The organism is Xanthomonas sp. LMC-A-07, from assembly GCF_030208825.1.
Lineage (GTDB): Bacteria > Pseudomonadota > Gammaproteobacteria > Xanthomonadales > Xanthomonadaceae > Xanthomonas > Xanthomonas campestris.
The window spans coordinates 630,572-687,559 of record NZ_JARVTF010000008.1 but is presented as its reverse complement, the minus strand read 5'-3'; the positions used below and the strand labels follow the sequence as shown (position 1 = coordinate 687,559).

Here is a 56,988-nt window from a genome sequence, read left to right as displayed (position 1 = left end):
TAGCGCAGGCTGCGCCGGGCTTCCAGCATGAGCCGGCGTTGCAGCAACTGCAGCGCCGAGGCATTGGCCAGGCGCTGGCACACTGCGTTGAGGTGCCCGGGGGTGAGCCCCACCTGCGCGGCATAACGGGCAATGGACCAATGCGCGCGGTAGTGCACATCGATCAAGGCCTGGAAGCTGCGCAGATGCCGCAGGCCTGGGTCGGCATGCGCAGCAGTGCTTGCGTGGTCGTGGGCCTTTTCCAGCGCCGTGCGGGCGCACCAGACCAGCAGTTGCGCGGCCGCTGCCTGCATCGCCACCTCGCGGCCGATGCGTTGCCGCGCGTGGTCGTCGGCAATGCTGGCAAAGACAAGATCGAGCAATGGGCGGCTACGCCCGGCCGCAAGTAGCTGGGGAGATGCCAACGCCTGACGCAACGCAGGCGCGCCCTGCACGGTGGCGTGCACCAGCGGCATGCACAACGTGGCGATATGCCCGCGCACCCGCGGATCGAAATTGAAGCCATGCACGCACATCGGTGGCAACCAGATCACCGTGGCACCGCCGATGCGCTGCGTGCGGCCGTCCAGATGCACGGTGGCCGGGCCACGTTGCACATAGAGCAACTGCGCCAGCTCGTCGTGCCGGTGTGGCGCAATCCGCCAATCATGCAGCCGGCTGCGCGCACCGATCGATTCCCAGTGCAGCAGATCCGGCACTGCCACGCCGTGTTCGCCATACAGGCCGAACGCCGGAACCGCTGCAGCTGCAGATACATCACGCACGCGAGTGGGCATCGTCGAAAAGTCCAAGCACTGCCGGCAATCATCCCTTCAATCGGGCGGCATGGCTACCGACACTGCAACGCATCGTCGCTGCAGGAACTCCGTATGCGCACCCAGGTCGCCATCATCGGCGCCGGCCCTGCCGGTCTGCTACTGGGCCAGCTGTTGGCGAACGTCGGCATCGATGCGGTGTTGATCGAGCGCCAGACGCCTGAACACGTGCTCTCACGCATTCGCGCCGGCGTGCTGGAGCAGGGCAGCGTGGCGCTGTTGCAGCACGCCGGCGTCGACGCACGCCTGCAGCGCGAGGGGCTGCGCCACAGCGGGTTCGAACTGGTCGTGGACGGCCGCCGCGAACGTATCGACCTGCAGCGCGCAGGTGGGCGCAGCGTGACTGTCTATGGGCAGACCGAGGTCACCTTCGACCTGATGCAGGCACGCGAGCGCGTTGGGCTGCGCAGCTACTATCAAGCGCAGGACGTGGCGCTGTGCGACATCAGCAGCGCGCAGCCGGCGGTGGAATTCACCCAGCACGGGCAGCGTCATCGCGTGAGCTGCGATTACATCGTTGGCTGCGACGGCTTCCATGGCATCAGCCGCGCGGCGATTCCGCCCGAGCGGCTGCAACTCTTCGAGCGGGTGTATCCGTTCGGGTGGCTGGGGGTGCTGGCCGACGTGCCGCCGGTGCATGAGGAGCTGATCTACGCACGCCACGCGCACGGCTTTGCGCTGTGCTCGATGCGCTCGCCCACCCGCAGCCGTTACTACCTGCAAGTGCCCACCGGCACGCAGCTTGCGCAGTGGGACGATCACGCGTTCTGGTCAGAGTTGCGCGCGCGTCTGCCAGCATCGCTGGGCGAGCAGCTGGTGACCGGCGCATCGATCGAAAAGAGCATCGCGCCACTGCGCAGTTTCGTTGCCGAGCCCATGCAATACGGCCGGCTGTTCCTGGCCGGCGATGCGGCGCATATCGTGCCGCCGACCGGCGCCAAGGGCTTGAACCTGGCGCTGGCCGATGTGGGCCTGCTGGCTCAGCTGTTCGCGCGCTGGCATCAGCGCGGCGATGCGGCGGTGTTGCAGCAGTATTCGATGCTGGCATTGCAGCGGGTGTGGAAAGCCGAGCGCTTCTCGTGGTGGATGACCAGTTTGCTGCACACCTTCGAGGGCGAAGATGCATTTACTGCACGCATTCGTGATGCCGAGCTGGCGTATCTGCTGCAAAGCGATGCTGGCCGCACCACCGTGGCGGAAAATTATGCCGGCTTGCCGCTGGTCACCTTGCCTGATTGAGCCCCGCACACCAACGCGATGGCCGATCAAAGGGAAGCAAAAAGTGCCCTGGTACACGTCAAAGCGTCTAGCGGGCGAACGAGCGCGGCCGGTAGGGTGGCGGTGACGCGTGCGGAGCGCAACGTTGGCAAGGACGCGTCATTCCCCCAATCGTCGGCACTGACCGCCTTGATGGCATGCGAGCGGCAGGCTGGCCTCCCTACCCAGGAGTACCCCATGAAACAACTGTTCTCCCGCGCGCTGTTGCTGGTCATGCTGTTGGCGCCGATGGCGGCCTTCGCGCAGACCGCCGTCACCGCCAATCCCAACCACCAGAAACTGCTGATCGGCTCCAATTGGTCCGAATCTGCCAACAAGCGCCTGGTCTACGATTTCTGGCGCATCGTGTTCGAAGCCGGCCAGGTGCAGTACGCACCGATGTACATGGACAAGAACTACATCCAGCACAACCCGAACGTGGCCAACGGCCGCGATGCGTTCATTGCCTTCCTCACCGCGTTCGTGCCGCCCACCCCGGTGCAGCCGCGCGTGCAGTTGCCGCTGGTGGCGATCACCGCCGATGGCGATCTGGTCACGCTGGTATCGGTGCGGACCTTGCCGGACCCGCGTGATCCGTCCAAGACCTACACCACCACCTGGTTCGACATGTTCCGCATCGAAAAAGGCCTGATCAAGGAACATTGGGACCCGGACACCATCGCCGGCCGTGCCAATACCGGCGGTCAGTAATCGGTAATGCATTGCCGGCCTGCAGGTGCGGGCCGGCGATGTAGGGTGATCAGCTGATGCGGAAGCCCATGGTGGCTTCCACTGCCTGCTGCCAGCCGGCATACAGCTGTTCGCGCCGCTCTTCGGGCATGTTCGGCTCGAAGCGGCGATCCACCGCCCATTGTTTGGCGATTTCTTCGCGGCTGCTCCAGAATCCGGTGGCCAGGCCCGCGAGGTAGGCCGCGCCCAGCGCGGTGGTTTCGGCCACCTCCGGACGCAGCACCGGCACGTTGAGAATGTCGCTCTGGAACTGCGCCATGAAGTCGTTGGCGATCGCGCCACCGTCGGCGCGCAGCTCCTTCAGTTCGATCCCCGAATCGCTCTGCATCGCGGTGAGCACATCGCGGGTCTGGTAGGCCATCGATTCCACCGCCGCGCGCACGAAGTGTTCCTTACTGGTGCCGCGGGTCAGTCCGAACACCGCACCGCGGATATCGCTGCGCCAGTACGGTGCGCCCAGGCCCACGAAGGCCGGGACGAAATACACGCCGTCGTTGTCACCGGCACGCTCCGCGTAGGCTTGCGAATCGCTGGCCTTGCCGAACATACGCAGCCCATCGCGCAGCCACTGCACCACCGAACCGGCCACGAAGATGGCACCTTCCAATGCGTATTCCACCTTGCCGTCGATGCCCCAGGCGATGGTGGTCAGCAATCCGGCCTTGGAGGCCACGGCCTTGTCGCCGGTATTCATCAGCATGAAACAGCCGGTGCCATAGGTGTTCTTCGCCATGCCCGGTTCAAAGCACGCTTGTCCGAACAGCGCGGCCTGCTGGTCGCCGGCAATGCCGGCGATGGGTACCTGTTCACCGTAGAAGTACTGGGTCTGGGTCATGCCATAGACCTCGCTGGAGGAGCGCACCTCCGGCAGCATCTGCGCGGGCACGTCCAGCATCTCCAGCAGCTCGGCATCCCACTCCAGGGTGTGGATGTTGTACATCATGGTGCGCGAGGCATTGGTGTAGTCGGTCACGTGCACCTTGCCGCCGGTGAGGTTCCAGATCAGCCAGCTATCGATGGTGCCGAAGGCAAGCTCGCCCTTGCGTGCGCGCTCACGTGCGCCGTCCACGTGGTCGAGAATCCACTTGACCTTGGTGCCGGAAAAATACGCATCGATCAGCAGCCCGGTCTTGTCGCGCACCATCTGCTCGTGGCCGGCCTCTTTGAGCTGGGTGCAGATGTCCTTGGTCTGCCGCGATTGCCAGACGATGGCGTTGTAGATCGGCTGGCCGGTGGCCTTGTCCCACACCACCGCGGTCTCGCGCTGGTTGGTGATGCCGATGCCTGAGATCTCGCGCGCGTCGATCTGCGCGTTGTTGAGCAGTTCGGTAATGGTGGTGTAGACGCTGGTCATGATCTCGCGCGGGTTGTGTTCCACCCAGCCCGGCTGCGGAAAGATCTGGCCGAATTCGCGCTGCGCCACGCCGGCCACCTTGCCCTGGCGATCAAACAACATCGCGCGCGAGCTGGTGGTGCCCTGGTCGATCGCAAGGACGTATTTCTTTTCCATCGTGCATTCCTCGAAACAAAGGCCGGCGCACCGCGCGCACGGCGTGACTGTCAGTGCAGCGGTGCGATCACGGCGGATCGAGTGGCGGGGTGGCGGCTTTTTGCAGGTGCAACACCCGCGCCGGCAGGAACGGCAGGATCAGCCACTGGTAGGCGAGGGCGCCCAGCGGGCCACCGATCAACGGCCCGACGATCGGGATCCACCAGTAGTTGTCCTTGGCCGGCAGTGCGGCTTCGCCCCAGCCAGCGAAATACGCGAACAGACGCGGGCCGAAGTCACGCGCGGGGTTCATTGCCCAGGCTTCCAGATACCCCATCGAAGCGCCCAGCGTGGCCACCAGCAAGCCGATCATCAACGCGCCCGAGTTGGCGGTTGGCGCGGCCTCGTTGAAGCGCTCGGTGATGGCGAAGATGCCGAAGATCAGAAACGCGGTGATGATGATCTGGTCCACCAACGCATGCATCGGCGTGACCGCCAGGCCCGGCGCGGTGAAGAACACCCCCGCAGCGCCGCCGGCTTCGCGGGTGAGCTGCTGCACCTGGTTGTAGTGGTCGATCACCGGCCCGTAGAGCTGGTAGACAATCGCCGCGCCAAGAAACGCGCCAACCACTTGCGCGCCCCAGTACGGCAGCACCTTTTTCCAGGAAAAATCACGGAACAACGCCAGCGCCAGCGTGACGGCAGGGTTGGCATGTGTGCCGGACACCGAACCGGTGACATAAATCGCCAGCGTCACCGCCAGACCCCAGGCGATGCACACGCCCCAATAGGCGTTCTGGTACGGGCTGGGATCGTAAAGGATGTACATCGCCGCGACCGAATCGCCCAGCGCGATGATGATGAACATCGCCACCGCTTCGGAGATCAACTCACCAACAAGTTGACGGCTCATGGGCGGCCTTGCGCGCTGCGCGGTGCATGGCCATGGCGGTGTTGCGACGCGTCTGGCGACGCGCAAGTGTGTCTGGTTGTGCTCATCTCAATTGCCCTCCACGAAATACCCATGATGATGCGCGGCGCGCGCGCCAGGATACGTTGCCAACGACCCTTCCTCGTTGGCAACGTCAGTCACGCTGTCAGGCCGGGACCGCGTGCGTCTGCGCGTTGGCGTGCGCAGTTGGCCGCGTCTGCAGATACGCCTCCAGGCGCGCGCGGGCCTCGGCATCTACACGTAGGCCCAGTTTGCTGCGGCGCCACAGGATGTCGTCGGCGGTCTGCGCCCATTCGCGAGCGCACAGGTAATCCACCTCGGCCTGGTACAGGTCCGCACCAAAATGCTGGCCGAGTGCAGCCATGTCCTGCGCATCGCCAAGCAACTGCTCGGCACAGGTGCCGTAGTTGCGCACCAGCCGCTGTGCGGTGGCCGCCGGCAGCCAGGGACGCGCAGTGCGCACACGCTCCAGCAGGCTGGCGATGTCGCGTTGTTCGCCGCCGGGCAGGGCCTCGCCACGCGCGGTCCACGCCGGCTTGCGCGCGCCCAGGGCCTGGGTCAGCCGGTCGACGGCTTCTTCGGCGAGCTTGCGGTAGGTGGTGAGCTTGCCGCCGAACACGTTGAGCAATGGTGCGCCGTCGGTGAGCACTTCCAGCTGATAGTCGCGGGTCACTTCGGCGGCGTTGTCTTCGGCGTCATCGAGCAGCGGACGCACGCCGCTGTAGTTCCACACCACATCCTGCGGGGTGATCTGCTGCTGGAAATACAAGTTCACCGCATCGCACAGGTACTGCACCTCGGCCGCGTCGATCTTGGGTGCGGACGGGTCGGCCTCGTAGTCCACATCGGTGGTGCCGATCAAGGTGAAGTCGTGCTCGTAGGGAATGGCAAACACGATGCGCCGGTCGGGTTGCTGGAAGATGTACGCGTGGTCGTGGTCGAACAGCTTGGGCACCACGATGTGGCTGCCCTTGACCAGGCGCAGCGCATGCTGGTGCGGCACGGCGGCCACCTTGTCCAGGAACGACACCGCCCACGGACCGGCCGCATTGGCCAGCGCACGCGCCTGCACGGTGCGGCGGCGGCCGTCACGGCCTTCCAGCTCCGCGTACCAGAACCCGGCATCGCGCCAGGCACCGACGCAACGCGTACGCGTATGGATCTGCGCGCCACGCTTGGCCGCGTCCATCGCGTTGAGCACCACCAACCGCGCGTCCTGCACCCAGGCGTCGGAATACACGAAGCCGGTGCGCAGCGACTCCTGCAATGGCTGGCCCACCGGGTGCGTGCGCAGCGACAGCCGGCGCGAGCGCGGCAGGCTGCGCTTGCTGCCGCCGAGATGGTCGTACAGAAACAGGCCGGCACGAATCATCCATGCCGGACGCAGATGCGGTTGATGCGGCAGCAGGAAACGCAGCGGCCAGATGATGTGCGGCGCCAGTCGCAACAGCACCTCGCGTTCGGCCAGCGCCTTGCCGACCAATGCGAACTCGTACTGTTCCAGATAGCGCAGGCCACCGTGGATGAGCTTGGTGCTGGCGCTGCTGGTGTGCGCGGCCAGGTCGTCCTGCTCGCACAGGCACACCGACAGGCCGCGCCCGGCCGCGTCACGGGCAATGCCGACCCCGTTGATGCCGCCGCCGATTACCAGAAGATCGTATGTCTCGCCCATCGGTGCCTCCGTCCCAGCTCGCCAGCAACAGCGAACCTAAGTTGTCATGTTCGAACATATTCGAACATAGCACCTTGCGGAGGCGTGAAGAGGCGTAGGTGGCTGATCAGCGGCTTCTAGTAAAAATTGGACTATTGAACCGCGTATTTCGATAGATCTTAGCGATGGATGGATGGCGCGTGTGCCGCAGATCGCCGCAATCGCACACAAACGAACATTATCCAGGCTTGGTCGGTAACCCCGGCCCGAGCCCCGCTGCATGCCGAACAGCACCACGTACATCAGCCGCCTGCTAGACCGCCAGCGCAAGCCCTGCGGCTCCGGCCGCCCAGCCCTCACGCGCGGGAGTCAGCCCGCGACGCCGGCCAGATGCACGCGTGTGCCAGCCTCGGCCAGCACCGTGCGCAGCTCCTCCGGCGGCGGCCGGTCGGTGAACCAGTCGTGCACCTGCGCAATCGCCCCCAGCCGCACCATCGCGTTGCGGCCGAACTTGCTGTGGTCGGCGGCCAGCAGCACCTGCCGCGAATGCTCGATGATCGCCTGGGCCACGCGCACTTCCTGGTAATCGAAATCCAGCAGCGTGCCGTCCAGGTCGATCCCGGAAATGCCGATCACCCCGAAGTCCACCTTGAACTGGCGGATCAGCTCCACCGTCGCCTCGCCGGTGACGCCCTGGTCGCGGCCACGCACCACACCGCCGGCCACGATCACCTCGAAGCTGGGATTGGCGCTGAGCATTACCGCCACGTTGAGGTTGTTGGTGATCACGCGCAGGCCGCGGTGCTGCAGCAAAGCACGCGCCACTTCCTCGTTGGTGGTGCCGAGATTGATGAACAGCGAGGCGTCGTCGGGAATGAAGCGCGCCACCTGCGTGGCGATCTGTTGCTTCTCGCGCGCCTGCAGCGCCTTGCGCGCCGCATACGCCAGGTTCTCCACGCTGGAGGGCATGCTGACGCCGCCGTGATACCGGCGCAGCACGCCGGCATCGCAGAGCAAGGTCAGGTCGCGGCGAATGGTCTGCGGCGTGACCTCAAAGCGCGTTGCCAGCCCTTCCACGTCGGCAAAGCCCTGTTGCCGCACCAAGGCCACCAACTGCTCCTGGCGCGGATTGAGTGCCGGCGCCGGCACGGTCCTGTAATGAGTCGACTCCATGCGCAGATCATCGCCCATGCGCGTGAGGATGCAAGCATGAGCATGGCCGCGCCGCGCTGGGCCAGACCGACCACGGCAGTGGCCGCCTGGCCACTGCGATCACTGCGTGTCATACGCACCACCGGCCAGTCGGTGGATGGTGGGTGGTGGCGAACGGCTCGACTATGACTGCCCCGAAAGGCGACGGGGTCTGTCGCTCACACCACCGCGAATGGTGTCGCATGACACACCCCAGGCACGATGCCCGCGCGCTCAGCCGGAGCCCGCGCGGTAGCCGGTATCGATACTGATGCTGCCGCCCACCGCACGCGACACGCACGCGCACAGCTTGCGGTTCTCGCTGCGCTGGGCATCGCTGAAGAACACGTCGCGGTGGTCGATGTCGGCCGCCGTGTCGAGTACGTCCACCGCGCACAACCCGCATTCGCCGCGTCGGCATTCGGCGATCAGCTCCACACCGGCGTCGGCCAGGGCGTCGAGCATCGATACGTTCTCGGCCACCTGCACTTCCATGCCCAGTCCAGGCAGCTTGACCACGAAGGCCTGCGCCGGCACCCGCCCGCTGTTGCCGAAAGTCTCGAAATGCAGGCGCGCACGCGGCCGGCCGGCGGCGTGCCACTGCTGGCGCACTGCTTCGAGCATGCCCAGCGGCCCGCAGACATAGACCTCGGCATTGGGCGACAAGGTGGCCAGTTCCGCAGCCAGATCCGGCGGGCCGGCCTGGTCGTCGCAATGTAGTTGCAGGCGTGCGCCGAGCAGCGCCTCCAGCGTGTCCACATAGGCCATGGTGTCGCGTGCGCGGCCCACGTACAGCATGCGGAACGCCTGATGCCGGCGCGCCAGCCGCTGTGCCATGCCCACGATGGGCGTCACGCCGATACCGCCGGCAATCAGCAGGATTTCCTCGCCTGCTTCATCCAGCGCGAAGTTATTGCTCGGTGGCGAAATTTCTACCACGTCGCCCGGTGCCAAGGTCCACATATGCCGCGAGCCGCCGCGGCTTTCGGGCATCTGCCGCACCGCCACCTGGTAATAGCCATCGGCGCGGGGCTCGCCTACCAGCGAATAGGACCGCACATCCTCGCGCCCCTGCAGCTGCAGGCGGAAATCCAGATGGCTGCCCACCTCGAAACTGCGCGTGTCCGCGCCCGGGTCGAGCACGATCTCGCGCACGCCCTGGCAGGCATCGGCAACACTCACCACGCGGGCGTGGTGCCAATGGGTGTCTTTACGCATGCTGATCTCCTTGCTTCGATCCCGGTATGCGGCCTGCGCCTGGCGCTTGTGCAGCACGTGCGTGGCGTTGATGCGCTGCAGGCACTGGCGACAGCGCACGGGCCACGCGCGCAACGTGCAGCGGTGTTGATGCATCGCGCATGGCCATCACCCCACCATGCGCAAGGACAGGTCGCCGGCGCGCTGTTCGCGCGCGATCAGGCGGTCGATGACGCGCCGCGCCCACATGCCGCCGGCGTCCACGTTGAGGTTGTAGAACGCGTGGTCAGGATGCGCGTCGATCGCGCGTTGCTGGGCTTCCAGCACGGCTTCGTCTTCGCCGAATACGCCGGTGACGCCTTCGCGCGTGAGCGTGGTCAATGACTGGTCATGCAGCGCGTAGTTGCGCATGAACGCCCAGAAGTAATGACAGGTGGTGTCGGTTTCCGGGGTGATGGTGTTGAGCACGAACCCGTTGACGCCCTGGCTGCGGTCGCCCTGCGGCGCGCCGGTGCCGGTGATGGCCACGCCCACATCGATGGCGATGGTGCCTGGTGCTTCGAAATGGATGATCTGCCAGCGGTCCACCTTGCCGTGGTAGTTCAGGTGCCGCGCGATCTGGCCGGCCCAGAACGGCGGTGGGTCGATGTTGTGCATCCAGCGCGACACGGTCACCGTGCGGTCGCCATGTACCACCTCGAACGGCGCTTCGGCCACTTCGTCCTGGCCGATGCTCGAGCCATGCACAAAGGTTTCGTGGGTGAGGTCCATCAGGTTGTCCAGCACCAGCCGGTAATCGCATTTGGCGTGGATGGTGCGGCCGTCGCCGGCCCAGGCCGGATCGTGCGACCAGTGCAGGTCCGGGATCAGCCCCACATCGGCTTGTGCCGGGTCGCCCGGCCACACCCACACGTAGCGGTGCTTTTCGGCGACAGGAAAGCCGCGCACGCAGGCCGAGGGGTTGATGGTTTCCTGCGAGGGCATGTGCACGCAGCGGCCCTGCGCGTTGTAGACCAGCCCGTGGTAGCCGCAGACCACGTCGTCGCCGCGCAGCTTGCCCATCGACAACGGCACCAGCCGGTGCCAGCAGGCGTCTTCTAGCGCCACCACGGCCCCAGCGGTGGTGCGGTAGAGCACCACGTCCAGGTTGCAGAGCTTGCGCGGGGTGAGCGCGTGCTTGACCTCGTGGTCCCAGGCGACGGCGTACCACGCGTTGAGGGGGAACAGCGGCTTGGACTGGGACATGACCGTGACTCCTGGGCTTCTAGGCAACCTGGGTAAGGACTGGCGCAGGCACTGCGCCCAACCCGAAGTTGACGCGCACTGCGGCGCTGGCGTCCGCTTGCGGGCGAAGTTATGTATACACCGGAGACAATGTTGGCGGCACAAGCGGCCGGTATTTATGTGCGATTATCGAATGACAATTTCGATAATCGGATTGACCGGCGCGTAAACCGGGGCCTACCGTGGCGACACCGTGGTGTGCAGGAGTCTGGAATGGCCGACATCGTTTCCCTGTCCGAGGCCGTGGCACAGCTGATCGCCGATGGCGATTGCGTGGCGATGGAAGGCTTTACCCACCTGATCCCGCACGCCGCCGGCCACGAGGTGATCCGCCAACGCAAACGCAACCTGCGGCTGGTGCGGATGACCCCGGACCTGATCTACGACCAGCTGATCGGCGCCGGCTGCGCGTCGGCGTTGCGCTTTTCCTGGGGCGGCAATCCTGGCGTGGGCTCGCTGCACCGGCTGCGCGACGCGGTGGAACATGGCTGGCCCGCGCCGCTGCAACTGCGCGAACACAGCCACGCGGACATGGCCAACGCGTATGTGGCCGGCGCGTCGGGCCTGCCGTTCGCCGTGCTGCGCGGCTATGTGGGCTCAGACCTGCCCAAGGTCAACGACAGCATCCGTTTCCTGCAATGCCCCTACACCGGGCAGACCCTGGCGACCTCGCCGGCAGTGAATCCGGATGTCACCGTGATCCACGCGCAGCAGGCCGACCGCCGCGGCAATGTGTTGCTGTGGGGCATTCTGGGCGTGCAGAAAGAGGCCGCGCTGGCCGCGCGCAAGGTGATCGTGACGGTGGAGGAGATTGTCGACACACTCGATGCGCCGCCCAATGCCTGCATCCTGCCACGCTGGGTGGTGAGTGCGGTCTGCGTGGTGCCCGGGGGTGCTGCGCCGTCGTATGCGCATGGCTACTCCGCGCGCGACAACCGCTTCTATCTGGCCTGGGATGCCATCGCCCGCGATCGCGCGCGGTTCCAGGCGTGGATCCAGGCCCACATCCTGGACACCGACGACTTTGCCGGGTTCCAGCGCGTATATGCCGGCAGCCAGCACTCGGAGGCGGCATGAGCGAGTACAGCACCAACGAAATGATGACCGTGGCGGCGGCACGTCGCCTGCCCGATGGCGCGGTGTGTTTCGTCGGCATCGGCCTGCCCTCCACCGCGGCGAATCTGGCGCGTCTGACGCATGCACCGGAGGTCACGTTGATCTACGAATCCGGCCCGATCGGTGCGCGCCCGCAGGTGTTGCCGCTGTCGATCGGCGACGGCGAACTGGCCGAGACCGCCGACACCGTGGTCTCCACCCCGGAGATCTTTCGCTATTGGCTGCAAGGCGGGCGGGTGGATGTGGGGTTCCTGGGCGCGGCGCAGATCGACCGCCATGCCAACCTCAACACCACCGTGATCGGCCCCTACGCCGCACCGAAGACGCGCCTGCCCGGTGCCGGCGGCGCGCCGGAAATCGCCACCAGCGCCAAGCAGGTCTTCATCATCATGCGGCAGTCCACGCGCAGCTTCGTGCAGACCCTGGACTTCATCACCACCGTCGGTCATCTGGACGGCGGTGATGCGCGCACCCGCGCCGGCCTGCCCGGTGCCGGCCCCACCGTGGTGGTCACCGATCTATGCGTGATGGAACCCGACCCGGTCAGCCGCGAGCTCACCGTGACCGCGCTGCATCCTGGCGTGACCCAGGCGCAGGTCACCGCAGCCACCGGCTGGGCGGTGCGCTTTGCGGCAACGCTGACCGAAACTGCCGCACCCACCGCCACCGAGTTGCACGCCTTGCGCGCGTTGCAGGCACGCACCGCCGCAGCCCACGGAACGCAAGCGGCGGGAGCCGAGGCATGAGCGAGGTCTATCTGGTGGATGGCATTCGCACGCCGATCGGCCGTTACGGCGGCGCACTGTCCAGCGTGCGCGCCGACGACCTGGGCGCGGTGCCGATCGCCGCGTTGCTGGCGCGGCATCCGCAGCTGGACCCGGCGGCCATCGACGATGTCTACCTGGGCTGCGTCAACCAGGCCGGCGAGGACAACCGCAATGTCGCGCGGATGAGTGTGTTGCTGGCTGGCTTGCCCAGTTCGGTGCCGGGCAGCACGGTGAATCGCCTGTGCGGCTCGGGGCTGGAAGCGGTGGGCATTGCGGCACGCGGCATCCGTGCCGGCGAACTGGAGCTGGCAGTGGCTGGCGGCGTGGAGTCGATGTCGCGCGCGCCGTGGGTGATGGGCAAGGCGGAATCGGCGTTCGCCCGGACCCAGCACCTGCACGACACCACCATGGGCTGGCGCTTCATCAATCCGCGCCTGGAAGCGACCTACGGCGTGGAGCTGATGGGCGAGACCGCCGAGAACGTCGCGCAGCGCTACGCCATCAGCCGCGACGACCAGGATGCGTTTGCCCTGCGCAGCCAGCAGCGCACCGCCGCCGCGCAGGCCGCCGGCTTCTTCGACGACGAGATCACCGCAGTGGCGGTGGCCGGGCGCAAGGGCGGCGAGGGCGTGCAGGTCATGCGCGACGAACACCCGCGGGCCGATGCCAGTGCCGAGGCCCTGGCGCGGCTCAAGCCGGTGTTCCGCCAGCCGGGCACGGTCACGGCCGGCAATGCGGCCGGCCTCAATGACGGTGCCGCCAGCCTGTTGCTGGCCTCGGCGCGCGCGCTGCACCTGCACGGGCTCACGCCACGCGCGCGGGTGCTGGGGTTTGCCTCGGCGGGCGTGGAGCCAACCTACATGGGCATCGGCCCGATCCCGGCCACGCAACGCCTGCTGGCGCGGCTGGGGCTGCAGATCGTGCAATTCGATGCGATCGAATTCAACGAAGCCTTCGCCGCGCAGGCGCTGGCCTGCACGCGCGCGTTCGGCTTGGCCGACGATGCCGCGCACGTCAATGCCAACGGCGGCGCGATTGCGCTGGGCCACCCGTTGGGCATGAGTGGCGCACGGCTCGCACTGACGCTGCTACGTCAACTCGACGCCTGCAATGGCCGCCGCGGGCTAGCCAGCATGTGTATTGGCGTTGGTCAGGGCGTAGCGCTGGCGATCGAGCGTGTTTGAGCGCCATGATCTCGCGCCCTGCGCCGTTGCATGCCCACTTCATCGATCACGCTCACACCTGCGTCTGACGGAGATGCCGATGCACGACCTTCCCCCTGATACGCCGCCCGGCGATGCCCTGCTCGGCTATCGGCGCCCCCGCGCCGGCACACAGCCTGCCTATCTGCATGCGCCGTATGCGTCCACCGCGTTGCGTGCGCCCACACGTGCACCGATCGCCATGCCGGTCACGCTGTCGGAAGTCACCGGGCCACGGCCTTCGCAAATCACCCTGGGCGCGCATGCGGCCGACCTCACCGCCGGCTTTGCCGGTGAGCCACTGGGCGAGCGCATTATCGTTTCAGGCCGTGTGCTCGACGAAAACGGCGCGCCGGTCCGCAATAGCGTGGTGGAAGTCTGGCAATGCAATGCGGCCGGGCGCTACCAGCACGAAGGCGACCGCCACGATGCGCCGCTGGACCCCAACTTTCGCGGCACCGGCCAGGTGCTGACCGACGCGCACGGGCGCTATGCCTTCAAGACCATCAAGCCCGGCGCCTATCCCTGGCGCAACCACTACAACGCCTGGCGGCCGGCGCATATCCATTTCTCGCTGCACGGCGATGGCATCGGCCAACGCCTGATCACGCAGATGTATTTCCCCGGTGATCCGTTGCTCGCGCACGACCCGATCTACAACTGCGTGGACGACCCGCTGGCACGCGAACGCATGGTGTCCAGTTTCGATTGGGAGCACGCGGTGAGCGAATACGCGCTGGCTTATCGGTTCGACATCGTGCTGCGCGGCCGCAAGCAAACCGTCTGGGAGTGAGCCAATGAGCCTGCATGCAACGCCGTCGCAAACGGTCGGCCCGTACTACCGGCTGGGGCTGGAGCCCTTGTATCGCGCACAGATCGCACCGGAGCACGCGGCCGGCACGCAGGTGCAGATCAGCGGATGCGTGTTCGATGGGGCCGGCATGCCGGTTAGCGATGCGGTGCTGGAGCTGTGGCAGGCCGATGCCGCCGGCATCTATGCCCATGCGCACGATCCGCGCTGCGCCGCGCACGACCCCAGTTTCGATGGCTGGGGCCGCGTGCCCACCGATGCACAGGGCCGCTACCGGCTCAGCACCATCCTGCCAGGCCCGGTGGCCGGTCCGAACGGGCAGCCGCAGGCGGCGCATCTGGTCGTGCTCGTGTTCATGCGCGGGCTGTTGCGCGGCGTGGCAACGCGGCTGTACTTCGCCGACGACCCACAGCTGAGCGGTGACCCCATCCTCGCGCTGGTGCCGCCCGAACGGCGCGGCACATTGCTGGCGCGCGCGCGCAGCGCTGGCGACTACGTGTGGGACATCCACATGCAGGGCGATGCCGAGACGGTGTTCTTCAGTTACTGATGGGCGCGTGCACTGAAACGCGTGCCTGAAGAGGCAGTTGTTTGCACAGGTCGCCAGGGTGTTGGTGCATGCAAGCAGGGCCTGCACGTCGCGTCATCGGCGTGGCATCGCGCCCGCGCAAGCGAGGTGCCGGTGCACCGCCGCCGCTCACGCGAGCCGCGCGTCCGGCACGCGCATGGTTGGCACCTGTGCGCATCGGTGCCATGCTCCGGCCACGCCAAGAGATGCAATGCATGAGTGCACCGTTTTCCCTGCTGGGCGGCCTGTTTGGCGACCCCGCGTGCGATGAAGTGTTCGACGATGCCGCACGCGTGCAGGCGATGCTGGACTTCGAGTCCGCGCTGGCCCGGGCGCAAGCGCAATGCGGGGTAATTCCGCTGGCGGCTGCGCAGGTCATTGCCGCGCAGTGTCACGCAGCGCAGTACGACCTGGCCGCATTGGCGCAGGCCACCGCACTGGCCGGCAACCCTGCCATTCCGTTGATCAAGGAGCTGACCCGGCAGGTGGCCGCGCACGATGCCGATGCCGCGCGCTGGGTGCATTGGGGCGCCACCAGCCAGGACGTGATCGATACCGGCAGTGTGCTGCAACTGCGCGCGGCCTTCGACCTGCTGCTGCCGCGCCTGGACGCACTGTGCGCCTGCCTGGCGACGCTGGCCGCACGCGAGCGCGCCACCGGGCTGCCGGGCCGCACCCTGTTGCAGCAGGCGGTACCCGTGACCTTCGGGCTCAAGGCCGCCGGCTGGCTGGACGCCTTGCAGCGCGCACGCCGCCGCCTGCACACCGCGCGGACCGAGGCGTTGGTGCTGCAATTCGGCGGCGCCGCCGGCACCCTGGCGGCGCTGGAAACGCGTGGGCTGGAGGTGGCGCAGGCCTTGGCGCAGGCGCTGCAGTTACCGCTGCCGGCGTTGCCCTGGCACACCGCGCGCGACCGCCTGGTGGAGGTGGGTTGCGCATTCGCGTTGCTGGCCGGCAGCCTGGGCAAGATCGGCGGCGATGTGGTGCTGCTGATGCAATCGGAAGTGGGCGAGGCGTTCGAGCCGGCGGCGGCGGGCAAGGGCGGCTCCTCGGCGATGCCGCACAAGCGCAACCCGGTGGCCGGCGTGGTGGCGGTCGCCGCGGCCGCGCGCGTGCCCGGGCTGGTGGCCACCTTGTTCGCCACGATGGCGCAGCCACACGAGCGCGCGGCCGGGCAGTGGCATGCCGAATGGGAAACGCTACCGGAGATCGTGCGCCTGACCGCCGGCAGCCTGGCGCAGATGCAGGCCTGCCTGGTCGGGCTGGAACTGGACCGCACACGCATGCAGGCGCATCTGCACAGCCACGGTGGCGTGCTCTACGCGGAGGCCGCGGTGTTCGCACTGGCGCCGCAGCTGGGCAAGTCGCAGGCGCATACGTTGGTCGAACATGCGGTGGCGCGTGCGCAGTCGGCAGGGCGTCATCTGCGCGAGGAGCTGGCCGATGATCCTCACGTGCAGGCAATGCTCTCGCCGGCACAACTGGAGGCGATCTTCGCGCCCGACAGCTGGCGTGGCATGGCGTCGGTCTGGATCGACCGCGTCCTGGCCGCTTCACCTTCCCCCTGACGGTGGCCCATGGCATTTCTCCAGTTGCCGACACATCGCCTGCATTACCGCCTGGATGGCACCGAAGGGCGCCCCTGGCTAACCTTCTGCAACTCGCTTGGCACCGACCTGCACATGTGGGACGTGCAGCTGGAGGCGCTTGCGCCGCACTACCGCATCCTGCGCTACGACCGCCGTGGTCACGGCTACTCCGAATCGCCGCCCGGCCCGTACAGCGTGGCCGACCTGGGCCAGGATGTGATTGCGCTCTGGGATGCGCTGCAGATTGCGCGCAGTGATTTCTGCGGGCTCTCGATCGGTGGGCTCACCGGGCAATGGCTCGGCCTCAACGTGCCGCAGCGATTGCGGCGGCTGGTGGTCTGCGCCACGGCGCAGAAGATCGGCAGCGCCGATACCTGGGCCACACGGATCGAGCAGGTGCGCCACGACGGCTTGCCGGTGTTGATCGACGCCACGTTGCAGCGCTGGTTCACCCCGCACTTCGCCCTGTCGCATGCGCAGCGTCTGGACATGATCGCCGCCGCGTTCGTGTCCACCTCCCCCGACGGCTACATCGCCTGTTGCCAGGCGGTGGCCGATGCCGATTTCCGTGGCGCACTGGACGCGCTGGAGGTGCCATTGCTGGCCATCGCCGGCGACGACGATCCGGTCTGCCCGCCCACCGACCTGCGCGACATCGCCTATGCGGTGCCCGACGGCCAGTACGCGCAGGTGCCCGGCCGCCACATCTGCAACCTGGAATCGCCGGCAGCGTTCAACGACGTGCTGCTGGGTTTTCTCCAGGCCGAGTGAGCTTTCCCCCAACTACAAGGACACCCGATGCACGAAGACGAACGGTACCAGGCCGGCCTGCGCGAGCGCCGGCGCGTGCTGGGAGATGCGCATGTAGACCGCGCGCTGGCCGCGCGCACCGAGTTCACCGGCGAGTTCCAGGACATGATCACCCGCCACGCCTGGGGCGCCATCTGGACCCGCGACGGCCTGCCCGCCCATACCCGCTCGCTGCTGACCCTGGCAATGATGGTGGCGCTGGGATGTGATGAGGAATTCAAGCTGCACGTGCGCGCCGCGCGCAACAACGGCGTCACTGCCGCGCAGATCAAGGAAGTATTGCTGCAGGCAGCGATCTACTGCGGCGTGCCAGCGGCCAACCACGCTTTCGCACTGGCCCAACCGATTCTGGACGCGCAGGCGGCCGAAGGTGAGCCAAGAGAGCCGGCAACCGACGGTTAGCTGATCGGCACGATCGCGAGCGCGGGTGGCATGGCACACCATGCACGCGTAACGGATGAGACGCGCCGGCGCCCGCAGCGCACATCAACACCAAGACATCCGCACCCGATGCCACTCCTCCGCCAGGAAAGGGGCGGGGCCCGTGCACGGCGCAAGACCGCTGTGATCGAAGGTGTTCAAGCGCACGGACGCGCCTCGCATGCGTCGCACCGGCGGCACGCATCAAACATGCAATCGCACCGTAATCGCCCTGCGTTGGAGAGGGTTTCGTTGAGGGACGCGCCGTGACCAACGATGGAGAACCACCCGCACGCGCGCCGCAAGAAACATCTGCGCAACAGCAGCGCATCCCCGCACTGATGCCGCCACGCATCGCCTGATCGCCAGCGGCCATGACACACCGCCCGCACTGCGGTGATGATGCAGCCTCCCAATACGCCGGCCTGCCGCGTCCTTGCAGCACGCCGCCATCCACGAGGCTCCACATGATGCTACGTCTCGCCTGCCTGGCAGTGCTGCTGCTCCTCACCTGCGGCGCGCAGGCGCAACCACAGCCCGGCCCGGGCACGCAGCGTGCGCAGGTGCAGGCCGACGATGGCCAGCTACTGGTGGTGTGGTCGCGGCTGCCGGCACGGCCGCGTGGCACGCTGCTGCTGCTGCATGGGCGCACCTGGAGTGCATTGCCCAACTTCGATCTGCAAGTGGCCGGCGAGCCTGCCGACACGCGCTCGGTGCTGGCAGCGTTGGCACAGGCGGGCTACGCGGTGTACGCGCTGGATCTACGCGGCTATGGCGGCACCGCGCGCGATGGCAGCGGGTGGAACACGCCGGCACGCGCCGTGGCCGATGTGCGCGCCACGCTGACATGGATCGCCAAGCGCCATCCCGGTCTGCCGCCGCCTGCACTGCTGGGGTATTCCAATGGCGCACGGGTGGCCTTGCTGCTCGCCCAGGCGCAGCCGGAGCTGCTGTCGGCGCTGGTGCTGTATGGCTTTCCGGACGATGTCGATGCCGCGCCCGAAGCCACTGCCGTGCCAGCACAGCCGCCGCGTGAGCGCACCACCGTCGAAGCCGCTGGCTCGGACTTCATCACCGCCAATGCCGCGCCCGCCGCTGTACAGAACGCGTATGTGGCCGCTGCACTCGCGGCCGACCCGGTACGCACCGACTGGCGCGCGATGGAGCAATTCGCCTACCAGCCCGAGCAGGTGACGCGCGTGCCGGTGCTGCTGCTGCGTGGTGTGGATGACCCGCTCGCCACGCAGGCGGAGAACGCGCACCTGTTCGCACGCCTGGGCAGCGCCGACCGCAGCTGGGTCACCTTGCCGCACGCCGACCATGTGGCGCATGTCGAAGACAGCCATGCCGCCTGGGTGGACGCGGTGGTCGCCTTCCTGCGCCGCCCGCGCTGAACCAGCCGGACGCGCTCAGCTGAGCAGGGCGCCCAAGCGCTGCGCTGCCTGCTTGAGCGGCTCCACCCACTGGGTCTGCATGGTCTGCAGGCTCACCCGCCCGGCCTGCGCACCGATATTGAGCGCGGCAATCACTTCGCCACGCAGGTTGCGCACCGGCACCGCGATCGAGCGCAGGCCGATCTCCAGCTCCTGGTCGGTCAGGCAGACGCCTTCGCGGCGCGCCCGTGCCAGCACCTCGAGCAGGGCGGCGGGCTGGGTCACGGTGCGGTCGGTGCGCGGACGCAAGGTGGTGCGTTCCAGATAGGCCTGCAGCGTGTCGGCAGGCAGGGCCGCCAGCAGCACCCGGCCCATCGACGTGCAATAGGCCGGCAGGCGGGTGCCGGGCCGCAGCCCGATCGACATGATGCGCACGGTTTCCGCGCGTGCCACGTACAGCAGGTCATCGCCATCCAGCACCCCCAGCGAGCACGACTCGTGCACCTGATCGCGCAGGCCATCCAGCACCGGCTGCGCCGCGGCGGTCATCGACGAGGACGCGGTGTACGCACCGCCCAGCCCCAGCACCCGCGGCAGCAACACATAGCCGCGGCCCTGCTCGCCCACATAACCCAGGGCCGCCAGGGTGTGCAGCACGCGCCTGACCGCGGCGCGCGAGATGCCGGTCTCCAGGCTGATCTGCGACATCGTCACCTCGCGCGCGTGCTGGGCGAACACGCTCAGCACCACCAGCCCGCGCCCGAGCGAGGTCATGAAATCCGGGTCACCTTTGGCAGCGGCAATCTGCTGCATCAAGGCATGCGGCAGGCCGCGCTCGCTGCTGGCGATGGCCGGCGCGGCGGGACGTTTGCGGCGGGAAGAGGTGGGCTCGGGCATCGCATCGCGCTAGGGGCAGGTGTCTGCATGGTAAGCGCATCGTCCCAATGCATGGCCCCGGTCTCAGCTCGGCCCCTTACCGGGTGAGCGCTTCACCCTGCTTGACGCATAATCGTCACTGGTCTTTTTCCTGCGTTGGTCCTCTTCCTCCATGAAAACCCCCAAGGGCCTGCAACCGCTGATCGACGATGGCGTCATCGACGAAGTGTTGCGACCACTGAAAAGCGGCAAGGAAGCCTCCGTCTACGTGGTTAGCGCGGGCGAAGACATCCTGTGCGCGAAGGTCTACAAGGACATGGCGCAGCGCAGCTTCCAGGCGCGCGTGCAATACCAGGAAGGACGCAAGGTGCGCGGCAGCCGCCAGGCCCGTGCGATGGGCAAGGCCACCAAGTTTGGCCGCAAGGAAGCCGAGACCGCCTGGAAGAACACCGAGGCCGACGCGCTCTACCAACTGGTGGATGCCGGCGTGCACGTGCCCAAGCCGCGTGGCTACTTCCACGGCGTGCTGCTGATGGACCTGGTGACCGATGACGCCGGCCATAGCGCGCCACGGCTGGGCGAAGTAGAGCTGGAGCCGGAACAGGCGCGCCTCTTCCACACCAGCCTGGTCGGCGACGTGGTCAAGATGCTGTGCCTGGGCCTGGTGCATGGCGACCTCTCCGAATACAACGTGCTGGTCTCGCCCGACGGCCCGGTGGTGATCGACTTCCCGCAGGTGGTCAGCGCGGCCGGCAACAACGCCGCACGCGACATGTTGCTGCGCGACGTGCACAACCTGCGCGACTGCCTGGGCCGATTCGCCCCCGAGCTGCTGGACACCTATTACGGCGAAGAAATGTGGGCGTTGTTCGAAAAGGGCGAGCTGCGCCCGGACAGTGCATTGACCGGCCGTTTCACCTTCGACACCAAGCGCGCCGACGTGCGTGCCATCCGCGCCTCGATCGAGGACGCGCGCCAGGAAAACCTGATCCGTCAGCAGGGCCGCGAGGCGGCCGCCGAAGACGATTGATCGCGATGGCTGCAGCAGGTGTGTGGCTGCGGCGTTACCAGCGGCTAACGCTGCTGTCTAAAGTTGCTGCGGTCATCCGCAACAGCGCTTGGCTGCCTGTGGCTAACAGCACGCACACGTTGCGCCAGCATGGACGATGCCGCGGTGATGCGCCCGGCCAATACCCCGCATTGCAGTGACCTGCCTGCATCGACATCAGGCGCATGATCGAAACAATTGATGACGCGTAATGGTTAAAGGCCATAACGATCTGGCAAGCTCGGCCTCTCTCATCGCTGCTGGAGTCCGTCATGGAATTCGATCCCGATGTCGTGCGCCTGTTCGTGCAGCTGCAGCAAGCGGGGCAGCCCCCGATGGAGGCGCTGCCGTTGCAGGAAGCACGCGCCATGATGCGCGGCATGGGAGCGCAGCTGGGATTTCCACGGCTGCCGATGGCGCAGGTAACCGACCTGCAGGCCGACACTGCCGCCGGCACAGTGCCGCTACGTCTGTACCGGCCGCCGGGCCTGTACGACACGCCCGCGCCCACCTGCCTGTTCGTGCACGGCGGTGGCGGTGTGGTGGGCGATCTGGACTCGCATGACGACGTCTGCCGGCAGCTGGCGGCACGCACGCCGTGTCAGGTGCTGGCGGTGGACTATCGCCTCGCGCCCGAACATCCGGCGCCGGCCGGCGTGGAGGATGTCATCGCCACGCTGCACTGGCTGGCCGAGCATGCCGACGCGGTGGGCGCCGATCCGCAGCGTCTTGCGATCTGCGGTGACAGTATCGGAGGTGGCATGGCGGCGGTGGCCGCGATCACTGCACAGCAGCGAGGTATCGCGTTGCGCTGTCAGCTGTTGCTGTACCCGCTGACGGATGCGCGCCCGGATACCGGCGTGCATCCCTCACGCGGCCGCAATGCCGAGATCCCGCCGCTGACCCGCAGCGCGGTGCAGTTCTTCAATCGCCTGTTGCTGCCGGACATGCGCCTGGCCGACCACTGGCACATCTCCGTGCTGCTGGCGCCGGACGTGGCCGGCGTGGCGCCGGCTCTGGTGGTGCTGGCCGACCGCGACATCCTGCACGACGAGGGACTGCAGTACGCCGAGCGCCTGCGCACCGCCGGCGTGGAGGTCACCCAGCGCACCTGTGTCGGCATGATCCATGGCTTCATCACCATGGGTGGTGTGATCCGTGCGGCCGAGGAAACCATCGACCTGGCGGCGCTGATGTTGCGGCAACGGCTGCTGCCAGTGCAGCCGCGCTTTGCTGCGTAGCTAGCACTTGCGTCGGCGCGCCGGCGGCGCATTCAACGCATTACCGAAAGGCCGCTGACCAAGTCGCGCGGCCGGTGCGTGCGCTCAGAAATTGAAGCGGAAGGTGGTCATCAAGACGTGATTTTCGCGGTCGATCGTGCGGTTATTGACGAACTGATTCAAATACCCGACATCGACATTGGAGATCGCATTGAACTTCCAGTTGATGCCCACGAACACCCGGTTCTGATCGATGCCGCTACGTGCGCCCCACTGGGTCTGATCGAGATTGACGAACAACTCGTTGAATGCCACCCACGACAACTGCGGGCTCAGGCTGCTCGGACGCACGGCCCTGATCATCTGCCGCACCCGGTAGCCTTCATCGCTGAAGCCTTCGCGGTGGCGTTGCTCCAGACGCGTGCGGCTGGTGATGGTGATGTTGGCGATCGGATCGAACTGATACTGGAACTGTCCCCACCAGCGATTTTCGCGATTGGACGGCTGCCCGGCCGGGTGACTGATGATGGTGTCGTAGCCCATCCAGACACTGGCTTTCGGATTGAACCGATAGAACACGGCAGGGCGCAGGATCAATTGATCGAACTGCTCGCCTTCCTCGCGCCAGCGCGGGTGCACGTCCATGCTCCAGTAAAGATTCTCGACCGGCAGCTTGCCTTGCGCATACACGCTCAGCCAGTAACGCCCGTCTTCTTCGGTCTGTGCCGCCGCCTGCGAGGTGCTGCCCAGCATCAGCAACAGGGCGGGACAGGCGATTCGGTAGGTTGCCGTCAGCAGCGCACGCAGTCTGTTCATGATCAGGAAGTCGTCAGTGGTGCCGGAGCATATCAACTCGGTCGCGACCGCCATCAAACTTCCAGGCATCCGCCATGCGATACGGCTCAATCGCTTCGCACCGGGCGACATGAACTCGCTGCGTGACATCTGTTGGCAATCAGTACCTACATTTCGGTGCCCCCAATTTCTCCCGAACAATCGGCCGATGCGGCTAGACACGTGAGGGTCCTGCGGGTACCCGGCTGCACGGCAGCCAGGAACATCTGTCACTCACGCCAATGCACACCTCAAGGCCAAGGCAGCGCGTGTAACGTCACGTCGCTGCCGCTGTCCTGCGCACCGACCACTAGCGTCACGCCACCTGGCTGCGCCGCGCGCGTTCCAGGTGCACCAACAGCAGCGAGATCGCGGCCGGGGTCATGCCCGGAATGCGCTGTGCCTGGCCGATACTTTGCGGACGCACGCGTTCGAGTTTCTGCTGCACTTCCATCGACAGGCCACGCACGCCGGCGTAGTCGAAACCTTCGGGGATCGGCGTCGTTTCGTGGCGCTGCTGGCGGGCGATTTCGTCGCGCTGACGATCCAGGTAACCGGCGTACTTGACGCCGATTTCCACCTGTTCGGCGACCTGCGCATCGTCCACGCCCGGGCCCAGCGTCGGCACCCGCATCAGCGCGGCGTAGCTGAGTTCCGGGCGCTTGATCAGGTCCAGCACATTGGTCTCGCGGCTCATCGGCACGCCCAGGGTGTCGACCACCTCGCGGCCCAGGGCATTGCCCGGCGTGGCCCAGAGTGCCGACAGGCGCGCGGTTTCGCGCTGCACCGCCTCCTGCTTGCTGGAAAAACGTGCCCAGCGCGCATCGTCGACCAGGCCCATCGCGCGGCCCACGCCGGTCAGCCGTAGGTCAGCGTTGTCTTCGCGCAGCTGCAGCCGGTATTCGGCGCGGCTGGTGAACATGCGGTACGGCTCGGTGGTGCCGTGGGTGATCAGGTCGTCCACCAGCACGCCCAGGTAGGCTTCGTCGCGGCGCGGCGACCAGGCCGGCAGCGCCTGCACGTGGCGCGCAGCGTTGAGCCCGGCCAACAGGCCCTGCGCGGCGGCTTCTTCGTAACCGGTGGTGCCGTTGATCTGCCCGGCGAAGAACAGCCCGCCCACCGCCTTGGTTTCCAGCGAGGCTTTGAGCCCGCGCGGGTCGAAGAAGTCGTACTCGATCGCGTAGCCGGGGCGGGTGATATGCGCCTGCGCAAAACCGCGAATCGAGCGCACCAGCGCCAGCTGCACGTCGAACGGCAGCGAGGTGGAAATGCCGTTGGGATAGATCTCGGTGACGTCCAGGCCTTCCGGCTCGACAAAGATCTGATGGCTGGTCTTGTCGGCGAAACGCACCACCTTGTCTTCGATCGACGGGCAGTAGCGCGGGCCAATGCCCTCGATCTGCCCCGAATACAGCGGCGAGCGGTGCAACGCGCCACGGATGATGTCGTGGGTCTGCTCGGTGGTATGGGTGATCCAGCAGCTGACCTGGGTCGGGTGGTCGCTGAGCTGGCCCATGAACGACATCACCGGCAGCGGGTCATCACCTGGCTGCTCATCCATCAACGTGTAGTCGAGGGTGCGCCCATCAATACGCGGCGGAGTTCCGGTCTTGAGGCGATCGATGGCGAACGGGCGCTCACGCAGCCGCGCTGCCAGCGTGGTGGCCGGCGGGTCGCCCATGCGCCCGGCCGCGTATTGGGTCTCGCCGACATGGATCTTGCCGGCCAGGAAGGTGCCTGCGGTCAGGACCACGGCCGTGGCTTCGAAGCGCAGCCCGGTCTGGGTAATCACCCCACGTACGCTGTCGCCTTCGGCGGCACCGTTGTGGATGATCAGATCGTCCACTGCCGCCTGGAACACGGTCAGGTTGGGCTGCGCTTCGACGATGTGGCGGATCGCGCTGCGGTACAGGTTGCGATCGGCCTGGCAGCGGGTGGCCCGCACCGCCGGCCCCTTGGAGGCATTGAGGGTGCGCCACTGGATGCCGGCCAGGTCCGCCGCCTTGGCCATCGCCCCGCCCAGTGCGTCGATCTCCTTGACCAGGTGCCCCTTGCCGATCCCGCCGATGGCCGGGTTGCAGCTCATCGCGCCCACGGTCTCGATGTTGTGGGTCAGCAACAGCGTGCGTGCACCGGCGCGGGCAGCCGCCAGCGCCGCCTCGGTGCCGGCGTGGCCGCCACCAATCACGATGACGTCGTAGCGATAGAAGGAGTCGGACATGGGCGTGGACCAGAAGCAGGAGGAAGACCAGCGGCCGCGAACGTAGCGGCTGAAGGGCGGTTTGCGGCATTAACACGTGAAATGTGTGACGTTAATCACATTATCGAACACTGGCACTCAAGTTGGCATGTTTCGTGCGGATATCCCTACTGCACCCGTCGTGGCATTGCGACATGGGCGCAAGGCTGGAATTGGAACAGGGGCCAGCCGCGCGTGCGATGGGGTAGCGTAAGGGCCGGTAGTCGGGGGACTGCCGGCCCTTAGTTTTATCTGCACGTCGCCGGCGCACACGCTCTGGCCTGCTTCGCAACGCTCCAATGCACAAAGCCCCGGCATGCCGGGGCTTTGTGCATTGGAGGCGCCGATATCCGACAGGGCCGGAACAGGGGGGATCCAGATTTCCCTGTCGGACATCGACATAAGTCGGTCAGTGGAGTGGCCAGGTCAGAAAACGACGTGGCGGGTCACACAGTGCACCTAGCTTGCAGCCAAGTGCAGACTGAACGCAAGCCCCCAACATTACCAAGTGTGGGCTGCGTCGCAGTCAGCCGATCAGGGAATCTGCTGGCGCGTATTGCGTGGTGCGGTCTGCCGCTGGATCTCGCGGATCACCCGCGGCGGAGCACCGATACGTGGCGGCTGCGCCGGACGCGGTGGCGCGCCGGTGGCTGGCGGCGGGTTGGGGCGCTGCGGGCGCGGACCGTTGGGCCGGCCACTCGGGCGTGGGCCATTCGGCCGGGGACCATAGTTGTTGTAAGGACGGTACTGCGGACGTCGATCGTACTCGCGGTAATAATAGCCGCCGCCGCCGCGATAGACCGGGTACACCGGATAGTCGTACAGACCGATCCCGCCGGCTCCGTAAGGGCTGCCGTAGGAATACGGCGCATAGCCCGGCGGGTAGCGGTACTGCACCGCGGGCGCGCCACGGTAATACCCACCCGACCCGGCGCCGGTGTAGTCGTACGTCGCGCAGCCGCTCAAGGCCAGCAGGCCGGCGGCAAGGATCAGACGGAATTTCATGGATGGTGCCCTCCTGCAACCATGGTGTCACTGTCGAACCACGGCATTGAATCGGTCCTTAACTGTGCGGTGATGGCGCGTATGTTCATTGAACGAGCATGCGCGGGACGCCGACCCTCGACCGTGAAGAGTGAGGCGATACGTTAATCTTGGGAGCATGATCGAAACGCTTCTTCCTGCCTATTCCGACGTCCTGCAGGCGGCTGCACGCATTGCCCCGCACACCGCACCGACCCCGTTGCTGCGCTCGCACACGCTGGACACGCTCAGCGGTGCGCAGCTGATGTTCAAGGCCGAGCACCTGCAGCGCAGCGGTGCGTTCAAATTCCGCGGCGCCTGCAATGCGGTCTGGGCGTTGCCGGCCGAGACCGCCGCACAGGGCGTGGTGACGCACTCTTCCGGCAACCATGGCGCGGCGCTGGCCCTGGCTGCGCGCACCCGCGGCATCGGCTGTCATGTGGTGGTGCCCGAAGGCGCGGTGGCTGCCAAGCTGGCCAATATTTCCCGGCATGGCGCCACCTTGTGGCGCTGCGCGCCGACCATCGCCGCGCGCGAGCAGCTATGCGCCGAGGTCCAGGCCAGCAGCGGTGCGACCCTGGTGCACCCGTATACCGATCCGGCGGTGATTGCCGGCCAGGGCACCGCAACGCTGGAGCTGCTGCACGACAGCGGCGGCCTGGATGTGCTGGTGGCGCCCGTGGGCGGCGGCGGGCTGGCGGCCGGGGCCGCCCTGGCGCTGCAGGCTTCGCCCGGCTGCGCGCTGGTGCTGGCCGAGCCGGCGGGCGCAGCCGACACTGCGCGGTCGCTGGCGGCGGGGCAGCGGCTGGTGGACTTCGTTCCCGACACCGTGTGCGACGGGCTGCGCGGCACCCTGGGGGCGCCCAACTTCGCGCTGCTGCAGGCCGCCGGGGCGCAGGTCATCACCGTTGACGATGCCGCCGTGGTGCAGGCCATGCGCCTGCTCTGGCAGGTCTTGAAGCAGGTGGTGGAACCGTCGTCGGCCATCGCGCTGGCGGCCGTGCTGGCCGACCCGGCGCGCTTTGCCGGGAAGCGGGTGGGCGTCATCTTGTCTGGCGGCAATGTCGACCTGGACGCTTTGCCGTGGGCCGCCGCGTGAGCAGGCCCTCGCGTGGGCTTGGCCTGTGGGGTTGGGGGTGGCGGCTGTGCATGCTGGCGCTGATCTGGCTGGTGGGCGTGGCCGGCTGGATCGTCTGGGTGGGCGACCGCGACCAGGCCGCACCGGCTGACGTGATCATCGTGCTGGGCGCGGCGGCCTACGACGCGCGCCCCTCCCCCGTGTTCGAAGAGCGCATCCGGCATGCGCTGGACCTGTATGCACGCGGCTATGCGCCGCATCTGCTGTTTACCGGCGGCTTCGGCAACGGGGCGCGTTTTGCCGAATCCCAGGTGGCGCGGCGCTACGCGCTGCGGCACGGCGTGCCGTCGGAAGCCATCGTGATCGAGACCAGCTCGCGCACCACCCGGCAGAACCTGCTGCAGGCGCGCGCGCTGATGGAGCGGCATGGCATGCACCGGGCGATCATCGTCAGCGACCCGCTGCACATGGCGCGCGCGCTACGGCTGTGCCAGGAGCTGGGCGTGGATGCGCTGGCGTCGTCCACCCCGAGCACGCGCTTCCGCAGCTTCCACACCAGCTGGCGCTTCCTGTTGCAGGAGGTCTATTACTTCCACCGCGATCTGGTGGTGCAGGGCGCCTGATGCCGGGCCTATGATGGCGGCTTTCCCAGCGGCAGGTTCGAGCATGAGCGAGAGCAATCGGCAACGCGCCACCGGCCTGGTCCAGGCCTACTACGAGGCATTCAATCGCGGCGATTGGGACGCCATGCTGGCGTTCCTGGCCGAGGACGTCGCCCACGACCTCAACCAGGGGCCACGCGAGATTGGCCGGGCGGCCTTCGCCAGCTTCCTGCAGCGCATGAACGACAGCTACCGCGAGCAGCTGCGCGACATCGTGGTGACTGCCAATGACGAAGGCACGCGCGTCGGCGCCGAGTACGTGGTGCATGGCGTCTACCACACCACCGACGAAGGCCTGCCGGATGCGAACGGGCAGACCTATGTCCTGCCCGGCGGCGCGTTCTTCGATGTGCGCGATGGGCAGATCACGCGGGTGACCAATTACTACAACCTGCAGGAATGGATTGCGCAGGTGTCGCGCTGACGCCAGGGCTGCTGCGGTGCAGGTTGGCTAAATCAGCCGCTGGACTGCGTTGGATCGCGCTCGCGCGCAATGAAGCGTTATCGGTAACGCCACATCGCGCGCGAGCGCGCTCCTACGTGGTTGGTCGGGCATTGCAGTAGCTGACGGGCGTAGCGCCTGCGTTACAGCAGCACGATGCCCACGACCACCAGCACGAAGATGCCCCACTTGAGCGTCTGGTAGAGCGGGTTGTTGCGCTCCTTCAGCGCCTTGGCCTTGAGCCGTGCGGCGTAGAAATACCGGAACACCCGGTTGATGCCGCCGGTCTTGTCGCCTTCCTGGTTCGGCGAGGCGCCGGCCGAGAGCAGGCTGCGGCCGACGAAGCGATTCACCGCCGCCGCCCAGCGCCAGCGCATCGGGCGCTCGATATCGCAGAACAGGATGATGCGGTCCTGGTCTGTGTCGTTGCGTGCGTGGTGGATGTAGGTCTCGTCGAACATGGTCCACTCGCCGTCGCGCCAGCTGTGGCGCTGGCCGTCGACGTCGATGAAGCAGCGGTCGTCGTTGGGCGTGGCCAGGCCCAGGTGCAGGCGCATGGAGCCGGCGAACGGGTCGCGGTGCGGACGCAGTTCGCTGCCCGGCGGCAGCTCGGCGAACATCGCCGCCTTGACCGTGGGAATGGAGCGCAGCAGCGCGGTGGTCTGCGGGCACAGCTCGGCCGCCGACGGGTGCGCGGTGCCGTACCACTTCAGGTAGAAGCGCTTCCAGCCGCGGCGGAAGAACGAGTTGAAGCCGATGTCGGTGTAGCCGTCGGCCGCGCGGATCTTCTGCATCTGCTGCAGCGCCACTGCCTCGTCGCGAATCAGCGTCCAGTTCGCGCGCAACGGGGCCAGCTCCGGAAATTCCTTGCCCGGATCGATGAACGGCGTGGTCGGCACCCGCGAACACAGATACATCAGCGTGTTGATCGGGGCCATGAAGGTGGAATGGTCCAGCAGCTGCCGGCTGAGCCGGTGGCGCACGCGACCGCGGTAATGGATGTACAGCGCTGAGGCAATAAACAGCGCGATGATGAGCCACTTCAACATTGGGGAGGCCGGTTGGGGGCGGGGGCCGTTAACTGGTGAATTCTACCGGTTGCAAGCGCCGAGCCTGCCTGATCGCGATGGGCTCGGCGGTAATACTGTGTCCTACCGATGACCGGCGACATGCGCTGGCAGGGTGTGCGCCGCTTGCGTGCGGTTGACGCACCGTGGCGCGGGCGCCGGGGTGCTGCCGGAGGCAACGGGACCGAGGCAGGCGATTGGTGCATGCCGCCGCCGCGCCTGCCTGGCGGCTGCGCCCGCGCAGTGATCGCCACGCTTAGTCCTGGCGGCGGCGGATCGGGATCGCGCCCACCGGCACGCTGGCGATGTCCTGCCCGCGCTCGCGGATCGGAGCGCCCGGCGCCGGCGCCCAGGCGTGCGCGTAGATGACTTCCCACGAACTGGGCAGGGTGCCATCGGGCCGCCGCAGGGGTTCGTAGGCCGCACTGGCGGCGGCGAAGCGGCCGCGGCCGGTCAGCGTGGCGCGGCGGTTGCTGAGCGCATTGGTGGCGCCCATCGCGCGCAACTCGCGCATCAAGGCCGGCAGGTCGTTGTAGGTGAGGGTGAACAGGTCGCGGTCCAGCACCGGGTCGCGGAAGCCGGACATCATCAGCGCATCGCCGAACTGCGCAATCGGCGGGAAGCGGCTCACATGCGGGGCCGGGTCGGCCTGCGCGAAGGCCTCGCGCAGTTCGATCAGCGTCTCCGGGCCGAAGGTGGAGCACAGCAGCAGGCCGCCGGGCCGCAACGCGCGCCGAAAGCCGGTGAACACCGCCGGCAGGTCTTCCACCCACTGCAAGCACAGATTGCTGAAGATCACATCCACGCTGCCATCGGCCACCGGCAGCGCGCGGGCATCGGCGCAGACCTGCGCAAACGGCTTCCACCAACCCGCAGTCTTGCGCGCCTGGCGCAGCATCGGCAGTGCCTGGTCGAGCGCGATCACCTGGGCCTTGGGCCAGCGTTTCTTGATCGTTGCGCTCGCATGGCCCGGGCCGGCACCCACATCCAGCACCACCTTGGGCGCGGTGTCGCCGAGATAGTCGAGCGACTCCAGCAGGCGCGTTTCCACCTCGCGTTGCAGGGCGGCGGCGGCGGCATAGCTGCTGGCGGCACGCGCGAAGGCGCGCCGGACGTGGCGGGGGTCGAAAGTGCTGTTCATTGCCGCGCTATTGTCGCCGCTGCGCGCCGCCGAGGGAATTGCCGCAGCGACACGGTGTGATGCGCGCCGGCGTGTTGATGCGTAGCGCCAGTGGCGTCAAAACGTGCCCGGGTAGGCGCCGCCGTCGATCAGCAGGTTCTGCCCGGTGATGTAGCCGGCCTGGGCACTGCACAGGAATGCGCAGGCCGCGCCGAATTCGTCCGGCTCGCCAAAGCGCCCGGCCGGGATGCCGGCGCGTTTGTGCGCGGCCACCGCCTCGGCGCTGGTGCCTTGTTGCTCGGCGATCACGGCGAAGTTGCCGCGCAGCCGGTCGGTAGCGAACTGGCCCGGCAACAGATTGTTGAGGGTGACATTGTCGGCCACGGTGCTGCGCGCCAGCCCGGCCACGAAGCCGGTGAGACCGGCGCGCGCGCCGTTGGACAGGCCCAGGATGTCGATCGGCGCCTTCACCGCGCTGGAGGTGATGTTGACGATGCGGCCGAAGCGACGCGCGCGCATCGCATCGACCGTGGCGCGGATCAGTTCGATCGGGGCCAGCATGTTGGCGTCGAGCGCACGCAGCCAGTCCGCGCGTTCCCATTGACGGAAATCGCCCGGCGGCGGCCCGCCGGCGTTGTTGATCAGGATATCGACCTGCGGGCAGGCGGCCAGCGCCGCGGCACGGCCTTCGCTGGTGGTGATGTCGGCGACGACGCTGCGCACCTCACCCGCATTGGGCAGGGCGCGCAAGTTGCTGGCGGACTGCTCCAATGCCTCGCGGCCACGCGCGACAATCACGACATTGGCGCCTTCGCGTGCCAGCGCCTGTGCGCAGCCCAGTCCCAGGCCCTTGCTGGCGGCGCATACCAAGGCCCAGCGCCCGGCGATTCCCAGATCCATGCGGTGCTCCTTCAAATCAACGAATGCGCATGATCGGTGATCGCGGCTGCACGGCGTGTGGTGGTGGATCGGACAGTGTGTTGATTGGCGGTGGTCCCAGGAGTGATCTCGCATTGCGTGGCGATTCGCAATCACTGCAATAGCTGCGAGAGGCGGCAGCGGTGCGTGCTGGTAATTGCCGCGGCTCAGGGGCGCGGTGGTACCAGGACGGCATGAGCTCATCATCTCAGGTGTGCGTTGTAGTTAGTCGGGTGCACACCCTGCGCCGGATGCGCGCACCCGTCTTCTCGTCCGCGATCAGCAGGTCGTCGATGCGGATCTAAACGCCTGCGTGGGTCGCGTACGCACAGCCCGGTGTACGGCAGCTTGTCGGCGCGCACGCACGTGTCCTTCAGGCCCGGCAGACGTAGCTGAAGTTGATCCGGCGCGAGAGGCTGTTGCACTGACCGGCGATAGCGACGGGAAACAAAAAAACAGTGTGCTGCGAGCAGTGCGATTCGCACTGTGGTGCGAAGAGAGCAGGAGTGCGCCATGCGCGATCCTGGGTGGCATGCCACCGAAAAACGGCTGACGAGATAGTTGCATCTGCAGTGCTCGCGCATTGCGTTATCGATGTACTGGGCAGGCTCAGGCCTGCGTCAGCGGAAGTGCACCCCATCCAACGCAGCTCACGATTGCTTGCGGCCAGTGAATTCTCACTACACGCCGCAGGCCGACGTGAAGCCTTCGCCATGCATCTGCGCGAGGGCAGATGCACCTTGCTGCCGCGTCGCATCACACACGGTGTGCATCTCTCAGGGCAATGCTGCAACAAAGCGGTGCAGCGCCTCGGCCACCTGGTCGGCGTGGCCCAGGAACGGTGCATGTCCGCCGCCGTCGATGGTCAGTGCCTGTGCATGTGGCGCGCGCGCAGCCGCGGCATGCATGCCGGCGGCCGGCACCAGGCGGTCGCGTTGCCCGGCGATCCACAGGCTGGGCCGCGCAAGCGTTGCCAGCGCGCGGCGCAGGTCGGTGCGTTCGAGCAGGCCCAGGCCATCCTGCAGCGCGCTGGCTGCCGGTTCGCCGCGCGCAGTGAGAGTCTCGCGCAAGCTGCGCAATTCGCTGCGCGCATGCGCCGAGCCCAGCGTGTCCAGGGCGAGAAACCGGTCGAGCGTGCCGCGGTAATCGCGCGCAAGATCCTGGCCGAATTGCACGAAGACCTCGCGTTCCACTGCATCGGGCCAGTCATTGCCACGCACGAAGCGTGGCGTGGCGGCGATCATCGCCAGCGCGCGGACCTGCGGTTGGGTGGCCGCCGCATGCAGTGCGAACAGGCCGCCCAGCGACCAGCCCACCCAGACCGCCGGCGGCGTGGCCGCGGCAATTGCGGCCACCACGTGCGGCAAGGCCAGCGGCGTAGTGTCGTCGTGGCTGAAGCCATGCCCGGGCAGGTCCACCAGATGCAGTTGGTAGTGCGGTGCCAGGCGCTCCACCAAGGGTGCGAACACACCGCCATGCAGTGCCCAGCCGTGCAGAAGAACCAGTGCCGGCCCGTGGCCGATGACGTCGATATGCATGCGCGTAGTGTCGCCGATCATGCGTGCTTGGTCAGGTAGCTGCGGCCTCGGCGCGCAACGCGGCCACGCGTGGGCCAAGCCAACGCCACTGCGCACGTGCGTAGCCGCGCCAGCACCAGCGATCGGGCCAGCCCCACGCGCGCGCACGGTGTGCGGCGATGGCCGCGCTCAACCACGCCGGATCGAAGCCGTCCCACACGCCGGCCACGCTGTACACATTGCTGCGCAGCACCGGGTGCACGTCGTGCAACAACATCGTGCGCAGCTGTTCCAGCGAAAACGGCGACTCCGCCAGGCAGCGCACGATGCGCGCGTGCATGTCATCGACTGCGGTATCCAGATACAGCTCGGCCATTGCCTCCCACACGCGGCGTTGCGCCGGCGTCGGGGTGTGCATGCTCAGGCCAGCGCGCGCTGCGGCTGGCGGCTGACCACATCGCGCGCCTGCACGATGGCATCGACCAGGGCCTGCACCTGTTGCGGCGTGTGCAATGCCGACAACGTCACCCGCAGCCGCGCCTTGCCTTCGGGCACGGTGGGTGGGCGGATCGCACCGACCATGAAGCCGGCTTGCTCCAGCGCCGCCGACATCGCCATCACGGTGGCCTCTTCGCCACACAGCAATGGCTGGATGGGGGTGTCCGAGGCCATCAGTTCGAACCCGTGCCGGCGCGCGCCATCGCGGAATGTGCCGATCAGTTCGGTCAGCCGCGTGCGGCGCCAATCGTCGCGACGCGCCAGGCGCACCGCAGCCAGGGTGGCGGCCACCTGCGCGGGCGGCAGCGCGGTGGTGTAGATGTACGGGCGCGCGGTTTCGGCCAGATGGCGGATCAGCGCTTCTTCGCCCACCACCACCGCGCCATAGCCGCCCAGGGCCTTGCCCAGGGTCACCAATTGCAGCGGCACTTCGGCCACGCCGAGCCCGGCATCGGCCACGCAACCGCGGCCCTGCGGCCCCAGCACGCCCACGCCGTGCGCATCGTCGACATAGAACAAGGCCTCCTGCATGCGCGCGACCAGGCTCAGCGCACGCAGTGGCGCAACGTCGCCATCCATGCTGAAAACACCGTCGCTGGCGAGCATTGCCGCGCCCTCCGGCGCGCCCTTGAGCTGGCGCATCGCGCCTTCCACATCCAGGTGCGGGTAGCGGCGCAACCGGCAGCCGGCCAAGCGCGTGGCATCCAGCAGGCTGGCGTGATTGAGCCGGTCCTGCACGCAGACATCGTCTTCTTCGCTGAGCAGCGCCTGTTGCACGGCCAGGTTGGCGATGAAGCCGCTGCCGAACAGCAGCGCCGACGGATAGCCCAGCCATTCGGCGATGTCGCGCTCCAGCGCTTCGTGCGCGGTGTGATGGCCGCAGATCAGATGCGAGGCAGTCGCCCCGGCACCATCGCGCGCGGCGGCATCCTGCAGTGCGGCCACCACTTCGAACTGTTGCGACAGGCCCAGGTAATCGTTGGAACAGAAACCGGTCAGCCAGCGCCCATCGATTTCCAGGCGCACGCCGTCGCGGCGGCCCACCTGCCGCCGCACCCGCACCCGCTCCTGGGCCACGCGCAATTTGCGCAGCGACGAAATCCGTTCGTGCAGATCGGGGCGAGCCATGGTGTTCGTCGACAGCGGAAGAGGGCCGCTAGCGTAGCGTGCCGGGCCCAGCGCGCCCAGCCGGCACCGACGGCCGGTGCCGGCTGGGCGCTGATGCGGTCAGGCCGCGTGCTCGCAGGCGGCGCCGCAGGTGATGTCCGCATGCACGGTGCCGGGGTGGTCGTGCTCGGCGGCGTCGACGGTGATCTGCATCGGGCGCAGGCCCAGCCGCTGGAACAACGCCTGGTCGCGCTCGGTATCGGGGTTGCCGGTGGTGAGCAGCTTTTCGCCGTAGAAGATTGAGTTGGCACCGGCCAGGAAGCACAGCGCCTGCAGTTCGTCGCTCATCGCCTCGCGGCCGGCGGACAGGCGCACCATCGACTTGGGCATGGCGATGCGCGCCACCGCGATCATGCGCACGAACTCGAATGCATCCAGCGGCTCGGTGCCGTGCAACGGAGTGCCGGGGACCTGCACCAGCTGGTTGATCGGCACCGAGTCCGGGTGCGCGGGCAACGTGGCCAGCGCATGCAACAGGCCGACGCGGTGCTCGCGGGTTTCGCCCATGCCGACGATGCCGCCGCAGCAGGTCTTCAAGCCCACATCGCGCACGTGCTCCAGGGTGTTCAGGCGGTCCTGGTACTGGCGGGTGTGGATGATCGAATCGTAGTAATCCGGCGCGGTGTCCAGATTGTGGTTGTAGTAGTCCAGCCCGGCGTCCTTGAGCGCGCGCGCCTGGCCGGCGTCGAGCATGCCCAAGGTGGCGCAGGTTTCCAGGCCCATCGCCTTCACCTCGCGGATCATCGCGGCCACCTTGGGGATGTCGCGGTCCTTGGGCGAGCGCCACGCCGCGCCCATGCAGAAGCGCGAGGCGCCCGCGGCCTTGGCCTGGCGGGCCTTGGCCACCACGTCTTCGGTATCCATCAGTTTCTGCGCACTCACCCCGGTGTCGTAGCGCTGCGCCTGCGGGCAGTAAGCGCAATCTTCCGGGCAGCCGCCGGTCTTGACCGACAGCAGCGTGGAGACCTGCACCTCGGCCGGGTCGAAGTGGGCACGGTGCACGCTGGCGGCGCGATGCAGCAGCTCGGGAAACGGCAGCGCGAACAGCGCATGCAGTTCTTTGCGATCCCAGTCATGGCGGACGACAACGGACATCGGGGTTTCCTGACAGTCAGCGGCTTGGAAGCCAGGCAGTCTGGTGAGCATGGACGAGGCTGTCAACTTCACGCATCCGCATTCGGTTTACAGGTGGCCACAACGGCTGCTGCGGTTGCTACTGCCGTCGCTGTGCCTGGTGTGCGCGGAGTCGGGCACTGACGATTGCGACCTGTGCCCGTCCTGCCGGGCGGCGCTGCCTGACCACGGCACTGCCTGCGTATGCTGCGCCACGCCGTTGTTTGCCGCTGCCGGGCTGCCACTGTGCGGCCAGTGCCTGCAGCACCCGCCGCCGCTGCAGCGCGCATATGCCTGCTTCACCTATCGCTGGCCGGTGGACGGGCTGCTGCGACGCTTCAAGTTCCATCAGGATCTGGCGGCCGGACGGGTGCTGAGCGAGTTGATGGCCGCGCGCTGTGCCGCCTTGCCGCGGCCACAGGCACTGGTGCCGGTGAGCCTGCACCGGCAGCGGCTACGCCAGCGCGGTTACGACCAGGCGCTGGAGTTGGCCCGGCCGCTGGGCCGCGCACTGCAGCTGCCCTGCCTGCCGCTGCTGCGCCGCATGCGGGCCACGGCGCCGCAGTCCGAACTGGATGCCGACGAGCGCCGACGCAATCTGCGCGATGCGTTTCTGGCGCGTGGGCCGCTGCCCATCCATGTGGCGCTGGTGGACGACGTCATGACCACGGGCGCGACCTTGCATGCAGCCGCACAGGCGTTGCGGCGCGCCGGTGTGCAGCGCGTGGACGCCTGGGTCTGCGCGCGGGTGCCGTGAGGGATGGTGGCTTGCGCGTTGTAGCGTTGCGCCGTGAGGCTTGGCCCGCAAGGTTGTCGGCGACGGGTCATCCAGTTGCGCTGCTATCGGTGTCACGAGGACAACATGCCGAGGCGACAGCGCGCCCGGGGATTGGCGCAGAGCGGCACATGGATGTGTCGCGGCGGCGAGTCAGGCAGAGGATGTCTGAACGAGCCGAATAGCCGATCTCCGGGCGCGCTGGCGCATCCCACCTTAGCCGGCGCCTGACAGGTGGAGCCATGCCGTACCCCAGACCACGTTCCGCGCCCCGGCCTGTGTTTGCGGCGCGGGCGCTCCAAGGCGCCACCAGTGGCGCGCCACCAGTGTCTTCGTGCCCCGGGCTTAACGTGCGACGCGATTGCCGTACCTGCCCGCTAGCGCAACGCCAGCGCCGCGGCGATGCCGACGAAGATCGCTAGGCCTACCCAGTTGTTATGCAGGAAGGCGCGGAAGCAGGGACCGCGTTCGCGGTGGCGGGCGATGTGGAATTCGTAGGCCACCAGCAGCGCTGCGATGCCCAGCCCAGCCCAGTAAGCGATGCTGAGACCGGCGCGCAAGCCCACCAGCACCAGGGCCGCGAACATCAGCGCGTAGAGCACGCCTTGCGCGATCAGGTCGTAACGGCCGAACAGGATGGCGGTGGATTTGCTGCCCATGCGGATGTCGTCCTCGCGGTCGACCATGGCATACCAGGTGTCGTAGGCCGTGGCCCAGAGGATGTTGGCGGCGTACAGCAGCCAGGCCAGCAGCGGCACGCTGCCCTGCACGGCGGCGAAGCCCATCGGGATGCCCCAGCCGAACGCCATGCCCAGGTATACCTGCGGCAGATGGGTGTGGCGCTTCAGATAGGGGTAGCTGGCCGCCAGAAACAGGCCGGGCACGCTCAGCGCCACGGTCAGCCAGTTGAGGCTGAGCACCAGCGCGAAGGCGACCAGCATCAACACCACGAATACCCACAGCGCCTCGCGGCCGGAGACCGCGCCAGTGGCGAGCGGACGCGACTTGGTGCGCTCCACGTGCGGATCCAGCCAGCGGTCGGCGTAGTCGTTGATCACGCAGCCGGCCGAACGGGTCAGCCAGACGCCAGCGGTGAACACGAACAAGGTCCACAACGGTGGCAGGCCTCCGGCCGCCAGCCACAGCGCCCACCAGGTAGGCCAGAGCAGCAGCAGGCTGCCGATCGGGCGGTCACCACGGACCAACTTCCAATACTGTCCCAGGCGCTCTGGCCACGTCAGCGCAGGGGCCGTGGGCACGTTCTCGAAACCTTGCTTGCTCATGCTGCAAAGGGTAGCAGCGCGACTTGGCCGCGGTCATGCGCTTGACGGTGTGGACGTCGCTGTTGGCTGCGGTTGGGCGCGCTTTTGAAGTGGGTTTTCAGGTGCGGGGCGCTGCAGCGCTGGCGGGATCGCCCCATCTGTGCGACCGCAAGGATAAATGAGGAGGCGCCTTCGGCTGGTGTGCGCGGAGGGATGCACGCCGAGAAGCGGGCTAGGGCTCGGCGATCACGCGGATGGCGCCGGTTCTGGCATAATGCGCGGCCAGGCGCTCGTAGCTCAGCCGGATAGAGTAGTGGCTTCCGAAGCCATTGGTCGGGGGTTCGAATCCCTCCGGGCGCACCAGACATAAGTCGGCCCGTTTGTGATGGCACTGCCATTGCAAACGGGCCGATCGCGTTTTCAGGGGATGCGCGGCCACGCGATGTGCGGGGCCATGGCTGCCACAGGGCGGGCGCGCCGCCCTGCAATGCGGGCCTTACAAGGGGTCTGGCGCCGGAGCGGTGGCCTTGGCCTGCTGCTTGCCGCGGGCGCTTTCGATGGCGCTGCGCAGCTTGCGGGCCGCACCGGTGACCGCAGACGCGGTGGTTTCGGCGCTGTTGCTGGCGGCAATGGGCGGCAGGCCGGCGACATGCGCCTCGATACTGCAGGTCCGATCCGCCGCACCGCCACGCTGACCGTTCTCGTCGCGCAAATGCACTTCCACGCGGGTGATGTCGTGGGCAAAGTGCGCCAACTGCGCGGCACAGGTCTTCTCGACGTGCTGCACAACGGAGGGGTCATGCGGCACGTGGTTGTCGGTCTGGATCTGGATCTGCATAGGAGTCTCCTTCGCGGTCATCCGCTGCGTCTGCCGCAGCGGTGATTCGATTCTGCGACAGCCAACTGTTGGCACGAGGTGACAGCCCGGCGCCGACGTTCATGCGCTGGTTGGCTGGCGTCGCAGAGCCATGTGGTGGGGGACTGGATGCCCAGGTGCGCCAGGGCGTGCTGACTGGCGAGGACGCGTGTGTCGGCGACTCGCCTGTCGTCCCTAGCTGCTTGCCATTGCGCGCACCCCACATTCGCCTACGTGAGCCTGTCTGGCTTCGATCACATGCTCAACTCGAACGCGGACTGTCTTCGGCTCACGTGGCTCATCGCCCTGGACACGGTCTCGACATGCACACCGCTCGCTGGGCTATCCCGACCCGGTCGGTCCGCTGGTCAATGGGCCCACTACGTGCACCGTGGCTTCCAATGGTCTCCGCTGGCGGGCGCACTCATCGCTGAATCGGCGCGGCCGGCGTGAGCCGAATGGCCGGAACCGCTCCGGGCGGTGGCTTAAGATTGCGGGCTCTGCGCACCGTCCGCGCCTGCCCGATACCTGCCCGTGTCTGAATTTCGAGTGGTTCCAACTGCCCATCGCGGCGTCCTGCGGCGTCTGCTGTTGCTGGTGGCCCTGTGGATGGTTTGCGTGGGTGCTGCGGTGGCGCAGGACGAGGACACGCTGCAGGAAAATGCGCAGGCCCAACTCGACAGCATGCAGAAGGTTCTCAAGCAGGCCGAAGCGGGGCTGGACAAGGCCGATAAGGATCAGCTCGGCAAGCTGACCGATGAGGTCACCGGCGCGCAGCGGCAGGCGCAGGATCTGGTGCGCACGTTGGATCCGCCGCTGAAGGAACTCAACGTGCGGTTGGAGGCACTTGGCGTCAAGCAAGCAGGCGAACCGAAAGACCTGACCAAGCAACGTGACTCGCTGGCCAAAGAACGCGATGGGCTGGATGCCGAATCCAAGCGCGCCATGCTGTTGGTCTCCGATGCCAAGGACCTGGCCGATCGGCTCGAACGCGAACGCGTGCAACGCTTCAGCGTGCAGCTCTCAACGCGCGTCGCCTCGCCGTTGTCGCCGACATTCTGGAACCAGATTGCGCAGCAGTGGCCTGACGATCGCGCGCGCCTGCAGGCGTTGTCGGCCAGGACGGTGCAGATGGTGCAGGCCGGAACCGCCGCCAATGGCGTCGGCGGGCTGATCACCGGTGTGGTGATCGCGTTGTTGCTGGCGCTGCCGCTGCGCATCTTCCTGCGCCATCTGGGCCGGCGCTATGCGGCCTCGCGCGCGCCAGGCGGACGCTTGCGGCGCTCGGGGCTGGCGTTGTGGTTTCTGCTGATCGGCACGCTGACGCTTGGAGTCGCGGCGTTGGTGCTGGTCGAAAGTATCCGCTCGCTCGGCCAGGTGGCGGAGGATCTGAACCAGTTGCTGACCGGGTTTGTCGCGGTCAGTCTGGTGGCCGCCTTCGTGGGCTCGCTCAGTGCCAGCCTGCTGATGAAGCACCAACCCAGCTGGCGGTTGTTCCCGCTGGATGACGCCACCGTCGATCGGCTGCGCGTGCATTGCTTGGCCACCGCAGCGGTGATCTGGTGCAGCGGCATGGCGTCCAAGATCAACGAGGCGGCGGGCAGCAGCCCGGCCTTGAATACGGCCACCGATGCGGTGGCGGCATTGCTGTATGCGGGGTTGATTTTGTCGGCGCTGGCGGGCCTGAGTCTGTCGTTGCGCGCGCACGCGGCCAATGCGGGTGTGGTCGATCCCGACAGCGACGCGCCGCCGCCGGTAGTCTCGCGCGGCGGCGGCTTCATCGTGCTGATCCGCCTGCTGGGGCATCTGGCGGTGATTTTTGCGCTGATCGCCGCCTTGTTCGGCTATCTCAATCTGGCCTTGTTCGTGGAGCGGCAGATCATCTGGATCACCCTGGTCTGCAGCCTGCTCGGCTTGCTGGTGGTGTTCGCCGACGATCTGATGACCTGGCTGTTCAAGCCCGATGGCCGTTTCAGCCGCGCGCTCGCGCACGCGCTCAGCATCGGAAGTGGACGCCTGGTGCAGCTGGGATTGCTGATCTCGGCGGCGGCCCGCGTGGTGCTGGTGCTGTTGGGCATCGCGTTGCTGCTGACGCCGTATGGCGCAAATCTCAGCGTGGTGGCCGACTGGGCGGAGAACATCACCCACGGCATCAACATCGGCAAAGAGCTGGTGATCACCCCCGGCGATGTGTTCCGGGCGCTGTGCGTGTTCCTGCTGGGCATGGGGGTGGTGCATGTGGTGCAGCAGTGGTTGCTCAACACCTATCTGCCCAAGACCGAACTCGATGCCGGCGCACGTAACTCCATCAGCACGGTGGCGCGCTATCTGGGCTGGTTGATCGTGGTGGTGTGGGGCCTGACTGCGCTGGGCCTGGACCTGAAACGGTTGGCGCTGGTGCTGAGCGCGTTGTCGGTGGGTATCGGGTTTGGCTTGCAGGCGATCACGCAGAACTTTGTGTCGGGCCTGATCCTGCTGGCCGAGCGGCCGGTGAAGATTGGCGATTGGGTGCGCATTGGCGACCAGGAAGGCGACGTGCGCAAGATCAGCGTGCGCGCCACCGAGATCCAGGTCGGTGACCGCTCCACGCTGATCGTGCCCAACTCGGAATTGATCACCAAGAGCGTGCGCAACATGACCTTGTCCAATCCGTTGGGCCGGGTGCAATTGCAGTTCTCGGTGCCGCTGGAAACCGATGTGGCCAAGGTGCGCGACATGCTGCTGGAGTTGTTTGCCGAGCACACCAAGGTGCTGGCCGAGCCGGCGCCGGTGGTGTTCATCGACTCGCTGGCCGGCGGCCACGTCAACTTCAATTCGTTTGCCTATGTGCGCAGCCCGCGCGATTCGTATGGCGTGCGCAGCGAACTGTTCTTTGCGTTGCTGCAGCGCATGGACACTGCCGGCATTGCGCTGCAATCGCCGCAGGAAATCCGCTTCAGCCGTGCGGGTGCGGCGGTGGCGCGCGATGCGGGCGATGCCACGCCTGCTTCGGAAGGTTGAGCTGGCGTGCGTGTGTGGTGCGCTGGTAATGCGTCAGCGCGGTGGATGGCGCGGGGAATGCACCGGCTGCGGCACGTCGTGTGCATGGTTTTAGGCCGGGTGGGCGGCAGGCGCGGTTGCCTCGGCGCTTACGAGGCATCTGACGTGACGACGAGCGCCGCGCGCGTCGTCACCTATCCGGTCACGCCGCGTGTCGCTCACCGTCTCTTCGTTCCGTCGAGGAGCCGGAATAACGAATCGCCGCTGGCTTCACATCGGACGACCGGGATTTGAATCGTCGCGCGTCCAGGCGCGGTCGACTGCCTGGATCAACCGTCTGATCTGCTGAGTGCGCGGTGCCCTCACCGCTTCCGGGACACGCCGTGAATCCGTCCATGGACGCTCCTTAGCGGCATCCATGCCAAGGGTCGCTCAAACGGTGAGGACACCGCGCCGGAGAGTTGGTCGGTGGTCACCTGAAAAGCGGCGGTCGCAACATGCATCCGAAGTTGAACCGGCCAACCACTATCGAACAGAGTGCATCAAACACTGCTTGTGCCATGCACACCGATCATCCCTACGGGTCCTTGCCCGTCCACCGGCGCGGGACCTTATGCGGCATGGATGCCGCATAAGAGCCTCCATGGACGGATTCACGGCGTGTCCCGCGCCGGTGGGCGGGCGAGGGCCCTGCAGCCAGGCCGCAGAACACATGCTTGGCTTTGGTGTCCGCTCCGGCTCCGGCGTTGCCTCATCCACACCGCCTTTTTCAAACCAGAACGACTGGCTTTAGCTGCTGGCGTTCAATGCGCAGTGAAGCCGACAGCATCGCCAACCCCAATGCCGCACACGCCACGCCAGCTTGGTCGAGCGCGCAACGGGCTTGCCACTTCAAGAGCTTGCCGCGAATGCATCCATGGAAACCCAGGTGCCGGCGCTGGTGTCGCCTCAATGCCCCGCACGCCGTGAGGACACCGCCTCGGAACCTGCAGGCCTGCGTGCTACATGCCGCAGCAAGCAACAGCAACGCCCGCCTGCTGGCCGTGCAGAGACCCGATCAGGAGCGATCCGCAACCGCGGTGTCCTTGACCAACGCCAGGTTGTCCACGCTCACCTCTTCGGTGTAGTCCAGCCAGGCGCGGATCTCCAGATCCTCCACTGCGTGCTCCAGGCCCACCGGCATGCGGATGCGGCCGGAGGCGTCGGGCACCACCCATTGCTGGGCCAGCACCACCTTGCGTTCGGACGACACGGCTTCGACCCAGAACGCGCGGGTTGGGCGGCGCTTGGCGTACAGCTCGAGCATGTAGCGCCCGGCCTCGGTCTTGCGCGCGGCCTGGGTGAGCATGATCGGCTGACGCACGCGCGGGCGCGGCGCTTGCGGGGTGACATCCAGCGGCGCATCCACGGCGATGCCGCGGGTGAGGTCGGGATCGCGGTACAGCTTCATGTGCTGATTGCGATCCACCACCAGCGCACACCAGTCGCCATCAGCCGAACCGTCTTCGAAGGCGGTGCAGCGGTCCACATACGCCAGCGTGCCGTCGCTGTGGGTGCGGTCGAACTGGCGCGAGGTGTTTTCCAGATACACCGTCTTGAGGTTGGTGTCGTCGTCGTATTCCAGCAGCACCGGCGGGCGCACCTGCTGCACGCCCACCACCACATCGCCATTGCCGTTGACACGCAACATGCGCGTGCTGCGCCCGGTCCACAACGTGCGTGCATAAGCCAGATAACGCGGGTAGTCCTTGCCGCTGTCACGGCTGGCGGCAACGCTGGCACTTGGCGGGGCGTCATTGGCCAGCAGCGAGCGGCCGAAGCCCAGCGTGCGCATGCCTGGTTCCAGCAATTGCAGCAGCGTGGCGCCCGAATCCAGGGTGCTGCCGGCGCGCGTGACCACCTGCTGCGGCGGAATGTCCTTGCCGAGGAACAGCAACAGGTTTTCGCGTTTTTGCTTGGCCAGCACGTCGCTGAGATCGTTGGGCATGGCCAGGTGATCGGAGGCGATTACGATGATGGTGTTGCGGCCATAGCGGCTGTTGCGGATGCGCGTGACCAGCTCGCCAATCAGCCGGTCGCTGCACTTGATGGCATGCAGCAAACCGATGTCACCCAGCGGGCTCTCATAGCGCTGGTTCTTGCACGCCAGTGGCAGATGGCCGGCAGGGTGATGGGTGTCCATGGTCAAGGTGGTGAGCATGAACGGCTGGCCGGCGCGCGAGAGCGCCTGGAAGCTCTCCCAGGCATCGTCGAGCAAGACATCGTCGTGCACGCCCCATGCGGAGAAATGCTTCGGCGCCACCCCCTTGTTGTGGAAGTAATTCACGTCGTGCACCACGTCGAAGCCGTGGCTGGCCAGAAAGCTGCCCTTGCCGGCGAAGCTGGCATCGGCACCGCCCACGTAGTGATTGCGGTAGCCCTGGTCCTTGAGATAGTCGCCGAGGCAACGCGCCTCGGGCAGGAACAGGCCCATGCGCCCCATGCTGTTCTCATCGCCTGGGGCAGTGGTCAGCGGCACGCCGCACATTGAGGCGACCATGCCGGCAATGGTCCAGCCGCTGCCTTCGGTGGAGGTGAGGTTGCGCACGTCCACTGCCTCGGTGGCGAGCTGGCGCAGATTGGGCATCAAGCCGGGAAACGTCGCTTCGTCGAAGTAGGTGCGCTCCAGGCTTTCGCCATAGATCCAGACAATGTTCTTGCGCTTTTGCAGCGGCTGCTGCGGCACCTGGTATTCCGGCACCACGGTGGCGTAATCGACCGGGCGCAACTGGTAGTACAGCCGCTTGCCATCGCGATACAGCGGGCTGACCGCCACGCTCACCAACAGCATCACCACGAAGGCACCGAACACCGCACCGCCGCCACGCGGGCGCCGGAAACGGCGCACCCGCAACAGCACCAGTGGGCTGAGCGAGAGCAGCACCATGCCGATAAACACGGCGATATAGCCGGAGAAATCGCTGACACCGGCGCCGTCCATGTCCGCGCGCAGGTGGTAGAGCGTTGCGGCATTGATGCCGTCGCCACTGAGCCGATCGACCAAGCCCCACGCGCTGAGCAACAGCAGCAACAACGACAGCAGCCCGGCTTTCAGCCACGCCAGACGCGGCGACGCCACCAGCAACCAGAGCAACAGCAACAACGACAGCGCCAAAATCCAATGCATGTGCAGCGTCCGTGGGGGAAAGAGGCGAGCACGCACCGCACGCTTTGCTCGCCGTGTCCTTGGGTTTCACGCGAAATGTGACACCGGGATGACGGACTATGCCGCGACAAAGCTGACTGAAATGTTTGTTGAGGGCCCTGATGTAGTGCTGCGGCCACTGTGCGCGCTGCTTTGCCAGCTGGGCTGCTTTCTCGCCGAAGCGCGTGTGGACGCGGGGGGCGCTCTGCGCACGCTGCGCGATGCCGGCGTATTGGCGCGGTTCTGCCCGCTCTGACCTGCACGATTGAACTGCGCAGTGCCGGCCGTCAAAGACACACGCACTGTGGTGCAAGATGCGTGGGGAGCTAGTCGTTGTCTGGAGAAAGACTGGTTGCGGCGCGGCGAGGATTGCTATGGGATATCGAGCACTAGGCAGGGAGTGCGCCTGGCGTTCGTGGCGCTGCTGCCCGGAGAACATCTTTGAATTCTCGCGCAGCTGCGGCATGTGTTCGGTGCGTTGGCGAACGCAAGCTAGGCGCGTACGGCTGAAAGCACGCGTTCATTGCGCTGTGGCGCGATAGCGAGAAATCATCGGCGGTGCCGATCAACCGATCAACCGTGCTGCCTGCAATCAGGCTGGCACCGGCACTTGTCGCCAACCAGATGCGCCATGGCCCCTTCGTGCTCTTCGATGATGTCGCGAGCGACATCCATGCAGGCAACCACGACGCCGGCGTGCAGACACTTTTGACTTCAACGCCACCACCGCCCCGCCCGCATGCGGCGTCGCACGCCTAACGAAGAACAGGCGCACAAGCAGCAGGCACCAACGATCCCGCCTTACCGGTGCCCACGTTCCTCACGTGCGCGCACGCGGCGGTCGAAGACCAGCGCACTGAGCACGATACCCAGGCCCAGGAACACGCCGAGCAGGAACAGCACCATCGCGATCGCCGGATAGCCCCACAGCTTGAGTCCGGTCTCGATCCGCATCATCTGCGAAGACGCCATGATCAGCGCCGCGGTGACGATGCCGGCGGCGACACGGTTGGCGATCTTCTGCAGGCTTTCCATCAGGTGCGACTCTTCCAGCCCGGTCACCCGCATCTGCATGCGGTTTTCGGCCACCAGCGAGAGGATGTCGGACATGCGGCGCGGGCCTTCGCGCAGCAGGTGCTGCAATTCCATGGCTTCGCTGGCCAAGTTGGCCGCCGACATCGACTTCTTCAGGCGTGCGCGCATCACGTGCTGCAGGTGGCGTTCGACGATGCGGCGGGTGTCCAATGCCGGCGACAGCGCGCGGCACACGCCTTCCAGGTTCAGCAGGGTCTTGCCGAGCAGGCTCAGCTCCGGCGGGGTGCGTAGGCCGGTGGCGGTGGCAATGCGCACTAGGTCCAGCACCACGCGGCCCTCGGAGGTGGCGTCGTGAGCGGCGTAGCGGGCAATCATCTGCCCGGTTTCGCGCAGGTAGCGCTCCTCGTCGTAGTCCTCCAGGCGCGTGCTGAGCGCGATGGTTTCCTCGGCGACTTCTTCGCCACGGCCGTCCACGGCGGCAAACAGCAATTTGAGCAGGCGCTCGCGCAGGCGCGGTGGCACGTGCGCGACCATGCCCAGGTCGAAGATGGCCAGGCGGCCGTCGGGCATCACGCGCAGGTTGCCCGGGTGCGGGTCGGCATGGATTTCGCCATGCACGAACATCTGGTCCAGGTAGCCCTTGACCAGGGCCGCGGCCAGCTCGTCCATCGGCTGCTCGGTGCGGCGCAGGCCGGAGATCTTGTCCACGCGCACGCCTTCGGCCAGCTGCATGGTCAGCACCTTGCGGCTGCTGAGGTCCCACACCGGCTGCGGCACCCACAGCAAGGGGAACGGCTTGAGGTGTTCGCCGAAGCGCACCAGGGTCTCGGCCTCGGCCTCATAGTTGAGTTCGGCGCGCAGGGTCTTGCCGAATTCGCCCAGCCAGTCGGCAAAGCGCACCCGGCGGCCGATGCCGGTCAGGCGGTCGGCGGCGTTGGCGAAGCTCTTGAGCACGTCCAGGTCCGAGCGCACCTGCGCGGCGACCTCGGGCTTTTGCACCTTGATCGCCACCGGCGTGCCGTCACGCAGGGCGGCGCGATGCACCTGCGCCAGCGAGGCGCAGCCCAGCGGCACCGGGTCGAAATGCGAGAACGCCTTGTTGACCGCCACGCCGAGCTCTTCTTCGATGATCTGGCGGATGCGCTCCACCGGCACCGAGCTGGTGTTCTCCTGCATGCGCTCCAGCGCGGTGGCGAACTCCGGCGGCACGATGTCCGGGCGGGTGGAGAGCATCTGGCCGAGTTTGACGAAGGTGGGGCCCAGCGCCTCCAGGTCGGCGACGAACTGGTCCGGCGTGCCTTCTGCGGGCACTTCGTATTCATTGACCGCCGCCGGGTCCAGGCTCATGCCGGCAAACACGCCCGACCCGCGGTACCGCAGCAACAGGCGCAGGATCTGCGTCCGTCGGCTCATGCCGCCGACCACGGCGTTGTCGGCCGGGTGCGTGGCCTGAGCCGGTGTGCGGTGCGGGTCGTTGGGGCTCAAGGCCATCTCCGGGTGGTGTTGAGCGCCCGAGTGTGGCCAGCGCCGGGTCGTCGCGTGGTGAATCCGCACCCGGGCCTGCGAACGGTCCGGGCGTACCGCTGCTGCCGGCGGCGCGCGCGGCGCAGTCAGGCCTGCTGGCGCGTGCTGCCAGTGCCCCGCGGTGTCTCGCCAGCACCCTGGTGCAGCCGTCACCCCATCGGCGCGCAGGATCGGCGAGAATTCACGCCCACCCAAGAAGGACCTCCGCATGGCCGGTGCCAGCCTGTTTACCCTGCTCGACGACATCGCCACGCTGCTGGACGACGTGTCCATCCTCACCAAGGTGGCGGCCAAGAAGACGGCCGGCGTGCTGGGCGACGATCTGGCGCTTAACGCGCAGCAGGTCACCGGCGTCACCGCCGACCGCGAGCTGCCGGTGGTGTGGGCGGTGGCCAAGGGCTCGCTGGTGAACAAGGTGATCCTGGTGCCGGCGGCGCTGGCGATCAGCGCGCTGGAGGCCTGGCTGCGCGGGCGCGGCTACAACGTGCCGCTGGTGATGCCGCTGATGATGATCGGCGGTGCGTACCTGTGTTTCGAAGGCGTGGAGAAGCTGGCGCACAAGTTCCTGCATAGCGAAGAAGAAGACGCGCAGCGGCACGCCGAGCGCACCCGGGTGCTGGCCGACGAGGCGGTGGACGTGGTGGCGCTGGAAAAGGACAAGGTCAAGGGTGCGATCCGCACCGACTTCATCCTGTCGGCCGAAATCATCGTGCTGTCGCTGGGCGTGGTGGCGGGCGTGTCGTTCGGCCAGCAGGTGGCTGTGCTGGTGGCGATTGCGCTGGCGATGACCATCGGCGTCTACGGCCTGGTGGCCGGCATCGTGAAGCTCGACGACCTGGGGCTGTACCTGAGCAAGAAGGGCGCGGCGCTGGCGGCCCTGGGCCGCGGCATCCTGGTGGCGGCCCCGTGGCTGATGAAGTTCCTGTCGGTGGCCGGCACGCTGGCGATGTTCCTGGTCGGCGGCGGCATCCTGGTGCACAACATCCCGGTGCTGCACCACCTGGTGGTTGATTTGGCCAAGGCCTCCGGCAGCCTGGGCTGGCTGGTGGAAGCGCTGGGCAACATGTTGGTGGGCGTGGTGGCTGGCGCGGTGGTGCTGGCGGCGGTGACCGGGTTCCAGAAGCTGCGCGGCAACAAGGCCGCGCACTAAGCGACTGAACGGCGTGCTGGCTGTTGCCGGCACGCTGAGGCTGAGAACCCCGCGGCTCTGGACCGGGCTGCAGTGGACACTAGCTACGGCAGCTTTCAGTCGGCGCTGATCACCCTGTTCTTGCCGGCCGCCTTGGCGTCGTACATGGCGCGGTCGGCGCGGCGGATCACCTCGTCCTGGGCTTCGTCGGTGCGGCGCATGGCCACGCCGCCGCTGAAGCTGACGAATACGCGCACGTCTTCATGCAGCAGCGAGCGCTGCGCAAGCGCGCGCTGCAGGCGGATCACCGCGGCGCTGGCCTCGAAGATGGTCGAGTCCGGCAACAGCAACACGAATTCCTCGCCACCGAAGCGCGCAATCGCATCGGTGGTGCGCAGCACCGACTTGGCCACGTCCACGGTATGGCGCAACGCGGCGTCGCCGCCGGCATGCCCGTGGGTCTCGTTGAGGCGGCGGAAGTCGTCCAGGTCCAGCATCGCCACGCACAGCGGTTGCCCGCTGCGCTGGGTGCGGGTGGCCTCGCGCTCGAACAGTTCTTCGAAGCCGCGCCGGTTGAGGGCGCCGGTGAGCTGGTCTTCGCGCACCAGCCCGGCCACGTCTTTGAGCTCCTGCTCCAGCGAGGCGATGCGGTGCTCGGCTTCTTCAACCTGGCGGCGCGCGGACAGTAGTTCATCGCGGGCGGCCAGCGCCTGCGCCTGCACGCCAGCGGTGTCCTGCAACAGGTCCTGCAGCAAGCGGTTGAGGTCGGGAATGCTGCGAGCGTCGCCGATCGCCTGCGAATAACCGGCAACGCGGTCGTGGTATTCGCCGGTGCTGGTGGCCATGCCGTCGAGCCGGTCGACGAAGGACACCATCATCTCGCGCATGGCGGTCTTTGAGTCGGCAATGCCCTGCTTGAGCAGGCCTTGCTTGTAGATCACCTCGCGCAGGGTGCCGCGCGCCTGTTCGATCGAACTCACGTCCATCGGCCCGGCGATCAACTGCCGCACTACCGAGATCTGGCCCTGCAGCCAGCTACGATCGTCCAGGAGTTCGCCGACGTTCTCCAACAATAGGTCGAATAACCCCAGCAACAGGTTCTGTTGCTCGCTGGCATCTTCGGCGCGCAAGCCGATCTGGTGGCTGAGCTCGCGTAGCCGCTGTTCCAGCGTGATCAGTTCGTGGCCGGGTCGCCAGTGGCGCAGTGCCGAGGCCAGCGTTTGCGCTTCTTCGGCCAACTCCGGGCTGCGTTGCAGCAGCGTGGCCAATGCATTGCCCAACGCGTGCCGCAGCAGGTCGCGCAGCTGTTCGGCTTCGGTACGGCCTTCGGCCAGCGAATCGCCGGTGTCGATGGTGCGGATGTATTTGTCGATCAGCTGGCGCAGGGCGCGGCCATATCCGGGCCAGTCGCCGGCGGCATACGCCGTACTCAGGCGTACGCCCATGTCGCCGAGCTCGCCATGCAGGCTGGCAATGCCTTCGGCAAAGGCCAGCAGCAAGGCCTCCGGGTGCGCGGCATGCGAAAACAGGCGAATCAGCAGCGCAGTGGCAGCGGCCGGGTCATGCGCGCCCGACTTGGCCTTGGCCGGCACCAGCTGATGCGCAGCCAATCCAGCGCCGTCGCGTTCGCCCAGCACGCTGGGCAAGGTGGCCGGGCGCGCGGTGCCGGCACCGCCCCATGGCAGCAGACGGCGCAGCCCGCCACGTGGGCGGTTGGGGTGTTCGGGCTGTTCTGCCATGCGCCAGGTCTCGAGGGTGAAGTACCAACGCCACGTTATCGGCGTTGGTGCAGGCCCCTTGAGCACGCGCGTGCGCGGTTTGCAGACGCGACCGCAGCAACGCCGACAGCCGTCACACGCAGCGGCGGATCGTGCGCATCTGAACCAGTTACGCAGATGACGACAGCCACGGCCGCAGCTCCCGATTTCGGTGCAACGCAACCACCGCGCACCTATGTGGGGATGTCATCGCACTGCAATCTCACGCTTATGCCGAACGACGCAGCAGAACCATTGCAAGGGAATGTGTGCTGTCTTGGAAAAGTCAGCACGTGTTCACGCATCTTTTATTTAGACGGGGTGTAGATTCACTGGCAAGGACGACGTGGAGTAAGCGCGTTGGCCCCGCTCCTCTCTTCGTTGCAAGTCGTCTGGCCACGCAGGCAGGCGATGGTTTTTGCTTCTCTGTTTTTCCGTCTCCACCCACTTTACGACGGACGTTTAGATGGTTGCCATGATGCCGCTTCACGCCACTACCGCACGCCTAGAGCGCAGCACGATGATCCCGACTTCGCTCAAGAAGAGCGTGCGGCCGCGTGATGCGCGCGGCCGTTTCATCCGTCACCACGAGCGTCTGCCGGTTGCACTGGCCGATACGCGCGGTGCCTTGTTCGTGGTGTCGGAGATGGCGGACTTCATCAAGGCCGGCGGCCTGGGTGATGTGGCGGCGGCACTGCCGCGCGCATTGCGCCATCGCTACGACGTGCGCGTGTTGATCCCCGGCTACCGCGCGGTGCTGGCGCGCGCGGGCAAGGTGGAGATCGTGGGCCGTGTGCTGGCGCATGCCGCGCTGCCGGCCTGCGACATCGGCCGCATCGTGCAATCGGACGGCCTGCCGATCTACATCCTGCTGTCCAAGGAACTGTTCGAACGCGATGGCTCGCCGTATGTGAGCACCAGCGGTTCGGAGTTCGAAGACAACGCAATCCGCTTTGCCACCTTGTCGCACGCTGCCGCGCAGATCGCCGCCGGCCGTGCCGGGCTGGGCTGGCGGCCGCGCCTGCTGCACCTCAACGACTGGCCGTGTGCGCTGGCTGCCGCCTATGTGCGCTGGTCCGGCGGCACCACGCCGTGCCTGCTGACCATCCATAACCTGGCCTACCAGGGCCTGGTGCCATATTCGATGGCCGCCGCACTGGGCATCCCGGCCGAGCGCGTCTCGGAGCTGGAGTTCTACGGGCAGATGTCATTCCTGCGCGGCGGCATCGTGCATGCCGACCACGTCAACACGGTGAGCGTCAGCTACGCGCAGCAGATCACCGGCCCGGCGCAGGGCTGCGGGCTGGATCGCCTGCTGGCCGGCCGCGCCGCCAAGGGCGCGCTGAGCGGCATCGTCAACGGCATCGACGCCAGCTGGGACCCGCGCACCGACGAATACCTGGACAGCCATTTCAGCGTGAATCACTGGCAGGGCCGCCAGGCCAATGCCGCGCAGGTGCGCAAGGCCTTCGGTCTGCGCGAGAGCAGCGGCCCGCTGTTTGCGGTGGTGTCGCGCCTGGTGCACCAGAAGGGCCTGGACCTGATCTGCGAGGTCGCCCCGCAGATCGTGGCCGCGGGCGGCCAGATCGCGGTGATCGGCGGCGGCGAGCCGGAGATCGAGCAACAGGTGGCCGAGCTGACCCGGCGTTATCCCGGCCAGGTCGGTGCGTTCATCGGTTTCGAGGAAGGCCTGGCGCGGCGCATGTTCGCCGGCGCCGACTTCCTGCTGATGCCCTCGCGCTTCGAGCCGTGCGGCCTGAGCCAGATGTACGCGCAGCGCTTTGGCTGCCTGCCGATCGCGCACGCCACCGGCGGGCTGATCGACACCGTGGACGATGGTGTCACCGGGTTCCTGTTCCAGCAGGCCAGCGCCGAAGCGCTGCGGCGCTGCCTGGAGCGTGCCTTCCGCACCTTCCGCCTGCCCAGCCTGCTGTCGGCGATGCGCCGCGCCGCGATGCTGCGGCCCAGCGGGTGGGATGTGGCGGGCAAGAAATACATCTCGCTATACGAGCGCACCGCTGCAACCGCACCCGCTGTTGCGACGGTGTCATGAGCGAACGGTTGGGCGTGCACGGCAGGGATGCGGAGCAGGACATGGCGGAAGGCGGCGGAGGAAGCGCCGTAGCACTGCAGGACCTGCAAGCGGTCGCGGCCGGGCTCCCCGGCGACGCCTTTGCGGTGTTGGGGCCGCACGTGCAGGCTGATGGCCGCTTGCGTGTGCGGGTCCTGGCGCCCGGCGCCGAGGCCTTGGGGCTGATCGATGGCCGCGGCAAGTTGCTGGCCCGCATGCAGGCCAGCCCGATTGACGGTGTGTTCGAGGGCGAACTGCCGGCAGAGACTCCGTACCGCCTGCGTATCGTTTGGCCGGACGTGGTGCAGGAGATCGAAGACCCGTACGCGTTTGCGCCGCAGATCGATGAATCGGCGTTGCTGCAGATTGCTGCCGGCGACGGCCAGGCGCTGCGCGCCAACCTGGGCGCGCGGCATGTGCAGGTTGGCGAGGTACCCGCGGTGCGCTTCGCAGTGTGGGCGCCGCATGCCCAGCGCGTGGCAGTGGTCGGCGACTTCAACGGCTGGGAGCCGCGCCGCCACCCGATGCGCCAGCGCAGCGGCGGCATCTGGGAGCTGGTGCTGCCACGCGTGGAGACCGGCGCGCGCTACAAGTACGCCATCACCACCGCCGATGGCCGGGTCTTGCTCAAGGCCGACCCGGTGGCCCGCCAGAGCGAGTTGCCACCGGCCACCGCCTCGGTGGTGGCTAGCGCCGAGGCGTTTGCCTGGACCGATGCCGAGTGGATGGCACGCCGCAGCGCCGCTGCCGAGCCGGCGCCGCTGTCGATCTATGAAGTGCACGCTGCCTCCTGGCGCCGCGACGGCCACGACCAGCCGCTGGACTGGGTGTCGCTGGCGGCGCAGTTGATCCCGTACGTGCAGGAGCTGGGCTTCACCCATATCGAACTACTGCCGATCACCGAGCACCCGTTCGGCGGCTCGTGGGGCTATCAGCCGCTGGGCTTGTACGCGCCCACTGCACGGCACGGCAGCCCGGACGGGTTTGCCCAGTTTGTCGATGCCTGCCACCGCGCCGGCATCGGCGTGATCCTGGACTGGGTCAGCGCGCACTTCCCCGATGATGCGCATGGGCTGAGCCAATTCGACGGCAGTGCCACCTACGAGCACGCCGACCCGCGCGAGGGCATGCATCGCGACTGGAATACGTTGATCTACAACTACGGCCGGCCCGAGGTCACCGCGTACCTGCTCGGCAGTGCGATGGAGTGGATTGCGCATTACCACCTCGATGGCCTGCGCGTGGATGCGGTGGCGTCGATGCTCTACCGCGACTACGGCCGTGCCGAAGGCGAGTGGGTGCCCAACGCCCACGGCGGGCGCGAGAACCTGGAGGCGGTGGCGTTCCTGCGCCAGCTCACCGGCGAGATCGCCAGCCAGTTCCCCGGCGTGCTGACCATTGCCGAGGAATCCACCGCCTGGCCGGGCGTGACCGCGCCGATCAGCGAAGGCGGGCTGGGCTTTACGCATAAGTGGAACATGGGCTGGATGCACGACACGCTGCACTACATGCAGCGCGACCCGGCCGCGCGTGCCCAGCACCACAGCCAGCTGACCTTCGGACTGGTGTACGCATTTTCCGAAAGGTTCGTGCTGCCGCTGTCGCATGACGAAGTGGTGCACGGCACCGGCGGCCTGCTTGGCCAGATGCCCGGCGACGACTGGCGCCGCTTTGCCAACCTGCGCGCCTACCTGGCGCTGATGTGGGCGCACCCGGGCGACAAGCTGCTGTTCATGGGCGCCGAATTCGGCCAGTGGGCGGACTGGAATCACGACCGCTCGCTGGACTGGCACCTGCTCGATCACGCGCCGCATCGCGGCATGCAGCAGTTGGTGCGCGATCTCAATCGCGCCTTGCGCCGCGTGCCGGCGTTGTACCGCGGCAACCACCGTGCCGATGGCTTCGAGTGGAGCGTGGCCGACGATGCGCGCAACAGTGTGCTGGCCTTCATTCGCCACGACCCCGACGGCGGCGCGCCGCTGCTGGCGGTGAGCAACCTCACCCCGCAGCCGCACCACGACTACCGCGTCGGCGTACCGCGTGCCGGCGGCTGGCGCGAAATCCTCAATACCGACAGTGCCCATTACGGCGGCAGCAATCTCGGCAATGGTGGTCGTCTGCTGACCGAGCCCACCGGGATGCATGGCCACGCGCAAAGCCTGCGCCTGACGCTACCGCCGCTGGCCACGATCTACCTGCAAGCGGAGAAATGACATGATCGAGCGCAATGTGACCACGCCCGCCTGGGGTGCATGGCCGGCGGGCGACGGGCAGGTGCGCTTTGCGCTCTGGGCGCCCGATGCCCATACCGTGGAAGTGATCTTCGACAGCGGCGAGCGTGCCGCGCTGCAGCGGCAGGACGATGGCTTTTTCAGTGGCGTGGTGGCTTGCGCACTGGATGCGCGCTACCGCTACCGCGTGGATGGCCAGACGCCGGTGCCGGACCCGGCCTCGCGCTGGCAGCCCGATGGCGTGCACGGCTCCAGTGCGGTGCAGCGCGTTGACGGCTACCACTGGACGCACACGCAGTGGCAGGGCCGGCCGTGGGACGAGGCGGTGATCTACGAACTGCACGTCGGTGCCTGCGGCGGCTACGCCGGTGTGCAGGCGCAGCTGCCGCAGCTGGCGGCAATGGGCATCACTGCGATCGAGCTGATGCCGCTGAGCGCGTTTCCCGGTGCGCACAACTGGGGCTACGACGGTGTGCTGCCGTATGCGCCGGCCGAGGCCTATGGCACGCCGGACGAGCTGAAGGCACTGATCGACGCCGCACACGGCCATGGCCTGATGGTGTTGCTGGATGTGGTCTACAACCACTTCGGCCCGGACGGTAATTACCTGGGCAGTTACGCCTCGGCGTTCTTCAACGAAGACAAGCCCACACCGTGGGGCGCAGCGATCGATTTCCGCAAGCCGCCGGTGCAGCGCTATTTCCTCGACAACGCGCTGATGTGGCTGCACGAATACGGCTTCGACGGGCTGCGCCTTGATGCGGTGCATGCGATCACGCCCAATGCGTTCCTGGATACCTTGCGCGAGACCATCGAGGCCAGCCTGCCGGCCGGGCGGCACGTGCATCTGGTGCTGGAAAACGAAGCCAACCAGGCCTCGCAACTGGACCGTGGCTACACCGCGCAATGGGACGACGATTTCCACAACGCGCTGCACGTGCTGCTGACCGGCGAGGAAGAGGGCTATTACGCCGCGTTTGCCGACCAGCCCACCCAGCATCTGGCGCGCGTGCTTGGCGAAGGCTTCGCCTATCAGGGCCAACCCGATCCGCGCGGGCATGTGCGTGGCGAGCCGAGCGGGGCGCTGCCGCCGCATAAGTTCGTGATCTTTGCGCAGAACCACGACCAGATCGGCAACCGCGCCTGCGGTGAGCGGCTGAGCGTGCTGGTGTCGCCGCAACGGCTGCGCGCGGCGCTGGCACTGACTGCGCTGACGCCGATGATCCCGCTGTTTTTCATGGGCGAGCCGTGGGGCGCAACGCAGCCGTTCCTGTTCTTCACCGACTTCGGCCCGCCGCTCGACGATGCGGTGCGCGAAGGCCGCCGCCGCGAGTTTGCGCACTTTGCCGCATTCGCCGACCCGGCCAAGCGCGAAACCATTCCCGACCCCAACAGCCACGCCACCTTTGCCGCCTCGCGTGTGCCGATCGAAGACGCCGCGCACGGCGACGGCGCGCAGTGGGCGGCCTGGTTCCAGGCGCTGCTGGGCGTGCGCCGGCAGTGGCTGGTGCCCGGCCTGGCGCAGGCGCGCGCGCTGCGTGCCAGCGTGCTGGCCGACGGTGCAGTCACCGCCACCTGGGAGTTGCCGGGCGGGCTGTGGCATATCGCCTTCAACGTTGGTGCCGAGGCGGTGCCGTTGCCGCCGCTGCGTGGCCGCGTGGCGCATGCCGAGAACGTTGCGGCCGATGCGCAGACGCTGCCCACCGACAGCTTCATCGCCTGGTACGAGGAACACGCATGAGTAGGCAGGAACTGCATGCCCTGGCCGCCGCGGCCGGGGTGATGGTGGATTGGGTGGACGCCAGCGACCAGCCGCGCCAAGTGGCGCCGGAGTCGATCCATGCCGTGCTCACCGCGCTGGAATTGCCCGCCGCCAGCGCCGCGCAGCGCGCCGACAGCCTGCAGCGCATCCGCGCCACTGCCGCCGAGCCGGCGCCGCTGGTGACGGTGAAGGTGGGCGAGCCCTTGCCGTTGCAGGTTGCGCCCAACGCACAGGGCCGCTGGCAGGCCGAAGACGGCAGCAGCGAGGCCGCGCGGGCCGATGCGCAAGGCCGGCTGCTGGCGCCGGCGCGCTTTGGCTACTGGACGCTGGAACTGGGCACCACGACCCAGCAGGTGGCC

At 67.2% G+C, this 56,988-nt stretch carries 48 protein-coding genes and 1 tRNA gene (2 of these 49 only partly in view); 26 read left to right on the top strand and 23 right to left on the bottom strand.

Features of this window, described 5'->3' with window-relative positions; genetic code table 11:
• On the bottom strand, positions 1-776 hold the 5' portion of the coding sequence (locus QRM89_RS10395) for a helix-turn-helix domain-containing protein (protein ID WP_285447952.1). Its footprint begins 121 nt before the window's first position; only the first 776 of its 897 coding nucleotides appear in the window; its start codon is at positions 774-776; its stop codon lies beyond the left edge, outside the window.
• 93 nt (positions 777-869) lie between these two features.
• Between QRM89_RS10395 and pobA the strand changes: the two genes are divergently transcribed.
• Positions 870-2,054: a 4-hydroxybenzoate 3-monooxygenase gene (pobA, locus tag QRM89_RS10390; RefSeq protein ID WP_285447951.1), complete on the top strand. Its 1,185-nt coding sequence runs from the start codon at positions 870-872 to the stop codon at positions 2,052-2,054.
• A gap of 216 nt (positions 2,055-2,270) precedes the next feature.
• Positions 2,271-2,783 (top strand): nuclear transport factor 2 family protein, encoded by a 513-nt coding sequence (locus QRM89_RS10385; RefSeq protein WP_285447950.1) that lies wholly within the window; start codon positions 2,271-2,273, stop codon positions 2,781-2,783.
• A 49-nt stretch (positions 2,784-2,832) separates the two neighbouring features.
• On the opposite strand, the gene glpK is transcribed toward QRM89_RS10385, so the two are convergent.
• The 6 genes from glpK to QRM89_RS10355 all read right to left on the bottom strand — a co-directional run bounded on the left by glpK (position 2,833) and on the right by QRM89_RS10355 (position 10,547).
• Positions 2,833-4,332, bottom strand: coding sequence for a glycerol kinase GlpK (gene glpK, locus QRM89_RS10380; RefSeq protein WP_011035612.1), 1,500 nt, complete (start codon positions 4,330-4,332; stop codon positions 2,833-2,835).
• Between the two features lie 67 nt (positions 4,333-4,399).
• Complete coding sequence (locus QRM89_RS10375) at positions 4,400-5,224, bottom strand: MIP/aquaporin family protein (RefSeq protein WP_011035613.1); 825 nt, start codon at positions 5,222-5,224, stop codon at positions 4,400-4,402.
• Between the two features lie 184 nt (positions 5,225-5,408).
• Entirely contained in the window at positions 5,409-6,935 is a 1,527-nt protein-coding gene (gene glpD, locus QRM89_RS10370) for a glycerol-3-phosphate dehydrogenase (protein ID WP_274394519.1), read from the bottom strand.
• A 348-nt stretch (positions 6,936-7,283) separates the two neighbouring features.
• Complete coding sequence (locus tag QRM89_RS10365) at positions 7,284-8,105, bottom strand: DeoR family transcriptional regulator (protein WP_012437127.1); 822 nt, start codon at positions 8,103-8,105, stop codon at positions 7,284-7,286.
• Between the two features lie 234 nt (positions 8,106-8,339).
• The gene (locus tag QRM89_RS10360; protein WP_103700947.1) at positions 8,340-9,323 is read right to left on the bottom strand and encodes a PDR/VanB family oxidoreductase; all 984 of its coding nucleotides are present in this window, start codon (positions 9,321-9,323) and stop codon (positions 8,340-8,342) included.
• A gap of 147 nt (positions 9,324-9,470) precedes the next feature.
• Positions 9,471-10,547 carry an aromatic ring-hydroxylating dioxygenase subunit alpha gene (locus tag QRM89_RS10355; RefSeq protein ID WP_103700876.1) on the bottom strand — a complete coding sequence of 359 codons (1,077 nt, stop codon included), beginning with the start codon at positions 10,545-10,547 and terminating at the stop codon, positions 9,471-9,473.
• 252 nt (positions 10,548-10,799) lie between these two features.
• Here QRM89_RS10355 and QRM89_RS10350 point away from each other — a divergent pair, with 252 nt between their 5' ends.
• From QRM89_RS10350 to QRM89_RS10310, 9 genes are all read left to right on the top strand, one after another.
• Positions 10,800-11,663: a CoA-transferase gene (locus QRM89_RS10350; protein ID WP_103700877.1), complete on the top strand. Its 864-nt coding sequence runs from the start codon at positions 10,800-10,802 to the stop codon at positions 11,661-11,663.
• Positions 11,660-12,448 carry a CoA-transferase subunit beta gene (locus tag QRM89_RS10345; protein WP_103700878.1) on the top strand — a complete coding sequence of 263 codons (789 nt, stop codon included), beginning with the start codon at positions 11,660-11,662 and terminating at the stop codon, positions 12,446-12,448. Before QRM89_RS10350 ends, QRM89_RS10345 begins: the two co-directional genes overlap by 4 nt.
• Entirely contained in the window at positions 12,445-13,653 is a 1,209-nt protein-coding gene (gene pcaF, locus QRM89_RS10340) for a 3-oxoadipyl-CoA thiolase (RefSeq protein ID WP_285447949.1), read from the top strand. Before QRM89_RS10345 ends, pcaF begins: the two co-directional genes overlap by 4 nt.
• 73 nt (positions 13,654-13,726) lie before the next feature.
• Positions 13,727-14,464, top strand: coding sequence for a protocatechuate 3,4-dioxygenase subunit beta (gene pcaH, locus QRM89_RS10335; RefSeq protein WP_076037395.1), 738 nt, complete (start codon positions 13,727-13,729; stop codon positions 14,462-14,464).
• A 4-nt stretch (positions 14,465-14,468) separates the two neighbouring features.
• Complete coding sequence (gene pcaG / locus QRM89_RS10330) at positions 14,469-15,032, top strand: protocatechuate 3,4-dioxygenase subunit alpha (RefSeq protein ID WP_076037394.1); 564 nt, start codon at positions 14,469-14,471, stop codon at positions 15,030-15,032.
• A gap of 203 nt (positions 15,033-15,235) precedes the next feature.
• On the top strand, positions 15,236-16,618 hold the full coding sequence (locus QRM89_RS10325; protein ID WP_285447948.1) for a 3-carboxy-cis,cis-muconate cycloisomerase: 1,383 nt from the start codon (positions 15,236-15,238) through the stop codon (positions 16,616-16,618).
• Positions 16,619-16,627: 9 nt separating this feature from the next.
• A complete protein-coding gene (gene pcaD / locus QRM89_RS10320; protein ID WP_040940445.1) occupies positions 16,628-17,410 on the top strand; it encodes a 3-oxoadipate enol-lactonase in 783 nt (260 codons plus the stop codon).
• A gap of 27 nt (positions 17,411-17,437) precedes the next feature.
• Positions 17,438-17,851 carry a 4-carboxymuconolactone decarboxylase gene (gene pcaC / locus QRM89_RS10315; RefSeq protein WP_285447947.1) on the top strand — a complete coding sequence of 138 codons (414 nt, stop codon included), beginning with the start codon at positions 17,438-17,440 and terminating at the stop codon, positions 17,849-17,851.
• Between the two features lie 485 nt (positions 17,852-18,336).
• Positions 18,337-19,263, top strand: coding sequence for an alpha/beta fold hydrolase (locus tag QRM89_RS10310; RefSeq protein WP_285447946.1), 927 nt, complete (start codon positions 18,337-18,339; stop codon positions 19,261-19,263).
• A gap of 15 nt (positions 19,264-19,278) precedes the next feature.
• Here the strand turns inward: QRM89_RS10310 and QRM89_RS10305 are convergent, their stop codons facing one another.
• Positions 19,279-20,139 carry an IclR family transcriptional regulator C-terminal domain-containing protein gene (locus tag QRM89_RS10305; RefSeq protein ID WP_011035627.1) on the bottom strand — a complete coding sequence of 287 codons (861 nt, stop codon included), beginning with the start codon at positions 20,137-20,139 and terminating at the stop codon, positions 19,279-19,281.
• A 151-nt stretch (positions 20,140-20,290) separates the two neighbouring features.
• On the opposite strand from QRM89_RS10305, the gene QRM89_RS10300 reads away from it, so the two are divergent.
• A complete protein-coding gene (locus tag QRM89_RS10300; RefSeq protein ID WP_011035628.1) occupies positions 20,291-21,148 on the top strand; it encodes a PA4780 family RIO1-like protein kinase in 858 nt (285 codons plus the stop codon).
• Between the two features lie 290 nt (positions 21,149-21,438).
• Positions 21,439-22,407 carry an alpha/beta hydrolase gene (locus QRM89_RS10295; protein ID WP_285447945.1) on the top strand — a complete coding sequence of 323 codons (969 nt, stop codon included), beginning with the start codon at positions 21,439-21,441 and terminating at the stop codon, positions 22,405-22,407.
• A gap of 84 nt (positions 22,408-22,491) precedes the next feature.
• Here QRM89_RS10295 and QRM89_RS10290 read toward each other — a convergent pair whose 3' ends face one another.
• From QRM89_RS10290 to QRM89_RS10280, 3 genes are all read right to left on the bottom strand, one after another.
• A complete protein-coding gene (locus QRM89_RS10290; RefSeq protein ID WP_161963390.1) occupies positions 22,492-23,139 on the bottom strand; it encodes a DUF2490 domain-containing protein in 648 nt (215 codons plus the stop codon).
• Positions 23,140-23,536: 397 nt separating this feature from the next.
• Positions 23,537-25,441, bottom strand: a complete 1,905-nt coding sequence (gene mnmG, locus QRM89_RS10285; protein WP_103700885.1) for a tRNA uridine-5-carboxymethylaminomethyl(34) synthesis enzyme MnmG — start codon at positions 25,439-25,441, stop codon at positions 23,537-23,539.
• Between the two features lie 552 nt (positions 25,442-25,993).
• Positions 25,994-26,464 (bottom strand): hypothetical protein, encoded by a 471-nt coding sequence (locus QRM89_RS10280; RefSeq protein WP_014509288.1) that lies wholly within the window; start codon positions 26,462-26,464, stop codon positions 25,994-25,996.
• A gap of 157 nt (positions 26,465-26,621) precedes the next feature.
• On the opposite strand from QRM89_RS10280, the gene QRM89_RS10275 reads away from it, so the two are divergent.
• The 3 genes from QRM89_RS10275 to QRM89_RS10265 are packed head-to-tail and all read left to right on the top strand — an operon-like array spanning position 26,622 to position 28,646.
• A complete protein-coding gene (locus QRM89_RS10275; protein WP_228424938.1) occupies positions 26,622-27,581 on the top strand; it encodes a pyridoxal-phosphate dependent enzyme in 960 nt (319 codons plus the stop codon).
• A complete protein-coding gene (locus tag QRM89_RS10270; protein ID WP_011035634.1) occupies positions 27,566-28,183 on the top strand; it encodes a YdcF family protein in 618 nt (205 codons plus the stop codon). Before QRM89_RS10275 ends, QRM89_RS10270 begins: the two co-directional genes overlap by 16 nt.
• A 43-nt stretch (positions 28,184-28,226) precedes the next feature.
• The gene (locus tag QRM89_RS10265) at positions 28,227-28,646 is read left to right on the top strand and encodes a nuclear transport factor 2 family protein (RefSeq protein WP_011035635.1); all 420 of its coding nucleotides are present in this window, start codon (positions 28,227-28,229) and stop codon (positions 28,644-28,646) included.
• A gap of 161 nt (positions 28,647-28,807) precedes the next feature.
• On the opposite strand, the gene lpxO is transcribed toward QRM89_RS10265, so the two are convergent.
• From lpxO to bioB, 7 genes are all read right to left on the bottom strand, one after another.
• Positions 28,808-29,713 (bottom strand): lipid A hydroxylase LpxO, encoded by a 906-nt coding sequence (gene lpxO, locus QRM89_RS10260; RefSeq protein WP_011035636.1) that lies wholly within the window; start codon positions 29,711-29,713, stop codon positions 28,808-28,810.
• A gap of 274 nt (positions 29,714-29,987) precedes the next feature.
• Positions 29,988-30,872, bottom strand: coding sequence for a malonyl-ACP O-methyltransferase BioC (gene bioC, locus QRM89_RS10255; protein ID WP_285447944.1), 885 nt, complete (start codon positions 30,870-30,872; stop codon positions 29,988-29,990).
• Between the two features lie 96 nt (positions 30,873-30,968).
• Positions 30,969-31,751, bottom strand: a complete 783-nt coding sequence (locus tag QRM89_RS10250; protein WP_115572040.1) for an SDR family oxidoreductase — start codon at positions 31,749-31,751, stop codon at positions 30,969-30,971.
• Positions 31,752-32,545: 794 nt separating this feature from the next.
• On the bottom strand, positions 32,546-33,307 hold the full coding sequence (gene bioH, locus QRM89_RS10245; RefSeq protein ID WP_285447974.1) for a pimeloyl-ACP methyl ester esterase BioH: 762 nt from the start codon (positions 33,305-33,307) through the stop codon (positions 32,546-32,548).
• A gap of 31 nt (positions 33,308-33,338) precedes the next feature.
• On the bottom strand, positions 33,339-33,704 hold the full coding sequence (locus tag QRM89_RS10240; RefSeq protein WP_285447943.1) for a hypothetical protein: 366 nt from the start codon (positions 33,702-33,704) through the stop codon (positions 33,339-33,341).
• Between the two features lie 2 nt (positions 33,705-33,706).
• Complete coding sequence (bioF, locus tag QRM89_RS10235) at positions 33,707-34,912, bottom strand: 8-amino-7-oxononanoate synthase (protein ID WP_285447942.1); 1,206 nt, start codon at positions 34,910-34,912, stop codon at positions 33,707-33,709.
• A gap of 99 nt (positions 34,913-35,011) precedes the next feature.
• Positions 35,012-36,046, bottom strand: coding sequence for a biotin synthase BioB (bioB, locus tag QRM89_RS10230; RefSeq protein ID WP_057671193.1), 1,035 nt, complete (start codon positions 36,044-36,046; stop codon positions 35,012-35,014).
• Between the two features lie 49 nt (positions 36,047-36,095).
• Between bioB and QRM89_RS10225 the strand changes: the two genes are divergently transcribed.
• The gene (locus tag QRM89_RS10225; protein WP_225041093.1) at positions 36,096-36,821 is read left to right on the top strand and encodes a ComF family protein; all 726 of its coding nucleotides are present in this window, start codon (positions 36,096-36,098) and stop codon (positions 36,819-36,821) included.
• A 395-nt stretch (positions 36,822-37,216) separates the two neighbouring features.
• On the opposite strand, the gene ubiA is transcribed toward QRM89_RS10225, so the two are convergent.
• Positions 37,217-38,122, bottom strand: a complete 906-nt coding sequence (gene ubiA / locus QRM89_RS10220; RefSeq protein WP_285447941.1) for a 4-hydroxybenzoate octaprenyltransferase — start codon at positions 38,120-38,122, stop codon at positions 37,217-37,219.
• 265 nt (positions 38,123-38,387) lie between these two features.
• Between ubiA and QRM89_RS10215 the strand changes: the two genes are divergently transcribed.
• Positions 38,388-38,464: transfer RNA gene (locus tag QRM89_RS10215), tRNA-Arg, on the top strand.
• 133 nt (positions 38,465-38,597) lie between these two features.
• Here QRM89_RS10215 and QRM89_RS10210 read toward each other — a convergent pair.
• Positions 38,598-38,939, bottom strand: coding sequence for an HPF/RaiA family ribosome-associated protein (locus tag QRM89_RS10210; RefSeq protein ID WP_040940458.1), 342 nt, complete (start codon positions 38,937-38,939; stop codon positions 38,598-38,600).
• Between the two features lie 594 nt (positions 38,940-39,533).
• Here QRM89_RS10210 and QRM89_RS10205 point away from each other — a divergent pair.
• Entirely contained in the window at positions 39,534-41,957 is a 2,424-nt protein-coding gene (locus QRM89_RS10205) for a DUF3772 domain-containing protein (RefSeq protein WP_343237679.1), read from the top strand.
• 1,036 nt (positions 41,958-42,993) lie between these two features.
• Here the strand turns inward: QRM89_RS10205 and QRM89_RS10200 are convergent.
• Entirely contained in the window at positions 42,994-45,102 is a 2,109-nt protein-coding gene (locus QRM89_RS10200; RefSeq protein ID WP_225041095.1) for a phosphoglycerol transferase I, read from the bottom strand.
• Positions 45,103-45,190: 88 nt separating this feature from the next.
• Here QRM89_RS10200 and QRM89_RS10195 point away from each other — a divergent pair, with 88 nt between their 5' ends.
• Both QRM89_RS10195 and QRM89_RS10190 read left to right on the top strand, forming a co-directional pair.
• On the top strand, positions 45,191-45,376 hold the full coding sequence (locus tag QRM89_RS10195; protein WP_228440209.1) for a hypothetical protein: 186 nt from the start codon (positions 45,191-45,193) through the stop codon (positions 45,374-45,376).
• A gap of 302 nt (positions 45,377-45,678) precedes the next feature.
• Positions 45,679-45,879 (top strand): hypothetical protein, encoded by a 201-nt coding sequence (locus QRM89_RS10190; protein WP_285447940.1) that lies wholly within the window; start codon positions 45,679-45,681, stop codon positions 45,877-45,879.
• A gap of 42 nt (positions 45,880-45,921) precedes the next feature.
• Here QRM89_RS10190 and QRM89_RS10185 read toward each other — a convergent pair whose 3' ends face one another.
• Entirely contained in the window at positions 45,922-47,646 is a 1,725-nt protein-coding gene (locus QRM89_RS10185; RefSeq protein ID WP_011035657.1) for an AarF/UbiB family protein, read from the bottom strand.
• A gap of 241 nt (positions 47,647-47,887) precedes the next feature.
• On the opposite strand from QRM89_RS10185, the gene QRM89_RS10180 reads away from it, so the two are divergent.
• Complete coding sequence (locus QRM89_RS10180) at positions 47,888-48,829, top strand: DUF808 domain-containing protein (RefSeq protein WP_042597948.1); 942 nt, start codon at positions 47,888-47,890, stop codon at positions 48,827-48,829.
• Positions 48,830-48,924: 95 nt separating this feature from the next.
• Here the strand turns inward: QRM89_RS10180 and QRM89_RS10175 are convergent, their stop codons facing one another.
• Entirely contained in the window at positions 48,925-50,547 is a 1,623-nt protein-coding gene (locus QRM89_RS10175) for a GGDEF domain-containing protein (protein ID WP_115529704.1), read from the bottom strand.
• Between the two features lie 484 nt (positions 50,548-51,031).
• On the opposite strand from QRM89_RS10175, the gene glgA reads away from it, so the two are divergent.
• The 4 genes in view from glgA to malQ are tightly spaced (at most 1 nt apart) and all read left to right on the top strand, a layout consistent with a single transcriptional unit that may run on beyond the window.
• Positions 51,032-52,618: a glycogen synthase GlgA gene (gene glgA / locus QRM89_RS10170; protein WP_161963517.1), complete on the top strand. Its 1,587-nt coding sequence runs from the start codon at positions 51,032-51,034 to the stop codon at positions 52,616-52,618.
• Positions 52,615-54,849: a 1,4-alpha-glucan branching enzyme gene (locus QRM89_RS10165; protein ID WP_285447939.1), complete on the top strand. Its 2,235-nt coding sequence runs from the start codon at positions 52,615-52,617 to the stop codon at positions 54,847-54,849. The genes glgA and QRM89_RS10165 overlap by 4 nt, the downstream gene beginning before the upstream one ends.
• Before the next feature lies 1 nt (position 54,850).
• Entirely contained in the window at positions 54,851-56,608 is a 1,758-nt protein-coding gene (treZ, locus tag QRM89_RS10160; RefSeq protein WP_285447938.1) for a malto-oligosyltrehalose trehalohydrolase, read from the top strand.
• Positions 56,605-56,988: the start of a 4-alpha-glucanotransferase gene (gene malQ / locus QRM89_RS10155; RefSeq protein WP_285447937.1), read on the top strand. The gene runs 1,548 nt beyond the window's last position; 384 of the gene's 1,932 nt are visible here — the first part of the coding sequence; it begins with the start codon at positions 56,605-56,607; its stop codon lies beyond the right edge, outside the window. The genes treZ and malQ overlap by 4 nt, the downstream gene beginning before the upstream one ends.

Bases quoted from the DNA above. Each gene is read 5' to 3' on its own strand.
- pobA (WP_285447951.1), top strand. From the start codon at position 870: ATGCGCACCCAGGTCGCCATCATCGGCGCCGGCCCTGCCGGTCTGCTA.
- QRM89_RS10385 (WP_285447950.1), top strand. From the start codon at position 2,271: ATGAAACAACTGTTCTCCCGCGCGCTGTTGCTGGTCATGCTGTTGGCG.
- glpK (WP_011035612.1), bottom strand. From the start codon at position 4,332: ATGGAAAAGAAATACGTCCTTGCGATCGACCAGGGCACCACCAGCTCG.
- QRM89_RS10375 (WP_011035613.1), bottom strand. From the start codon at position 5,224: ATGAGCCGTCAACTTGTTGGTGAGTTGATCTCCGAAGCGGTGGCGATG.
- glpD (WP_274394519.1), bottom strand. From the start codon at position 6,935: ATGGGCGAGACATACGATCTTCTGGTAATCGGCGGCGGCATCAACGGG.
- QRM89_RS10365 (WP_012437127.1), bottom strand. From the start codon at position 8,105: ATGGGCGATGATCTGCGCATGGAGTCGACTCATTACAGGACCGTGCCG.
- QRM89_RS10360 (WP_103700947.1), bottom strand. From the start codon at position 9,323: ATGCGTAAAGACACCCATTGGCACCACGCCCGCGTGGTGAGTGTTGCC.
- QRM89_RS10355 (WP_103700876.1), bottom strand. From the start codon at position 10,547: ATGTCCCAGTCCAAGCCGCTGTTCCCCCTCAACGCGTGGTACGCCGTC.
- QRM89_RS10350 (WP_103700877.1), top strand. From the start codon at position 10,800: ATGGCCGACATCGTTTCCCTGTCCGAGGCCGTGGCACAGCTGATCGCC.
- QRM89_RS10345 (WP_103700878.1), top strand. From the start codon at position 11,660: ATGAGCGAGTACAGCACCAACGAAATGATGACCGTGGCGGCGGCACGT.
- pcaF (WP_285447949.1), top strand. From the start codon at position 12,445: ATGAGCGAGGTCTATCTGGTGGATGGCATTCGCACGCCGATCGGCCGT.
- pcaH (WP_076037395.1), top strand. From the start codon at position 13,727: ATGCCGATGCACGACCTTCCCCCTGATACGCCGCCCGGCGATGCCCTG.
- pcaG (WP_076037394.1), top strand. From the start codon at position 14,469: ATGAGCCTGCATGCAACGCCGTCGCAAACGGTCGGCCCGTACTACCGG.
- QRM89_RS10325 (WP_285447948.1), top strand. From the start codon at position 15,236: ATGCTCCGGCCACGCCAAGAGATGCAATGCATGAGTGCACCGTTTTCC.
- pcaD (WP_040940445.1), top strand. From the start codon at position 16,628: ATGGCATTTCTCCAGTTGCCGACACATCGCCTGCATTACCGCCTGGAT.
- pcaC (WP_285447947.1), top strand. From the start codon at position 17,438: ATGCACGAAGACGAACGGTACCAGGCCGGCCTGCGCGAGCGCCGGCGC.
- QRM89_RS10310 (WP_285447946.1), top strand. From the start codon at position 18,337: ATGATGCTACGTCTCGCCTGCCTGGCAGTGCTGCTGCTCCTCACCTGC.
- QRM89_RS10305 (WP_011035627.1), bottom strand. From the start codon at position 20,139: ATGCCCGAGCCCACCTCTTCCCGCCGCAAACGTCCCGCCGCGCCGGCC.
- QRM89_RS10300 (WP_011035628.1), top strand. From the start codon at position 20,291: ATGAAAACCCCCAAGGGCCTGCAACCGCTGATCGACGATGGCGTCATC.
- QRM89_RS10295 (WP_285447945.1), top strand. From the start codon at position 21,439: ATGGAATTCGATCCCGATGTCGTGCGCCTGTTCGTGCAGCTGCAGCAA.
- QRM89_RS10290 (WP_161963390.1), bottom strand. From the start codon at position 23,139: ATGCTGGGCAGCACCTCGCAGGCGGCGGCACAGACCGAAGAAGACGGG.
- mnmG (WP_103700885.1), bottom strand. From the start codon at position 25,441: ATGTCCGACTCCTTCTATCGCTACGACGTCATCGTGATTGGTGGCGGC.
- QRM89_RS10280 (WP_014509288.1), bottom strand. From the start codon at position 26,464: ATGAAATTCCGTCTGATCCTTGCCGCCGGCCTGCTGGCCTTGAGCGGC.
- QRM89_RS10275 (WP_228424938.1), top strand. From the start codon at position 26,622: ATGATCGAAACGCTTCTTCCTGCCTATTCCGACGTCCTGCAGGCGGCT.
- QRM89_RS10265 (WP_011035635.1), top strand. From the start codon at position 28,227: ATGAGCGAGAGCAATCGGCAACGCGCCACCGGCCTGGTCCAGGCCTAC.
- lpxO (WP_011035636.1), bottom strand. From the start codon at position 29,713: ATGTTGAAGTGGCTCATCATCGCGCTGTTTATTGCCTCAGCGCTGTAC.
- bioC (WP_285447944.1), bottom strand. From the start codon at position 30,872: ATGAACAGCACTTTCGACCCCCGCCACGTCCGGCGCGCCTTCGCGCGT.
- QRM89_RS10250 (WP_115572040.1), bottom strand. From the start codon at position 31,751: ATGGATCTGGGAATCGCCGGGCGCTGGGCCTTGGTATGCGCCGCCAGC.
- bioH (WP_285447974.1), bottom strand. From the start codon at position 33,307: ATGCATATCGACGTCATCGGCCACGGGCCGGCACTGGTTCTTCTGCAC.
- QRM89_RS10240 (WP_285447943.1), bottom strand. From the start codon at position 33,704: ATGCACACCCCGACGCCGGCGCAACGCCGCGTGTGGGAGGCAATGGCC.
- bioF (WP_285447942.1), bottom strand. From the start codon at position 34,912: ATGGCTCGCCCCGATCTGCACGAACGGATTTCGTCGCTGCGCAAATTG.
- bioB (WP_057671193.1), bottom strand. From the start codon at position 36,046: ATGTCCGTTGTCGTCCGCCATGACTGGGATCGCAAAGAACTGCATGCG.
- QRM89_RS10225 (WP_225041093.1), top strand. From the start codon at position 36,096: ATGGACGAGGCTGTCAACTTCACGCATCCGCATTCGGTTTACAGGTGG.
- ubiA (WP_285447941.1), bottom strand. From the start codon at position 38,122: ATGAGCAAGCAAGGTTTCGAGAACGTGCCCACGGCCCCTGCGCTGACG.
- QRM89_RS10210 (WP_040940458.1), bottom strand. From the start codon at position 38,939: ATGCAGATCCAGATCCAGACCGACAACCACGTGCCGCATGACCCCTCC.
- QRM89_RS10200 (WP_225041095.1), bottom strand. From the start codon at position 45,102: ATGCATTGGATTTTGGCGCTGTCGTTGTTGCTGTTGCTCTGGTTGCTG.
- QRM89_RS10195 (WP_228440209.1), top strand. From the start codon at position 45,191: ATGACGGACTATGCCGCGACAAAGCTGACTGAAATGTTTGTTGAGGGC.
- QRM89_RS10185 (WP_011035657.1), bottom strand. From the start codon at position 47,646: ATGGCCTTGAGCCCCAACGACCCGCACCGCACACCGGCTCAGGCCACG.
- QRM89_RS10180 (WP_042597948.1), top strand. From the start codon at position 47,888: ATGGCCGGTGCCAGCCTGTTTACCCTGCTCGACGACATCGCCACGCTG.
- QRM89_RS10175 (WP_115529704.1), bottom strand. From the start codon at position 50,547: ATGGCAGAACAGCCCGAACACCCCAACCGCCCACGTGGCGGGCTGCGC.
- glgA (WP_161963517.1), top strand. From the start codon at position 51,032: ATGGTTGCCATGATGCCGCTTCACGCCACTACCGCACGCCTAGAGCGC.
- QRM89_RS10165 (WP_285447939.1), top strand. From the start codon at position 52,615: ATGAGCGAACGGTTGGGCGTGCACGGCAGGGATGCGGAGCAGGACATG.
- treZ (WP_285447938.1), top strand. From the start codon at position 54,851: ATGATCGAGCGCAATGTGACCACGCCCGCCTGGGGTGCATGGCCGGCG.